This is a genomic window from Streptomyces sp. NPDC004539, assembly GCF_040610055.1.
Classification (GTDB): domain Bacteria; phylum Actinomycetota; class Actinomycetes; order Streptomycetales; family Streptomycetaceae; genus Streptomyces.
Window position 1 is genome coordinate 641,770 of sequence record NZ_JBEXLS010000001.1, and the last position, 56,107, is coordinate 697,876.

Genomic DNA, 56,107 nt, shown 5'->3' on the forward strand with positions numbered 1-56,107 from the left:
GGCGCGCCAGTCGGGGCGGCCGATGCGGTCGGCGAAGGCGCTCAGGGCCTCGGGGCCGAGCCCGAGTTCGCGGCTGCGGGCGAGCACCGCGCGGACCTCGTCGGCGAACCCGCGGGTGGTGAGGCAGGCGCGCAGTTCGTCGGGCCAGCTGACGTGCGCGAGGCCGAGGCGCTGGAGGTCGAGCTGCCCGGCGAGCAGTTCGCGGACGGTGACGTCCTGTTCGGGTCCGGAGAGCAGCCGCAGGGGCTCCACGAACAGTTCGCTGTCCTGGTGGGCGCGGACCAGGGCGTAGCAGAACGAGTGGAAGGTGGTCGCCTGGGGGGCGCGCGAGGCGCCCATGCGCAGGGCCATCCGGTCGCGCAGTTCGACGGCGGCCTTGCGGCTGAACGTCAGGACGAGCACGCGCGCGGGGTCGCCGCCGCGCGCGACGCGGGCGGCGACGGACTCGACGAGGGTGGTGGTCTTGCCGGTGCCGGGGCCGGCGAGAACCAGCAGGGGGCCGGTGGTGTGGTCAACCACCGCGCGCTGTGCGGCGTCCAGACGAGGGGGAGCCTCGCGGGCCGGAGGGGTGCGCACCAGTCGGTAGGCGCCACGGGTCCCCTGCCGTACCTGGGGGTGCGGCAGGCGTCCTGTGGAGGAAGAGGAGCTCACGTGGTTCGCCGGTCCTGGTGGGTGTGCTGGTCCGTCGCCGACCGTCCGTGCCGGGCGGTGGTCTCGGGATGAGGAGGACGCGTGGGGCCGACGCTACGCCGGGAGCCGGTCCGGAGGCTGGCCTTCCGGTCGGTCCCGTGCGCCTCGTACGGCTCGCACGTCCCTTGCCTCTCGAACGTACGTCATGCCCGGGGTGTGCCCCGGTTCACCCGAACGGCGTACGGCCCCCGCGAGAGGTGCCGGGGCGGCTGTCAGGCGGGGCCGGCCGCGTCGCCGCCGTCCCAGCGCGCCCGCTTCATGTCGAGGCGGGGCAGGTGGCCTTGGGAGGCCGCGCTCGCCGTTCTCAGTGGGGTGCCCTCGGCGCGGTAGTGGTCGAGGGCCCGCAGTTCGTGTCCGGGCAGCAGAGCGCCGTCCGCGCGCACGACACGCCACCACGGGACGGCGCCGCCGTACAGGGCCATCACCCGCCCCACCTGCCGGGGCCCGCCCTCCTGGAGCCACTCGGCGACGTCACCGTACGTCATGACGCGGCCGGGCGGGATCAGCTCGGCGACGTCGAGGACCCGCTCGGCGTATTCGGGCAGTGCGTCCGTGTACTCCGGGCGGGCGTCGTCGGGAGGGCTCTGCTCGCTCATCCGCCCCATCCTGCCGCACCGCACCGACAATGCGACGGGTCCACGACGCTGTGCGGCCTTCGCCCCCGCAGGGTGCTTCAGGCAGACTGTGCGCCCCGCGTTCGCACCCTGACATCACCGGATGTCGGTCGGGCATGCCACCATCGTGCGGGCGGTGACCGGTGATACGAGATCAAGAAGAGACGATGAAGCAGCAGGGTGTGCATTCCGAGGACGCGGAGGGCACCTCTGACGACGCTTCGCGCCGGGAGCCGGCCGAACCGCCCGCGCGCGTGGGCGCGAAGAAGCACGAGGAGTACACCGACGTGGCACACGTGGACGAGGTGGAGGGCGACGAACCGCTGCTCCCCGCGCGCGTGCACCGCCCCTCGGACCTCATGCGACTCCTGGTGGGCGTCCTCGCGGTGGTGGTGCTCCTGGCGATCGCCGCGTTCGCGCACGGCACCACCTCCGGCCTGGAGCAGGACATCAACAAGGGCACCGGTCAGGCGCCCGACCTGCTGATCAAGATCGCGGGGCTCGCGTCCAGCATCGCGATCCTCCTGGTGCCGGTCGCGTTCGCCATCGAACGGCTGATCAAGCGCGACGGGCTGCGGATCGCGGACGGCGTCCTGGCGGCCGTCCTCGCGCACGGCGTGACGCTCGCCACGGACCTGTGGGTCGCGAAGGGCGCCCCGGACTCGATCCGGGAGGCGCTCACCCAGCCCTCCCCCGGTGACATCCACGCGCTGACCGACCCGGTGCACGGCTATCTCGCGCCCGTCATCGCCTATATGTCGGCCGTGGGCATGTCACGCCGGCCGCGCTGGCGGGCCGTGCTGTGGATCGTGCTGCTGCTCGACGCGCTGTCGATGCTGGTCACCGGCTACACGACACCCTTCTCGATCATCCTGACGGTCCTGATCGGCTGGAGCGTCGCCTACGGCACGCTGTACGCGGTCGGCTCGCCGAACGTCCGCCCCACCGGGCGCACGCTGATGGCGGGCCTCAGGACGGTCGGCTTCCGGCCGGTGAGCGCCGCGCGCGTGGAGGCGGCGGAGTCCGGGGACAACGACCGGGGGCGGCGCTATTTCGTCACCCTGGAGGACGGCGCCCCGCTGGACGTCACGGTCGTGGACCGGGAACAGCAGGCGCAGGGGTTCTTCTACCGCGCGTGGCGCAATCTCGCGCTGCGCGGCTTCGCGACCCGCTCCAGCCTCCAGTCGCTGCGCCAGGCGCTGGAGCAGGAGGCGCTCCTCGCGTACGCGGCGATCGCGGCGGGCGCCAACGCGCCCAAGCTGATCGCGATGTCCGAGCTGGGTCCGGACGCCGTGATGCTGGTCTACGAGCACACCGGCGGGCGCACACTGGACTCGCTGGCGGACGCGGAGATCACCGACGAGGTGCTGCACAACGCGTGGCACCAGGTGCGCGCGCTCCAGTCCCGGCGCATCGCGCACCGCAGGCTCGCCGGGGACGCGATCCTGGTGGATCGTTCCGGCACGGTGATCCTCACGGATCTGCGCGGCGGCGAGATCGCCGCGAGTTCCCTGCTGCTGCTCATGGACATCGCCCAGTTGGTGACGACCCTGGGGCTGCGGGTGGGCGCCGAGCGGGCGGTGGCCTCGGCGGTGAGCGTGCTCGGTCCGGACGCGGTCGCCGACTGTCTGCCGATGCTCCAGCCGATCGCGTTGACGCGCTCCACGCGCGCGACGCTGCGCCGGCTGGCCAGGGAACGGGCGCAGCGCGAGCGGGACGCGGTCCTGGAGGCGTCCAGACAGGCCAAGCAGGCCCGCGCGGAGGCCCACCAGGAGCCGGAGGCCGCGGCGACCGGGAAGGCCGCCAAGAAGACGCTGAAGGCCGAGGCGCGGGCCGAGAAGCGGGCGATCGACGAAGCCGTGGACGGGGCGCGCGAGGACGACCTGCTCACCCAGATCCGGCACGAGGTACTGCTCATCCGCCCGCAGGCACCGGTCGAACCGGCCCGGCTGGAGCGGGTGCGACCGCGTACGCTGCTGAGCTTCATGGCGGGCGCGCTGGGCGCGTACTTCCTGCTGACGCAGCTCACCCACATCGAGTTCGGCCCGCTGATCTCGAACGCCGAGTGGGGCTGGGTGGCCGCCGCGGTGGCGTTCTCCGCGCTCAGCTACGTCGCCGCGGCGATGAGCCTGCTGGGGTTCGTGCCGGAGCGAGTGCCGTTCCCCCGGACGGTGGCCGCGCAGGTCGCCGGGTCCTTCGTGAAGATCGTCGCGCCGGCCGCGGTCGGCGGGGTCGCCCTCAACACGCGGTTCCTGCAACGGCAGGGGGTGCGGCCGGGGCTCGCGGTGGCCAGTGTGGGCGCCTCGCAGCTCTTCGGGCTCGGCTGTCACATCGTGATGCTGCTGTCCTTCGGCTATCTGACGGGCATCGAGAAGACGCCGTCGCTGACGCCGTCCCGGACGGTCATCGCCGGGCTGCTGACGGTCGCGGTGCTCGTCCTCGTGGTGACGTCGGTGCCGTTCCTGCGGAAGTTCGTCGCCACGCGCGTGCGGTCGCTGTTCGCGGGGGTCGTGCCGCGCATGCTGGACATCCTCCAGCGGCCCCAGAAGCTCGTCACCGGCATCGGCGGGATGCTCCTGCTGACCGCCTGCTTCGTCATGTGCCTGGACGCCTCGATCCGGGCCTTCGGCAACGAGTCGACGTCCATCAGCCTCGCCAGCGTCGCCGTCGTCTTCCTGGCGGGCAACGCGCTCGGCTCCGCCGCCCCGACGCCGGGCGGGGTGGGCGCCGTGGAAGCCACCCTCACGGTCGGCCTGATCGCCGTCGGCCTCCCCAAGGAGGTCGCCGCCCCCGCCGTCCTCCTCTTCCGCCTCCTGACCCTCTGGCTCCCCGTCCTCCCGGGCTGGCTGGCGTTCAACCACCTGTCCCGGAAGGGTGCGTTGTAGGTCCCCCGGAGGGGCGGTGACCGGACCACCCGGAGGCGGGCACGCGCGCGGGCGCGCCGGAACGAGGCGATCGACGAACCCGGCGGATCGGACGTGGGCTACGCGCGCGGGCGCGCCGGACGAGCCGCTGCCGGGTGGGGGCGCCCCGGCGGCGGTGCGGAGGAAGACCCGCGTACGGGTGCGGCGGCGGCGACGCGTCTGCCCAGGAGGACGTGCCGCGCGTCGGCAACGTCCTGCGGCCCGTTCACCGGCAGGCCCCCTCCGCGAGATCCGGCACAGCTCTCCCGCCGCCGAGCCCTCCTTGCCCACCCGGCATCCCGACGCCCGGCCCTCTCCCCCGCCGTCCGGCCTTCCCCGGGCCCCGGTCCCTCGTACGGCTCCCGCCACGCGCGCGCACCACCCCCCGCCCGCAGGATGGAGCACATGGCGAAACGTTCCCTCGTGCTGGTCTCCACCGCCGTGCTCCTGTCGTCCCTCGTGACGGCCTGCGGGGGCGACTCCGGGGAAGAGGGGTCGGCGGGGCAGAAGCTGAGCTGGAAGGACTGTCCGGCGCCGTCGCAGGCGGAGGGCGGCGGGAGCGCGCCGTCCGCGCTGCCGGACGGGGGGTCGTGGCAGTGCGCGACCATGAAGGCGCCCCGGGACTGGGCGAAACCCGAGGGCGACACGATCGGCATCGCGCTGATCCGCGCGCGGGCGAGCGGGGACGCCGGTGAGCGCATCGGCTCGCTGCTGTTCAACTTCGGCGGTCCCGGCGGTTCGGGCGTCACGACCCTGCCGTCGTTCGGCTCGGACTACGACAAACTGCGCACCCGGTACGACCTGGTGAGCTTCGACCCGCGCGGGGTCGGCCGCAGCGCCGGTGTGAAGTGCGAGGACGACCGGCAGCTCGACGCCTACTTCCAGCAGGACATGACCCCGGACGACGCCACCGAGCGCACGCGGCTCCTGGACAACACGAAGGAGTTCAACGCGGCCTGCGCGAAGAACTCCGAGAAGATGCTCCCGTTCGTGCGGACCACCGACGCGGCCCGGGACATGGACCTCATGCGGCAGGTCCTCGGCGACGACAAGCTGTACTACTTCGGCATCTCCTACGGCACCGAACTCGGCGGCGTCTACGCGCACCTGTTCCCGAAGAACGTCGGCCGCGCGGTCCTCGACGCGGTCGTCGACCCCACCCAGACCTCCGAACAGGGCTCCCTGGGCCAGGCGAAGGGCTTCCAGCTCGCCCTCGACAACTACGCCGAGAACTGCGTCTCCCAGACCGAGGACTGCCCCGTCGGCGACACCGCGCAGGACGTGAAGAACCGCATCGCCGCACTTCTCAAGAGCCTCGACACCAAGCCGCTGCCAGGCAATTTCCCGCGCGTCCTGACCCAGACCGCCGCCACCAACGGCATCGCGCAGGCCCTGTACTCGAAGGACTTCTGGGAGTACCTCACCGAGGGGCTGGAGCAGGCGTACGAGGGTGACGGCAAGGTCCTGATGCTGCTGTCGGACCTGATGAACGGCCGCAGCACGAACGGCGAGTACAGCAACATGACCGCCGCCAACACCGCCATCAACTGCGCCGACGACAAACCCCGTTACACCCCGGCCGACGTCGAGCGCAGGCTCCCCGAGTTCCGCGCCGCCTCCCCCGTCTTCGGGGACTTCCTCGCCTGGGGCATGGTCAGCTGCACCGGCTGGGCCGTCCCCGGCGCCGCCGACCACCCCGACGTGAGCGCGCCGGGCTCGGCCCCAGTCCTCGTCATCGGCAACACCGGCGACCCCGCGACCCCGTACGAGGGGGCCCGCAAGATGGTGGACGCGCTGGGCAAGGGCGTCGGGGTCGAGCTGACGTACAAGGGGCAGGGACACGGCGCCTACGACAGCAAGGACAAGTGCGTCCAAGCCGCGGTGAACGGCTACCTCCTGAACGGGAGGGTACCGGCGGCCGGCACCGTCTGCCCTCACTGAAACCGCTGGTCACAGGGTTATCCACAGGCTCTCACGGGGTTTTCGCGATCCGCCTACGATGGCCTCACAGCCGCTCGACGCACGGTGCGGGCGGCATGGGAGGGGGTGCGCGATGGCGCGATTCGTACGGTGGGCCGCGTGGGGCGCGATCGCGGCTCTGGTGGTGGCCGGGTGCAGCGGCGGCTCGAAGGACGAGACGGACGACGGGGGGAAGGCGACGGCGCCGGACAGCCCCGCGGCGTCGTCCGGACCGCCCGCCTCGCTGACGGGGCAGAAGCTCGACTGGGGCCGCTGCGAGGGGAGTTCGGCGCGGGGCTCCGGGTGGCAGTGCGCGACGCTGAAGACGCCGCTGGACTGGTCGAAGCCCGAGGGGCGGACGATCGACGTGGCGCTGGTGCGGGCGAGGTCGAGCGGTTCGGGGAGCGAGCGGCTCGGGTCGCTGCTGTTCAACTTCGGCGGTCCGGGCGGCTCGGGCGTCGACACCCTGCCGTCGTTCGCCCCGGGGTACGGCACGCTGCGCGAGCGCTACGACCTGGTGAGCTTCGACCCGCGCGGGGTGGGCCGCAGCGAGGGCGTGCGCTGCCGGAGCGACAAGGAGATCGCCGCCGCCGAGACGCTGGACGCCACACCGGACACCCCGGCCGAGGAGCGGGCCTACTTCCAGGACGCCGACAGCTTCGGCCAGGGCTGCGAGAAGGCCGCCGGCGAACTGCTGTCCCACGTCTCGACGACCGACACGGCCCGCGACATGGACCTGATGCGCCAGGTCCTGGGCGACACGCGGCTGAACTACTTCGGCATCTCGTACGGCACGGAACTGGGCGGCGTCTACGCGCACCTGTTCCCGAAGAACGTGGGACGGCTCGTGCTGGACGCGGTGGTGGACCCGACCGCCGGCGCCGTGGGCCACGCCCGCAACCAGGCCGAGGGCTTCCAGCGGGCGCTCGACAACTACCTGAAGTCGACCGGCCAGGACCCCGAGAAGGGCACCCGGAAGATCGCGGACCTGCTGGAGCGGCTGGACGCGAACCCGCTCCCGGCGTCCTCCGGCCGCAGACTCACCCAGACGCTCGCCGTCATCGGCATCGTCCTCCCGCTGTACAGCGAGGCGAGCTGGCCGAGCCTCACCAGCGCCCTGAAGGAGGCCGAGGAGGGCGACGGCTCGGGCCTGCTGGTACTCGCGGACACCTACAACGAGCGGGATTCCTCGGGCGGTTACGGCACGACGTCGCACTCCCAGCGGGTCATCTCGTGTCTGGACGACAAGCAGCGCCCGACGGCCGACGAGACCCGCGAGATCCTCCCGGAGTTCGAGAAGATCTCCCCGGTCTTCGGCCCCTACCTCGCCTGGGACACGGCCGGCTGGTGCCACGACTGGCCGGTGAAGGGCCAGTACGACACCCCGCGGGTCAGCGCACCGGGAGCGGCCCCGATCCTGCTGGTCGGCAACACCGGCGACCCGGCGACGCCGTACGAGGGCGCCCGCAAGATGGCCGACGGCCTCGGCGAGGACGTCGGCGTCCTGCTCACCTGGAAGGGCGAGGGCCACGGCGCGTACGGCAGCGGCAGCGACTGCGTGGACTCGACGGTGGACGCCTACCTGATCGACGGGAAGGTCCCGCAGGACGGAAAGGTCTGCTCATGACGGCGGCGGGGGCCTCCCCCACGCGTGGTGGGCGAGACCCCCGCCGAAGCTCCCGCCGGAACGCCCGTCGGGAAGACCTCCGCCGGGCAGCGGCCTCAGTAGACGGGCTTGTGCGGTTCGATCTGGTTGACCCAGCCGATGACCCCGCCGCCGACGTGGACGGCGTCGGCGAAGCCCGCGGACTTCAGGACGGCGAGGACTTCCGCACTGCGGACACCCGTCTTGCAGTGCAAGACGATCTTCTTGTCCTGGGGCAGCGACTCCAGGGCGGTGCCGAGGAGGAACTCGTTCTTCGGGATCAGCTTGGCGCCCGGGATGGAGACGATCTCGTACTCGTTCTGCTCGCGGACGTCGATGATCTCGATGTTCTCGCCCTCGTCGATCCACTCCTTGAGCTGCTTCGCGGTGATCGTCGAGCCGAGGGCGGCCTCCTGGGCCTCCTCGGAGACGACGCCGCAGAACGCCTCGTAGTCGATGAGTTCGGTGACCGTCGGGTTCTCGCCGCACACCGCGCAGTCCGGGTCCTTGCGGACCTTGACCTGGCGGTACTGCATCTCCAGGGCGTCGTAGATCATCAGCCGGCCGACGAGGGGCTCACCGGTGCCGGTGAGGACCTTGATGGCCTCGGTGACCTGGATGGAGCCGATGGACGCGCACAGCACGCCCAGGACGCCGCCCTCGGCGCAGGAGGGGACCATGCCCGGCGGCGGGGGCTCCGGGTACAGGCAGCGGTAGCAGGGGCCGTACTCGGACCAGAAGACCGACGCCTGGCCGTCGAAGCGGTAGATGGAACCCCATACGTACGGCTTGTTGAGCAGCACGCACGCGTCGTTGACCAGGTAACGGGTCGCGAAGTTGTCGGTGCCGTCGACGATCAGGTCGTACTGGCTGAAGATGTCCATCACGTTCTCGGCTTCGAGCCGTTCCTCGTGGAGGATCACGTTCACGTACGGGTTGATGCCGAGGACGGAGTCGCGCGCGGACGCCGCCTTGGAGCGGCCGATGTCGGCCTGGCTGTGGATGATCTGCCGCTGGAGGTTGGACTCGTCGACCTCGTCGAACTCGACGATGCCCAGCGTGCCGACACCTGCCGCGGCCAGGTACATCAGCGCCGGCGAGCCCAGGCCGCCGGCGCCGACACAGAGCACCTTCGCGTTCTTCAGCCGCTTCTGCCCGGCCATCCCCACGTCGGGGATGATCAGGTGGCGGGAGTACCTGCGGACCTCGTCTACGGTGAGCTCGGCGGCCGGCTCGACCAGGGGTGGCAGCGACACGGGGACTCCGTTGGTCGGTCAATCACTACAGTTGTTCTCCCTGCAACACTGCCACGCGTTTCTTCATTCCGAGACACCTGTTCCGATCCGCGAGACGATCTCGTCCCAGTAGCCGGGCAGGGTCTCCCAGGGGTCGTCCCGGCCGCCCCGGTCGGAACGGTCGGTGAACCAGATGGTCGCCGCGCCCTGCCAGCGGGCGACCCGCAGCGCCTCGTCGAGATGCGTCCGGGGCACGCCGTGCACGAAGTGGCAGAAGCGCTCCGGAGGATGCTCGGCCGTCCACTCCGCCACCTGCGACCACCGGTAGTCGCTCCAGGGCCCGGCGAAGGTCACCAGCTGGTCGCCGTGCTCGGCGTACCCGGGGTGCGGGTGGATGCCGTGGCCGAGGACGAGGTGGGCGTCGTCGGCGAACTCGCGCAGCGCGGTGGCCGTCAGTCCGGTGCCGGCGAGTTCGGCGCGCCCGGCGGGACAGCGGTCCAGGAGGAAGCCGTCGACCCGGTACCAACTGGCGTAGCGGCCCGCGTCGTCGAGGAGTTCACCCCGCGCGCGGGCGCCGTACGCGGCGTCGAGACGGCCCAGGACGCGGACGCCCGCGTTGCGCAGCCGACCGGCGGCCTCCAGGCAGTGCGGGTCGGGGCGGACCCCGGGCCCGCCGGCGACGTCGAGGACGACCCAGTGCAACGGCGTCCCCGGGCGGGCGAGTTCGCCCCACTCCCCCGGCGCGAGCAGCGGATGCGCGAACCCGGGGACGCCGAAACCGGTGCGCACCCCGGTGCTGGCCCCCGTGCTCGCCCCGGTCACATGCGGCACGCGGCCTCCATCCAGATGTCCGCCAGGGACTCCTCCAGGTTGATCCGGGGCCGCCAGCCGAGCCGGTCGCGCGCGGTGCGCACGTCGGCCTGCTGCCAGCCCCCGCAGCCGTCCGGGTACGGGTACGCGACCGGGGCGGCGGGGTCGTGCTCGTGCCGGGGGTGGCCGATGGCCGCCCGCATCGGCCCCGGGGGAACGTCGAGTTCGTGCAGCGCGCCCGCGTACCCGGCCACCCGCGCGAGGGTCGCGGCGGCGTCCCGCAGCCGCACCGCGCGGCCGGAGCCGATGTTGATGACGCCCTGCGCGGCCGACAGCGCGGCGGCGTGGACCGCGCGGGCGACGTCCCGGACGTCGACGAAGTCGCGCTGCGCGCCGAGCCCCGCGAGCTTCAGCTCGCCGTCGCCGGCCTGCATCGCGCGGCGCATGGCCTCCGCGAGGCGGCCCAGCGGCGAGCCCGCCGGGGTGCCGGGGCCGGCCGGGGAGAACACCCGCAGGACGACCGCGTCCAGGCCCGAGCCGAGGACGAGTTCCGTCGCGGCGAGCTTGCTCACGCCGTACGGCCCGCCGGGGCGCGGGACGGCGTCCTCGGCGGTCGACGAGCCGGGCTGGCTCGGCCCGTACTCCGCGCCGCAGCCGATCTGCACGAGCCGCGCGCCGCAGCCGCTGCGCCGCAGCGCCTCGCAGACCGTGGCGACGGCGACCGTGTTGTGCCGGATCAGGTCCTTCGCGCCGCCGCGCGTGGCGCCCGCGCAGTTGATGACGACCTGGGGGTGGACGGCGTCCAGGAAGCGCGTCAGCGCCCCGGGGCTGCCGGACGCGAGGTCGAACCGCACGTCGGCGTCGTCCCCGCGCCCGAGGGCGGTGAGCTGGGCCGCCGGGTCGGCGAGCAGCCGGTCGGCGACGAACCGGCCGAGGTATCCGTTGGCTCCGATCAGCAGCACCCTCATCGCGCCGCCCCCGGGAAGTGCAGGGCGGCACGGGTCGCGCCGGGTCGAGGCGTGGTCATCTGGTCTCTCCTTCGGGGGTGGTGCGGTTGCCCGCGGCGGGGTGGTGGGGCGCGCTCGCCACGCGCGTGGGGGGCGGCCGACGGGGGCCGTGCGCGGGGGCGGGGCGCCGTCCGGCCGTCCTGACACGGCCGGCACCGGCGCGGCCGTAGGAGGGGGCGGTGGGCGGCATCGGCTTCGGGCGCGCGGTGGGGCGGCAGGGGGTGCCGGAGAGCCCTCCGCGCGCGGCAGGGCCGTACGAGGGGCGAGCGGGTGCTTCGTGCAGGCGCGCGGGGGCGCGGTGCCGCGGCGGGCCGGGGTGCTGTTCGGGGGACGTGGTGCGGCCTGCGTGTCGCGCTCCCGGGCAGACGCTCAGCACGGCTGGTCCGTACGGGCGTGGGCCGAGGCTCTGGTGAGGGTGCGGGCCGTGTGGGCGAGCAGGGTGAGGGCGGCGCCGGTGGCGGCCAGGGCGGGGACCGCGGCGGGGCCCCAGGCGGTCACCAGGGTGTCGACGGGGGCGGACAGGGCGTCGCAGCCGGGGAGGCGCGCGGCGAGGACGGAGGCGGGGGCGAGCGCCTCGACGGCCGCCGCGGCGGACAGGACGGCCGCTGGGGCGTGGGTGAAGCCGTGGACGGTGAGGAGGCGGGCCAGGAACAGGAGCAGGCCGAGGGGGACGGCGCGCGCGTATGCGGCGGGTTCGCCGAGCAGCGCGCCGCACAGCGCGGCCAGGGCGACGAGCGCGGCCGTGTACAGCGCGACGGTGGCGGCCAGCAGCGGTCGTACGGCTCGGGCGAAGTCCGTGAGGCCCCGGCTGCCGTGGAGGCGGTGGTCCGCGCGGGTGGCAAGGAAGTGGGCGCAGTACGCGGCGGGCGCGCAGGCCAGGGCGAGGGTCAGCAGGGGGGCGGCGGTGAGCGGCCAGGGGGCGTCCGGGGTGAGTCCGGGCGGCCCGTCGGGTCCCCCGCCGACGGCCCCGGCGAGGAGTCCGTCGCCGACGGCGGCGTACAGCAGGAGCCAGCAGGTCGCCGAGACGGCCCGGTGGGGCACCGGGCGCGGGCGCCGGCGCGGGCTGAGCGGTCCGTGGCGGAGTACGGCGCGCAGCGCGAGGGCGACGGCGAGGACGCCCGCGCCGAGGACGGCCTGCCGGGAGGTGCCGGACGTGTGGTGCAGCCCGGCGACGGTGGCGGCGCACAGGGCGCCCGGGAGGAGGCTCAGCGCCATCCGCGCGGGCCGGGCGTTCGAGACCAAGCGCTTGGAAGGCGCCTGCTCTGTCGAAGTCGAAGGCCCCTCCCCCGCCCGTTCTCTCGGCACGCGCGCGTACATCTCCTCGGCGAGCGAGAAGACGTCCCGGTGGCGGAAGCGCGCGGCGGCCCGGTCGGTGAGCCCGTGCGACTCCAGGCCGGCGGCGATCTCCAGGGGGTCCACCGCCCGCTCGCACAGCTCCCGGTGGCGGTGCATCAGGGCCTTCACGGGGTCGACGCCGGTACGGCGCACCCCCACCGCCCCGCCACCGGCCCCGACGCCGGTCCCGGGCTCGCGGGCACTGTCCCCGCCCTCGCCCGGCACCCGCCCGGCCCACTCCAGCGACCGTTCGTCCCACGCCCCCGGGCTCCCCGGCGTCCCCGGCAGATCGATCCCCTCCACCCCGCTCACCGGACCCCCTCCACCACCGGAACAGCCGCTCCCCCGGACCCCCCGGAACCAGAACCCGCTCCCAGCGGCGCACCACCGCCCCCGACCCGAGCCCTCCCGAACACGACACCCCCACGCCCCCCACCGGAACCCACGGCCACCCCGTCCCCCGCCGTCGCCCACCCCGGCACCCGGCGCCCCGCCCACCGCCCCGCGAGATGCGCCTCCGCGGGCGTCCCGAACGGCAGCGGCTCACCGTCCGCGCCGACCACCACACGCCGCACGGGACACCGGGACACGACGTCCAGATAGATCGCGTCGAACGCCGCGACGTTCTGCTCGACGGTGAACAGCTCCAGCGCACGCGCGCGCGCCGCCGCCCCCAGGCGCGCACGGCGCTCGGGGTCGCGCAGGAGCGCCACGCACGCCTCGGCGAGCGCCCGCGGATTGCGCGGCGGGACGACGAGCCCGGTGCCGCCTATCGCCTCGACGACGGCGCCGACGTCGGTGGAGACGGTGGCGCGCCCGCAGAGCATGGCCTCGACGAGCCCGTCGGGGAACCCTTCGACGAGGCTGGAGAGGACGACGACCGCGCCAGCCGCGTACGCCTCGGCGGCGCCGGGGAGTTCGGGTCCGCCGAGCTCCTCGAAGGAGACGGGGTTGTCGCCGACGTCGTAGGAGCCGGCGGCCTCGTCGGGGAAGAGCTGGGCGGCCAGCGCGCGGCAGTGGCCGAGGTAGGCGGCGCCCTCGGCGTCGGCGGGCGTGCCGACGACGCGCAGCCGGGTGCCGGGCTCCTGGCGGCGGATCTCGGCGAAGGCGTGCAGGAGGGAGACGAGGTCCTTGTCGGGTTCGACGCGGCCGACCCAGACGACGGTGCGGGGGTCGGCGGTGTCGGGGGCCTCGCCGACCTCGGCGAAGGGGCCGGCGTCGAGGCCGGGGTGGACGGTGCGCAGCCGGGCGGGGTCGGCGCCGCAGCGCTCCTGCCAGCGGCGCGCGTGCGCGTTGCCGGGGGTGATCCGGGCGGCCCCCCGGTAGACCTCGGTGGCGAGCCGTCCGTGGAAGGCGGCGAGGAGGGCGCGTACGGGGGGCGCGGCGCCGTCGTGGTCCGCGCTCGCCGCGCTGTGCAGGTAGTGGGTGCGCAGCCGTACGCCGTACTCGGTGACGACGAGGGGGACTCCGAAGAAGTGCCGGGCGAGGAGCCCGGGGAGGGCCGTGGTGCCGCCCGAGGTGGCGTGGCAGAGGTCGGCGGCGCCGAGGGCGTCCTCGTCGTACCAGGGCAGCGTCAGGGGGCGCAGGGCGCGCTCCAGGCGGTCGGCGACGGTCAGCAGTTCCCGGACGCGGGCCTCGCGGGCCACCGGGCGGGCGCCGGGCGCGCGACAGGCGCGTTCCAGGGCGCGTACGGCCCGTTCGGAGCGGAGCGCGCCGGGGAGTCCGCCGGTGTCGCGGGCGAGGTCGGCGAGTGCGTACAGCGCGTTGCCGAAACGGTCCGCCTCAGTGGTGGCGGGGGATGCGGAGCAGACGGCGGCCACCAGGTCGCCGTACGCCTCCTGGAAGCGCCTGCGGGCGCGGCGGCCGTGGACGATGCCCTGATCGGCAGGGTCGGCGTGGTCGGCGCGGGGGAGCTGGTAAATGTCGAACCGGTGCTGCCCGAGCCCGCGCACGAGCCGGTCGCACCAGAGTCCGGCGTCACCGCTCACATACGGATGGCCACCCTCCGTCAGCAGTCCGATGCGCACGAGCGCACCCCCGATCTCCCGTTCAGGGAGCCGTCGTTGACCCGACGGCTCGCAGCGGGAAGAACGTATGCGGACAAGGCGGTGGTGCGATGGACGGTTGTCCGTCGCACCACCAAAAGGGGTGAACGGTCGTAACTTTCCCGTGCGGGTCGCGTTCTGTCGCGCTAAGGGATCAGACGGTCACCGAACGGCGGGCCGAAAATCACATGAAAGCGCCCCGGGAGGGCCGCTTCGGAAAACGGCACCCCGGGGCGCTCGGTCGGACTCAGGCCGCGGCCAGCTCCCGCCGTTCGGCCCTCCGGCGGGCGGCGACCCCCGGATCGAGCGCCGGTACGGCCGCCAGGAGCTGCTTGGTGTAGTCCTCGCGCGGCGTGTCGTACACCTCGTCGGCGGGCCCCTCCTCGACGATCCGGCCGCCGCGCATGACGGCGACGCGGTCGCTGACCTGGCGGACGACGGCGAGGTCGTGGGCGATGAAGACGAGCGCGAGGCCGAGTTCGCGCTGGAGCTCGCCCAGGAGGGCGACGACCTGCGCCTGGGTGGTCACGTCGAGCGCGGAGACCGGCTCGTCGCAGACGATCACCCGGGGGGCGGCGGCGAGCGCGCGGGCGATGCCGACGCGCTGGCGCTGGCCGCCGCTGAACTCGTGCGGGTAGCGGTCGTAGTGGGCCGCTTCGAGGCCGACGCGCTCCAGGAGTTCGCCCACGCGCGCGTGGATGCGCTTCTCGTCCCTCTCGCCCCGGGCGCGCAGCGGGTCGGCGATCGACTCGCCCACGCTGCGGCGGGGGTTGAGGGAGGAGACGGGGTCCTGGAAGACCATCTGGACGGAGGGGTCCACGCGCGTGTGCGCGTGTCCGTCGTAGCGGATCTCGCCGGCCGTGGGCTTCAGGAGGCCCACCAGCATGCGCCCCAGGGTGGTCTTGCCGCTACCGCTCTCGCCGACGACACCGAGGGTCTCGCCCCGGCGGACCGTCAGGGAGACGTCGTCGACGGCCCGGAACGCCCTCCTGCCGCGCCCGAACTCGCGCCGCAGTCCGGTGGCTTCGAGGACGACGTCGTCGGTCGCCTGGGAGGCCGTGCGGCGCACGTCCACGCGCGGAACGGCGCCGAGCAGCTCGCGCGTGTAGGCGTCCTTCGGAGCGCTCAGGACGTCCGCCGTGGGGCCGTGCTCGACGAGCCTGCCGTGGCGCATGACGAGGACGTCGTCGACGCTCTCCGCGGCCACGCCGACGTCGTGGGTGACCAGCAGGAGGCCCATGCCGGTCTCCTCGCGCAGCGCGTGCAGCAGGTCGAGGATCTGGGCCTGGACGGTGACGTCGAGGGCCGTGGTGGGCTCGTCGGCGATCAGGAGGTCCGGTTCGCAGGCGAGCGCCATCGCGATGAGCGCGCGCTGGCGCATGCCGCCGCTGAACTCGTGCGGGCGCGAGCGGGCCCGGCGGGCCGCGTCCGGGATGCCGACCCGGTCGAGGACCTCGACGGCACGCGCGCGTGCGGCACGCTTCGCCGCGCGCGTGTGCACCCGGTACACCTCGGCGATCTGGTCGCCGATCGCGTAGTACGGGTCGAGGGACGACAGCGGGTCCTGGAAGACCATCGCCGCCTTCCCGCCGCGCAGCCGCCTGAGCTCGTCGTCCGGGGCGTCCTGGACGGCGGTCCCGGCGACGGTGACGGAGCCGCTCACGCGCGCTCCTGTGCCCCTGTGCAGGCCCAGGAGTGCCGAGGCGACCGTGGACTTCCCGGAGCCGGACTCGCCGACGAGGGCGAGCGCCCCGCCCTCCGCGAGGGTGAAGGAGAGGCTGTCGACGGCCTTCAGGGCGCCGAACTCGACCGTGAGGCCGCTGACTTCCACGAGGCTCACGCGAGCACCACCCGTCGGTCGGCCACCGCGTACAGGACGTCCGCGACGGCGTTGGCGAGGACCACGAAGAACCCGATGACCAGGACCATGCCGACGACGACCGGGAGGTCGACGACGCTGACCGCGTGGACCAGCTCCTGGCCGATGCCGGGCAGTCCGAACAGCGTCTCGATGAGGACGGCGCCGCCGACCGCGCCGCCGAAGTCGTTGGCGTTGAGGGCGATGACCGGGGCGAGCGCGCCGCGCAGGGCGTGCCGTCCGATGATCGACCGCTCGCCGACGCCGTAGGCGCGGAAGGTGCGGATGTGGTCCTCGGCGAGGGTCTCCAGCATCGACGTCCGGGTGAGGCGCGCGAAGTAGGCGGCCTCGGCGAGCGCGAGGGTGAACCAGGGCAGGAGGAGGTTCCACGCCCACTGTTCGGGGTTGTCGGAGAAGTTGACGTACTGCGGGAACGGCAGCAGTTCGAGCTGCCCGCAGACGATGATCATCAGCAGCAGGCCGATGACGAACACCGGCATGGCGATCCCGGCGAGGGTGACGCCGGTCAGCGCGCGCTCGGTGAACCGGCCGCGCCGCCACACCGACAGCACGCCCGTGCCGACGCCCAGGATCAGCCACAGGACCATCGCGCCGAACACCAGCGACAGGCTGACCGGGAGCTTGCCGAGGATCGTCTCGGTGACCTGCTGGCCGGTCTGGTACGACATGCCGAGGCAGGGCGCCGAGCAGTGCTCGACGGAGGTGCCGGTCGAGTAGTCGTGGCCGACGACGATGCCCTGGAGGAAGTCCCAGTAGCGCAGGTACAGCGGGTCGTCGAGCTTGAGCTGCTCGGCGACCTGGCGGACCTGTTCCGGCGAGCAGCGCGGGCCGCAGGTGATCTGGGCGACGTTGCCGGGGGTGACGTAGAAGACCACGTAGATGATCGCCGAGAGGGCGATCAGCGTGAGGACGACGCCGACCGCGCGGCGCAGGAGGAATCCGGCGAGGCCGTTCACTTCGCGGCCTCCTTCGGGGTCTCGGCCTTCGTCTCCTGTTTGCGGCCCGTGCCGACGCGCAGGCGCGACGCCGCGCGCGGGTCGAGGGCGGTGCGTACGCCGTCGGCGAGGACCGTGAGGGCCAGCACCGTGACGAACAGGGCGCCCGCGGGCAGCAGGAGGTACTGCGGGGCCGTCTGGTACCAGACGTTGGCGGAGGTGAGCATCTGTCCCCAGGACGGGGTGGGCGGTTTGACGCCGACGCCGAGGAACGACAGGGCGGCCTCGATGGCGATGTTGGCGGGCGCCATCAGCGCGGCGTACGTGATGACCGGAGCGGCGAGCCCGGGGAGCAGCTCGCGGTGGGCGATGCGCCAGGTGGGCCAGCCGCTGAGCCGGGCGGCGGACACGTAGTCGCGCTCCTTGAGGCTGAGCGTCTGCGCGCGGGCGATCTTCCCGATCGTCCCCCAGGCGACGAACCCGATGACGAGCGCGACGAGCACGGGGCGCGGGAAGCTCGCGGGGACGACGGCCAGCAGCGCGAGCGCCATGATGATCAGCGGCATCGCGACGATGATGTCCGTGATCCGGCTCAACAGTTGATCAACCCATCGGTTGCCGAGCGCGGCCGTGACGCCGACGACGACACCGAGGGCGACCTGGACGACGGTCGCCGCGAGCGCGACCCCCAGGGAGACGCGGGCGCCGTAGACCAGGCGCGCGAAGAGGTCGCGGCCGGTCTGCGGTTCGACGCCGAGCCAGTGGTCGGCGCTGATGCCGCCGAAGGACCCGAGGGGCACGCCGCCGCGCGCCGAGTCCACCAGGTCGGGGTGGTAGGTGGTGGGGTCCTGGCCCTCCAGCGCGGTGAGGAGGGGCGCGGCGAGCGCGACCAGGACGAGGAGGGCGACGACGGCCGCCGCGACCATGGCGGCACGCTGCGTGCGCAGCCGTCGCCAGAACTGACGGGCACCGGAGGCCCCCGGGACGGCGGTGTCCGTCCCGGGGGCCTCGGTGGCGTGGGGTGCCTGACTCATGTTGATTACTTGATCGCCATTGAGTGGGTGTGTCGACTACTTGACCGCGACCTGGGAGATGTCCAGGACACCCGTCCAGTCGCTGATGACGACGTTCTTGATGTCCTTGCCGTACAACCGCTTGTAGACGGGGTGGAACAGCGGGACGGTCAGCGCCTGCTCGCCGATCTTCTTGTCGAGGGCGCCCCAGCGCTTGGCGGCGGCGTCGAGGTCGGTCAGCTTGTTGATCGCGTCGATCTCGTCGTTGACCGACTTGTCGTCCAGCTGGGCGTAGTTGTAGTTCGCGCCGTCCTTGACGATCTGGCGGCCGTCGAAGATCGGGGCGAGGAAGGGACCGCCGGAGGGCCAGTCGGCACCCCAGTGGGCGAGGAAGAAGCCCGGCTCGGTCTTCACGTTCTGGATCGTGTCGGAGTAGTCGTTGTCTTCGAGACCCTGGAGCTTGACCGTGATGCCGGCCTTCTTGAGCGCGTCCTGGAGCGCGGTCGCGATCTCCGGGCCGGTCTCGAAGTTCTTCTCGTTGGAATGCGTCAGCGTGAGGGTCAGCCCGTTCGGGTAGCCCGCCTCCTTCAGCAGTTCCTTGGCCTTCGCGGCGTTGCCGGTCGCACCGGCCGGGAACAGGTCGTACGGCGTGTAGCCGAAGGACTTCTGGTTCGGCAGGTATGTGGTGGCGGGCTCGGCGAGCGCGGAGCCGCCGGCCGCGTTGACCACGGAGGAGCGGTCGACGGCGTAGGAGATCGCCTGGCGCACCTTCGGGTTGTCGAACGGCTTCACCTTCGGGTTGAAGGCGATGTAGTTCGTGTAGCCGAAGTGACCGGTGCCGACGCGCGAGGCGAGGCTCTTGTCGCCGGTCACCTTCGCCAGCTCGGCCGGGCCGAGGTTGGTGTCCGTGGTGACGGCGGCGGCGTCCGTCCCCTGGGACGCGGACAGCCGCTGGTTGATCACCGCGGAGTCGAGGCCGGAGCGTACGTCGATCTTGTCCGGGTACGCCTTGCGCTCGGCGTCCGTGGCGGCCGACCAGTTGGCGTTGCGGTCCAGGACGACGTGCTCGCCGTTGTTCTCGTTGGTGACGACCTTGTAGGGGCCGGACGAGACGGGGTGCTCGGCGTACTTGGTGCCGGTGTCCTTGGCCTTCGGGACCGGCGCGAACTGGGTCTGCGTGGCCAGGAAGGGGAACTCGCCCTCGGGCTTGTTCAGGTGGAAGACGATGGTCCGCGCGTCCGGCGTCTCGATCGCCGAGAGGCCCTTGGGGTCCTTGTAGGGGCCCTGGTAGTCGGCGGCGCCGACCAGCCAGTCCCGCAGGTAGGGGGCGCCGCCGGAGAGCTCGGGGGCGAAGGAGCGCTCGATGCCGTACTTGATGTCGGCGGTCGTGATCGCGGTGCCGTCCTCGTACTTGAGGCCCTCCTTGAGGGTGTACGTCCACACGGTCGCGTCCTTGTTGGGGCGGCCGGTGTCGGTGGCGAGGTCTGGGACGACCTTCGCGCCCTCGGCGCCGTTCTCGCGGTTGCGGGTGGTGAGCGTGCGGAACAGGAGGGAGGGCACGTTCCCGCCGCCGGAGGTGTAGAGGCGGGCCGGGTCGAGGTTTTTCTGCGGGTTCGAGTTGAGCACCGACAGGGTGCCGCCCTTGTGGGGCGTGGCGTCGCCGCCGGAGTCCTTGGCGCCGTTGTCCTCCGGCCCGCAGGCGGCGACACCCGCTGCCACGACCAGGCTGACGGACGCCGCGGCCACGCGGCGGGCTTTGACGGACGGTTGACGCATCGGTGGGGGCCTCTCGATTGACCGGACCGGTTGGGTTGACCGGGCTGAGTGGGTTGACTGTGGGGTTGATTCAGTTGACCGACTTGATCCGGTCGCCCCACATCTCGACAGTCGTCCCGGAATGCGAGACGGATTGACGAGGAGTGAGACGATCACGGACAGACGTCTGCCCCGGCGGCGGAGAGTCGAAAAGACGTGACCCGGGTCACGGGATAAGGCGGGTGATCCGACGCGCGCACGCATGAGGGCGGGCGTCAGCAACAGTCGATGTCGGCTACGCAGAGCGCGGTCACGCCGATGAGCGCGAGCTCGATGGCTGCGCCGGCGACGACATGACTAGACCACATGGGCAGAAATATGAACGAAAATCGGTGCGCATGTCAACGTGACTTATGAGCCGTTTGTCAACTGGCCGGGTACGCCCAGGGATTGGGCAGGCAGTGAATCCCCTGGTGGTCCAGGAACTTCGTCTGCTGCTGCATGACGGGGGCCAGCTCGCCGTTCTTGTCGCATGTCACATGCCCGTAGCCCAGCCGGTGGCCCACCTCGTGGTTGATCAGCATCTGCCGGTACGCGTACATCTTGTCGCCGTACGTCTTCGAGCCCTGGGCCCAGCGGTAGGCGTTGATCATGACGCGCGGGGTGGCGGCGGAGTCGCAGGACACGTTGTCCTGCGTGGTGTCCAGGCCGGATTTGTCGCACCAGAAGGCGGTCGTGCCGGGGCTCGCGAGCGTGATGACGAAATCCGGTGTGCCGCTGAAGATCCGCTCGAAGGTACGGGCCCCGTTGTGCGCCCAGCTCCGGTTGTCGTTGAGGGTCTTCTGCACGGCCTGCGCGAACAGCCCGCCGTCCAGTCCGATCCCCTGCTCGACGTCCACCCGGTACGTGTACTTCCGGCCTTTCCCGGGCGCCTTGTCGACGCCCGGTACCGCGTCGAACTTCCCCGAGCCCTTGAAGTCGGCGGCCAGCGGGTACTTCACGCTCATCCGGTCGTCGTACGACAGCGGCTTGACGTCCGCCGGCACCGAGGGGCTCGGCAGGACGCCCCCCGCGGTGCCCGCTTCCGTGTTCGCCTCCGCCGAGCGCTCGCCCTGCGCCTGGGTGCGGGACGTGTCGTCGCCCCGGTCGTCGGTGGTGACCTGTCCGGCGACGACCACGGCGAGGACGGTGGTGACGGCAGCGGCGGCGATGCCGGTGAAGGCGCGGCCCTTGGTGTTCTTCTGCCGGGCCGGGGTCTCGGGGTCGACTTGATCGTCGTGATCGCCGGGGTTGACCGGCTGCACGGACTTGATCGATGTCGACGGGTGGTCGATACCGCGATCAACACCGTCACGTCGGTCCAGCTGGTCGATGAGATCGACGTCCATGTGGACGGCCGTGTCCATACGACCGGCCGAGTCCATGCGAGCGGCCGACTCCCCGAACGCGTCCAGATACTCCTGCCGCGGTCCACCCGATCCACCCGGCCCACCCGGCACGCCCCCGGCACGCGGCCTGGGCACGACAGGCGGACGCCCCCCGGACTCGCCGAACGCCCCCCAGCCGCCCCCGGCCTCATGCTGCTCGGGATGCCCCCCGCGCACCGACGGGAACCCGTAGGCGGGCGTGCCGTCGAGCTGAGGAAAACCGTGCGGAGGCGTCCCCGGGACGGCCCCGCCGTACGGCGCCCCGTTGCCCCGATAGGGCCCGGTGGACGGCGAACCGCTCTCGTACCAGGACGCCTCGGTGTTCCGACTGGGCAGCGGAGGCCGCTCCCCGCCGCCCGGCACGCCCCCGGAACCGGCACCCCCCGTGAAGCCACCCCCACCGGAGGCACTCCCGCTGGAGGCGCCCCCACCAGAGGCACCCCCCGAAGACCCCGCCCCCTGAGAAGGCACCGCCCCCTTCTTCGCCGGTTTCGGCGCGGGCCCTCGTCGGCTGTGACGCCCCACCCGCCTCAGCTCCCCGAACCCGTGTCGGTGCCCGCGCGGTCCGTCGACGCGAGGAGGTCGCGGAAGGCGGCGGCGACGGTGTCCGGGTACTCCATCATCGCGACGTGCCCGGCGTCGGGCAGCGACAGCAGCCGGGAGTCCCGGAAGGCGCGCTCGGCCCGCCGCGCCATGCGATAGCCGACGAGCTGGTCCCGGGCGCCGTAGATCAGCAGGGTGGGCGCGAGGACCCGGGCGGCCTGGCGCCACATGTTGTGCTGGCCGCCGAGGGTGTAGGAGTTGACGAGCCCGCGCGCGGAGCGCGTCATCGCGTCCCAGAAGTACGGCAGCCTCAGCCGCCGCTCCATCTCCTCGACGGCGGCCTGGAACCCTTCCGGGCTCACGCGCGCGGGATCGCCGTAACAGAGCGCCGTGACGCCCCGGACGCGGTCCTCCGGCGTCCAGTCGCGGCTGATCCGGGCGAACAGCGCGGTCACCCCGGGCACCGCGAGCAGCCCCGTCGGGACGGCGGTGCGCTGGACGCGGATCTCCGGGAGGGCCGGCGAGACCAGCGTGAGCGTGCGGACCAGATCGGGGCGGACGGCCGCGACGCGCGTGGAGACCGCGCCGCCCAGGGAGTTGCCGAACAGGTGGACCGGGCCGCGCCCCGAGGCGTCGAGGAGGTGGATCACCGCGCGCGCGTGCGCCGAGATCGAGTAGTTGCCGTCGTCCGGGGGCGGGGAGTCGCCGAACCCGGACAGGTCGACGGCCTCGCTGTCGACGACGCCGTCCAGGCGCTCCATCAGCTCCGACCAGTTCTGCGAGGAACCGCCCAGGCCATGGACGTACAGCGCCGGAGGCAGCCCCTCGCGCGCGGGAGGCCGGGAACGGACCGAGAGCGTCGCTCCGGGGAGCCGCACCGACCTCAGGCGCTCGCCTTCCGCGACCCGGACGGGCAACACCTTCGGAAAGGCGTTGACGGGCGGCGGAGTTGGCACCTCGGTCGAAGACATGCGGCAATGTTACGAGACGATCACACTCGCGTTCACGCTATCCGCATCACAGAAGGCGTGACAGAACGCACAGCGGGAGGGTGGAACCGGACAGGTGCGAACACGATCGGTCGACAGGCGTCGTCCGCACCTGCCGCACCCGCGTGGCATGGCATCAGCGAACGACGTCTCCTAGGCTCGAGAACGACCGGACCCCAGTGGAGGGAGACCCGTCATGGCCATCGATCCCACCGATCCCGACAGCTTCGAGCACGGCGGACAGACCGACGTCGAGGCACCGGAGAACGACACGGCCGAGCAGCGGACGGAGCTCACCCCGGACGGCGACGACCCCCTGGAGGACGTCGACCCGGCCCACGGCGCCGAGGCGGACCTCCTGGAGCAGGCCCGGGTGGTCGCCCTGGACGAGGACGACTACCGCTGAGAGGGGCGCGCGGCCGACCGCGAGCGCCTCGTATGCCCGGAACGTGCCGGGCCGAAACCCCGCACGTCACTTCTGCGCGGCTTTTCCCACCGCCCGGTCCGTGAAATTCTGCGCTCGCACCGCGCACACCACGATTACCGAAAAGTACGATGGCCGCGCGGCCAGCTACAGCACACCGCATGTGGACGACTTTTGGAGGCGGCGTGACAGCCATCGAGCAGACCGAGGCCACGCGCCCGCGAGGCACGCGCCTGCCGCGCCGTGCCCGGCGGAACCAGTTGCTGGGCGCCGCCCAGGAAGTGTTCGTGGCGCAGGGCTACCACTCGGCCGCCATGGACGACATCGCCGAGCGCGCGGGCGTCAGCAAGCCCGTGCTCTACCAGCACTTCCCCGGCAAGCTCGACCTCTACCTCGCGCTCCTCGACCAGCACTGCGAGGCCCTGATCCAGGCCGTGCGCACGGCTCTGGCGTCGACGACGGACAACAAGCAGCGCGTGCGCGCGACGATGGACGCGTACTTCGCGTACGTCCAGGACGAGGGCGGCGCCTTCCGGCTGGTCTTCGAGTCGGACCTGACGAACGAACCCGCGGTGCGCGAGCGCGTCGACAAGGTGACCAACGACTGCGCCGAGGCGATCTGCGACGTCATCGCCGAGGACACGGGCCTGTCCCGGGCGGAGTCGATGCTGCTGGCCTCCGGCCTCGGCGGGCTCGCGCAGGTCGTCGCCCGGTCCTGGCTGCACAGCGACCGCAGCGTCCCGCGCGACCAGGCGGTGCAGCTGCTGGCCTCGCTCGCCTGGCGCGGGATCGCCGGGTTCCCGATGCACGGCACCGATCAAGCGGGCGCGGACGCGCACTGACGTCACGGCTCGCGTTTTTGTTCCCGGCGGGTGTTCGCTCCTGGCGTGGGCGGCCCGCGCCGTGTCCGTCCCCTCACCGGGCTAATGTGTGCAGCGTACGGCGCGGACGCCCGCGCACCTCACTGACCGTCGGAGGGACATAGCCGTGGAGGTCAAGATCGGCGTGCAGCACGCGCCCCGCGAGATCGTTCTGGAGAGCGGTCAGAGTGCCGAGGAGGTCGAGCGGGCGGTGGCCGAGGCACTGGCGGGCCAGTCGTCGCTGCTCAGCCTCGTGGACGACCACGGGCGCAAGGTCCTGGTCCCGGCGGACCGTCTGGCCTACGTGGAGCTCGGCGAGCCGGCTCCGCGCAAGGTGGGCTTCGGCGCGTAAGGCACCCTGACACGGCAAGGGCCCGGCGACTTCACCAGTCGCCGGGCCCTTGATCGTTCCTTCACGGACGGAGCACATCTCCCTCACAGGGGAGGATTGCATTCCGCAGGTCACGGGTATGACGGCTACGACCTTGGTGCACGGGACGGCCGTACGGGAGGGACCCACATGATCCTCGAAGCGCTCGCCTCCGCGGTGCTCGGTCTCGCACTCGCGTGGGCAGCGGTCCGCCGCCTCCCGCACCGCCTCCCGACGCCCGGCCTGGTCCTCGCGACCGGCACCGCCGGCGCCCTCTTCGGCGACTTCCTCACCCACACGACCCTGGCCTCCGGCCTCCTGCTGAGCCTGCTGGGCGCGGCGGTGATGGGCACCGCATCGCTCTCCCTGCTGCTGCGCCCGTCAGCGGGACGGCTGAGGGAACGCTCGATCCCGGCGTAGAGGTCTGGATACGGACCCCTTGAAGGCGCGGCACGCGCCCTCAAGGGGCGCGGGGCTGTATCCGATCTGCGGCTCCGCCGCGTGGGCGCGAGCAACCCACCACTACCCGCAGCCGCGCAATTCCCCCGCACCACCCCGGACCTGGCGTTACGCCGCCAAGCCCAGCGCGGCCATCCGCTTCGTGTGCGCCTCGGTGATCCGCGAGAACATCCGCCCCACCTCCGCGAGATCGAACCCGTCGGCCACTCCCCCGACCAGCATGGTCGACAGGGCGTCCCGCTCGGCGACGACCCTCTGGGACTGCGACAGCGCCTCCCCCATCAGCCGCCGAGCCCACAGCGCGAGCCGTCCGCCCACGCGCGGTTCGGCCTCGATGGCGGCCCGCACCCGCTCGACGGCGAACCCGGCGTGCCCGGTGTCGTCGAGGACGGCGAGGACCAGCGCGCGGGTGTCGGAGTCGAGCCGGGCGGCCACCTCCCGATAGAAGTCGCTGGCGATCGAGTCACCGACGTACGCCTTGACGAGCCCTTCCAGCCAGTCGGAGGGCGCCGTCTGCCGGTGGAACCCGTCGAGCGCGGCGACGAACGGCTCCATGGCCTCCGTCGGCTCCGCGCCGATCTCGGTGAGCCGGTCCCGCAGCCGCTCGAAGTGGTGGAACTCGGCGGACGCCATCTTCGCCAGCTCCGCCTTGTCGGCGAGCGTCGGCGCCAGCTTCGCGTCCTCCGCGAGCCGCTCGAACGCCGCGAGCTCGCCGTAGGCCAGCGCTCCGAGGAGGTCCACGACGGCGGCCCGGTACTGCGGCTCGGTGGCGGCCCCGTCCCAGTCTTGGGCGGCGATACCGGTGTGCTCGGGGGTTTCGGCGGACTCGTTGGCGTGGTCAGACGTCGTCATGAAACGCACAATAGTCCCGCCGACCGGACGCCGTGGACCCTGATGCTTCTCAGGGTCTTGACCCTCAGGAATACGGACAGTTCTCGGGGCCGAACCCTGTGAGAACCATGACGTGACCGAATCGGCCATCACATGTGCACGATTCCGGGGTATGGTGGTAATGCGCCTGCTGGTACTTCTCCGTATCGTGCAGGCCCATGTATGAGGATGCCCGGTCGCTGGCCCGATCGGCTCCGACCCGACAGCCCTCCTGTTCTGTACGGCACATCGCGTACGGACCGTCCGGAGGGACCCTCAGCGGTACGAGCGCTAGAGCGTCGGCAGAGGTCCCGTGCCCTACGGCTGGTCCGTAAGGCCGCCGACGTCCCCCGGCACGGTCCGTCAAAGACCCCCGCGCTCGCCTCGCACCGCGTACACAGAAGAGGCAGCACCCTGACTACGACGTTCAGAGATCTCGGAATCCTTCCCGAGACCGCCGAGGCCCTCGAAGCCGTCGGCATCATCAACCCCTTCCCCATCCAGGAGATGACCCTCCCCGTCGCCCTCAGCGGCACGGACATCATCGGCCAGGCGAAGACCGGCACCGGCAAGACGCTGGGCTTCGGCCTCCCCCTCCTGGAGCGCGTCACCGTCCCCGTCGACGTCGAGGCCGGCCGCGCCGCGCCCGAGGCGCTCACCGACGCCCCGCAGGCCCTCGTCGTCGTCCCGACGCGCGAACTGTGCACGCAGGTGACGAACGACCTGCTGACGGCCGGCAAGGTCCGCAACGTCCGGGTGACCGCGATCTACGGCGGTCGCGCGTACGAGCCGCAGGTCGAGGCCCTCCGCAAGGGCGTCGACGTCGTCGTCGGCACCCCCGGGCGCCTGCTAGACCTCGCGGGCCAGAAGAAGCTCGACCTGAAGCACGTCAAGTGCCTCGTCCTCGACGAGGCCGACGAGATGCTCGACCTGGGCTTCCTGCCCGACGTCGAGAAGATCATGGACATGCTGCCGGCCCGGCGTCAGACGATGCTGTTCTCGGCGACCATGCCGGGCGCGGTCATCGGCCTCGCGCGCCGCTACATGTCCCAGCCCACGCACATCCGCGCGACCTCGCCGGACGACGAGGGCGCGACCGTCGCGAACATCAAGCAGCACGTCTACCGCGCGCACTCGATGGACAAGCCCGAGATGGTCGCCCGCATCCTCCAGGCGGAGGGCCGCGCGCTCGCGATGATCTTCTGCCGTACGAAGCGGACGGCCGCCGACATCGCGGAGCAGCTGGAGCGCCGCGGGTTCGCCTCCGGCGCGGTCCACGGCGACCTCGGCCAGGGAGCCCGCGAGCAGGCGCTGCGCGCCTTCCGCAACGGCAAGGTCGACGTCCTGGTCTGCACCGACGTCGCCGCGCGCGGCATCGACGTCGAGAACGTCACGCACGTCATCAACTACCAGTCCCCCGAGGACGAGAAGACGTACCTGCACCGCATCGGCCGCACCGGCCGCGCGGGCGCCTCGGGTACGGCGATCACGCTCGTCGACTGGGACGACATCCCGCGCTGGCAGCTCATCAACAAGGCGCTGGAGCTGGGCTTCAACGACCCGCCGGAGACGTACTCCACCTCCCCGCACCTCTTCGAGGAGCTGAGCATCCCGGCCGGCACGAAGGGTGTCCTGCCGCGTTCCGAGCGCACGCGCGCGGGGCTCGACGCCGAGGTCCTGGAGGACCTGGGCGAGCCGGGCGGCCGTGGTCGTGGTGGCCGCGGCGGTCGCGGTGACCGGGACCGCCGTGGTGGCGGGGAGCGGGATCGCCGCGGTGGGCGGGGCGAGTCCGCGGCCGTCGAGGCGGAGGCCGGTACCGAGCGTCCGTCGCGTACGCCGCGCCGCCGTCGTCGTACGCGTGGCGGGTCTCTGACGGAGCAGGGGGCGGCTCCCGCCGTCGCGCCGCAGCAGCCGCAGCCGTCCGTCGCCGAGGAGGCGGCCCCGGCCGGGCGTACGCCGCGCCGTCGCCGTCGTACGCGCGGCGGGTCGCAGGATTCGGTCGTCACTACGCCGGTGACGCCGTCCGTGGAGCAGGTGGCGCCCGCCGCTGCCGAGGAGGCCGTGACGAACGCCGAGGGGGCGGCTCAGCCCCGTCGCCGTACGCGGACCCGCCGGGGTGGCGAGCAGGCGCAGACGCCGGCGCCGGTCGTGTCGGTGGAGGCCGAGGCGGTCGTGACCCCCGTGGCCGAGCCGGTCGCCAAGGCCGCGCCGCGCCGTGCGCGGAAGGCGACGGCTGCCGTGGAGACGGCGGTCGTGGAGCCCGTCGTCGCGGAACCCGCAGCAGTGGAACCCGCTGTCGCCGAGACCGTCGAGGCGAAGCCGCGTCGGACGCGCAAGACGGCTGCCGCGAAGGCCGCCGAGGCTGTCGTGGAGCCGGCTGGTACGGCTGTCGACGCGGTGGAGGCTGTGGCGGACGCCGCTGAGGTCAAGCCGCGCCGGACGCGGAAGACCGCTGCCGCGAAGGCCGCCGAAGCCGTCGTGGAGGCTGCCGAGACGGTCGAGGCTCCGAAGCCGCGCCGGACCCGGAAGACGGCGGCGGCCAAGGCCGCCGAAGCCGCGGTCGAGGCCGTGGAGGTCGTCGAGACGGTCGAAGCGGTCGAGGCCAAACCTCGTCGCACCCGCAAGACCGCCGCCACCAAGACGGCCGCCGCGCCCGTCACCGAGGCCCCCGCCGAGGTGGAAGCCACCGAGGCCAAGCCCCGCCGCACGCGCAAGACCGCCGCCACCAAGGCCGCCGAAGCCACAGTGGACACGGCCGAGGCTGTCGAGACGATCGAGGTCGCCAAGCCGCGCCGCACCCGCAAGGCCGCCGCTCCGGCGGAGGTCGCCGTGGAGACGGCCGAGGGTGCCGAGGCCCCGAAGCCGCGTCGCACGCGGAAGACGGCGGCGGCCAAGGCCGCCGAAGCCGCGGTCGAGGCCGTGGACGTCGTCGAGACGGTCGAAGCGGTCGACGCGGTCGAGGCGCCCAAGCCCCGCCGCACCCGCAAGACCGCCGCCACCAAGACGGCCGCCGCGCCCGTCACCGAGGCCCCCGCCGAGGTGGAGACCGCCGAGGCCAAGCCCCGCCGCACGCGCAAGACCGCCGCCACCAAGGCCGCCGAAGCCGCAGTGGACACGGCCGAGGCTGTCGAGACGGTCGAGGTCGCCAAGCCGCGCCGCACCCGTAAGACGGCGGCCCCCTCCGAGGCCCCGGCCGCGCCGGTCGAGGCCGCCGAGGAGCCCAAGCCTCGCCGTCGTACGACCCGGAAGGCGGCCACCGCGGCCGAGATCCCGGCGCAGGCGACGGAGGAGCCGGCGGCGAAGCCGCGTCGGACCCGTAAGACGGCCGCCGCCGCGGAGCCCACGGACGGCTGAGCAGCACCGAACGACGCCGACGGCCCGGTCTCCCCTCACGGGGTGGCCGGGCCGTCGGCGTTCCCCTGAAAGCCCCCCGCACGCCACGCCGCACCGACATCCCCACACCTCACCCGCACCCCCGCACCCTCACATCCCCGCAGCTCAACCCACCCCCCACTCCTCCCCCACCCCACCCCCCGGTTACCCTCCCCACGTGAGCTTCCCCCTTCCCCCCGCCGCCCGAGCCGTCGTCCTCCGTACGCGGCGTGGTGACTTCGCGGCGGTCGACACGCCCGTCGCCCCGGCCGTCCCCCACCGGGGTGTGGCCCTGCTGCTGCCCGGGTTCACCGGCAGCAAGGAGGATTTCCACTTCCTCCAGGGGCCGTTGGCGCGGCGGGGGTATCGGACGATCGCCGTGGACGGTCGGGGGCAGTACCAGTCGGACGGCCCCGAGGCGGACGAATCCCCCTACGCGCAGGGCGAGTTGGCGAAGGACGTGCTCGCGCTGGCGGAGTCCGTGGGGGCACCGCTGCATCTGCTGGGCCACTCGATGGGCGGGCAGGTCGCGCGGGCGGCGGTGATCGTGGACCGCACCCCGTTCCGCAGCCTGACGTTGATGTCGTCGGGCCCGGCGGAGATCTCGGACTCGCAGAAGCAGCGTGTGCGGATGCTGCACGAGGCGCTGGCGGTGATGAGCATGGCGGAGGTGTGGGAGGTGATCGTCGCCATGGGGCCGCCGGAGGACGTCGGTGGACCGGCGAAGGGTTTCGGGACACCGGAGTCGATGCGTGACCGGTGGACGGGCCACAAGCCCGCGCAACTCCTCGCCACGGGACGCCAGTTGTGCGGGGAACCGGACCGCGTGGCCGAACTGGCCGACGTGGCGCTGCCGTTCCACGTGCTGTCGGGGTCGAGCGACGACACCTGGCCGCTGCCCCTGCTGGACGAGATGGCCGTACGGCTCTCCGCGCGGCGGACGGTGATCGAGGGGGCGGACCACTCCCCGAACCAGGACCAGCCGCTCCCCACCGCCGAGGCACTGGCGGATTTCTGGGACGCGCAAGACGCGCAGGACGCGCAGAAGGACGACCGAACGAGCGGGTGACTAGTACTGCGTCTGGACGTGGTCCCAGAACCCGTCCCGCAGCGCCCGCCGCAGATCCGCCTGCCCCCGCAGCGAGTACTGCAATATCCCCTCGGCCTCGACCAGCAGATCCTGGTCGACGGAGCCCGGCAGATACGGATGCCCCGGCAGGAGTTCCGCCAGGTTCGCCCGCCCCCGCTCCACCAGCCACTTCGCCGCGATCTGGGCGCCGACGAAGCGGACGTCCTCGCGGGTGGGGCGGGTCGCGGCGGCCTCGTAGGTGGCGGCGGACCGCCGGGAGACGTACGGCTTGAAGAATTCGAGGTCCAGCGTGCGCTGGCTGTCGACCTCCCACAGCAGCGGCTCCGCCTGGTTGCGGCCGTCGGGTGCCTCGATGCCCCAGAGGTGGACGCGCGCGCCGTAGCCCTGGGCCGCCTCGACCGCCGAGACGAGGTCCTCGTCGCCGCCGAGGAGGGCCGCGTCGCTGATCGCCCGGTGGCGGGCGAGGGATTCGAGGTCCGTGCGGATGAGGGAGTCGACGCCCTTCTGCTGGTTGTTCGCGTTGAGGTTGCCCAAGCGAACCTTGACGTCGGGAAGCTCCGCGATCGACTGCTGTTCGGCGGTGTGGATACGGCGTCTGGCGCCGTCGTACCAGTAGACCCTGAGGAGTCTGCTGTCCGCGAAGACCTGGCGGGCCCGGTCGATGAGCGCCTCCAGGAGGCCCTCGGCGTCGAGATCGAAGGCCCGGCGGTCCTCGGTACCGGCGATCAGCCGGCCGGCGGCGGCGTAGAGGTACCCCGCGTCGACGAAGATCGCGTGCGTCGAGGGGGTCTTCGCCACCTCGGCGAGGACCCGTCTGAGCAGGTCGTTCGTGTGGTCGATGCGGTCCGCGAGGGGCCTGAGGTCGTCACTCATCCTCCCCATTGTCCCGCCGGTCACGCAGCGAACACAACCGATCCCGTTCAGTCTTCGCTACTGCTTGGTAGTTAGACGTTCGAAAAATTTCTTTAGCGTAGGGAATGTTCGTAACACGAGCCACGTTGACTCCCTGTGTAACAGCGATTCTCCTCAGGAGGACAACCGACGAAGGGAGAAGCCCATGCGCTTCGAAATCCTGCGACTCGACGACGTCGACGGCACGCCCGTGGACTGCACTGTCGTGGACGCCGCCTCCGTCAACCGGATCGTGCAGGACGCCGCCGCCATCGGGCAGCGCCTCTGGATTCGCCCGGCCGACCGCGCCGCCTCGTAACGCGCGAGCGCACCACACTTCAGAACCCCCGTACGGTGCCGATACCGTGCGGGGGTTCTGCACACACCAAGACATGTACGGGCCTCAGGACGCCCGGACCACCTGCGTCACCCCGTTGATGATCTGCTGCACCGCGATCGCCGACAGCATCATCCCGGCGAGGCGCGTCACGAGGACGACGCCCCCGTCCTTGATGACCTTGATGATCAGCAGCGAGTACCTCATCACCAGCCACAGCACAGCGTGGATCGCGAGGATCGCGCACCACACGGACACCTGCGTCGCGACGCTGTCCGCCTTCTGCACGGCCAGGATCACCGACACGATCGCCCCGGGACCGGCCAGCAGCGGCATCCCCAGCGGGACGAGCGCGACGTTGACGTCCTTGGTCTGCTTCGGTTCGTCGCTCTTTCCCGTCAACAGGTCCAGCGCGATCAACAGAAGCAACAGTCCGCCCGCGATCATCAACGCCGGCACCGAGACATGCAGATACGTCAGGATCTGGTGCCCCAGCAGCCCGAACACCGTGATCACCCCGCCGGCCACGCAGACGGCCTGGAACGCCATCCGCTTCTGCGTCCTCGCCGCGCGCCCCGAGGTCAGCGCGAGAAAGATCGGGGTGATCCCAGGGGGGTCCATGATGACAAAAAGGGTGAGAAAGAGGGAGCCGAAGACAGCGACGTCGAACATGGGAGGGGAAGCCTTGCGAAGTAGTGGGCGGAGGACACGTGACGAGCCTCAGGCTCCGCCGGCCCCCGGCACCGGGAACGCCCCCCACGCCCGGCGCGTGATCTCCCCGTACACCTCGGGGTCGGTCGTGTACTCCCCCAGCACGCACGTCTTGCGGCTGCCGTGGTAGTCGCTGGACCCGGTGACGAGGAGCCCCAGTTCGCGGGCGAGCCCCCGCAGCCGGGCCCGGGTGTCGTCGTCGTGGTCCATGTGGTCGACCTCGATGCCGTCGAGCCCGGCGGCGGCCAGCTCGGCGATGGCGGAGTCGGGGACGGTCAGGCCGCGCTTGCTGGCGCCGGGGTGGGCGAAGACGGTGACCCCGCCGGCCGCCTTGACGAGACGGATCGCCTCGAAGGGGTCGGTCTCGTGCTTGGCGACGTGCGCGCGACCGCCGTCCGCGAGCCACCGCTCGGTGAAGGCGTCGCCGACGGTCCCGACGACGCCCGCCTCGACGAGGGCCGCCGCGACATGGGGCCGCCCCACGGAGCCGTCCCCGGCGATCCGCGCGACCTGCTCCCAGCTCACGTCGACACCGAGTTCCCGGAGCCGGGCGACCATCGCCTGGGCACGCGGCACCCGGTCGTCCCGCACGAGCTCCCGCTCGGCGAGCAGCGCGGGCTCCTCGGGGTCGAAGAGGTAGGCCAGCATGTGCATCGAGACGCCGTCGATCCGGCAGGACAGTTCGGCGCCGGTGACGAGGGTCAGCCCCTCGGGGAGCGCGGCGATCGCCTCGCCGTACCCGCGCGTCGTGTCGTGGTCGGTGAGGGCGACGACGTCGAGGCCGGCGGCTGCGGCATTGCGGACCAGTTCGGCGGGGGTGTCGGTGCCGTCGGAGGCGGTGGAGTGGCAGTGCAGGTCGATGCGCACGGTGCGTACTCCAGACGGGACTGACGGAACGAGGGTGACCCAAGGATAACCGTCCCGGAGGGTGTGATTGTCACACCCCAAATCCCCGGTCACCCCTTACCGAACCTCGGCACCCCTTACCGAACCCCTGACACCCCTTGCCGAACCCCCCGGCACCCCTCACGGCCTCATCAGCCTCGGCGACAGCGCCCCGCACGGCACCATCTCCACCTCCGCCCCCGCGTCCCGCAGATCCGTCAGCACCAGCTCGTCGTACATCAGCATCCCGGACCGCTCGGGCCACACGACGGCCCACAGCCACATGCCCAGCGCCTCCCCGGCGAAGACCGCGCGGTCGTCGGGCGCCTCGGCGACATGCCACAGCGGGGTGGGCCGGCCGGCGGCCAGCACCTTGGCCTGCGCGGGCTTCTCGACGTCGAGATGCGGGCCGGGATCGGGCCCGTCGATGCCCGCGTAGCGCGCCCCGAGCCCCACCCCCAGCTCCTCGGCGACGAGGATCAGCTCGCCCATCCCGCCGAGCGGACCGGGACCGGTGCAGGCGACGGCGGTGGCCCGCCCCCCGCTGCGGTCGTCACCGGCGCACGCGACCCCCGTGAACAGCCAGCCCACCGGCAGCGGCCACGGCATCCACACGGGCACCTGGGTGCGGTGCACCACCACGCCGAGGGCCTCGACGCTGGGCGGGATCACAGGCTGCACCGGATGCACCGTGCCGTGGACACCGCACTGCCAGGTGTCGGCGAAGAGACCGGGAGCCCGGACCCGGCCACCACACTTCGGGCAACTGGGTTCGCCCCTCATAGAGCCCCACGGTCCTACCCTGACCGGCCCGCGTCAAGCCGAGATCACCCGTCCGAAGCCCGAACCCGGGGGAAAGTGAGTGCATGTTGCATTAATTAGGCGACCTAACTTACTATGTGTAAATGCCAACTATCTTCAAGCAGCCGAAGGCCGTGTGGGCGACGGCGGGCGCCTCGGTCGTCGCGTTCATGGGCATCGGCCTGGTCGACCCGATCCTCCCGTCGATCGCCAAGGGCCTGGAGGCGACGCCGAGTCAGGTCTCCCTGCTGTTCACGTCCTACTTCCTGATCACCGCGTTCGCCATGCTGATCACCGGCTTCGTCTCCAGCCGGATCGGCGGCAGGAAGACCCTCCTGCTCGGCCTCGCCCTGGTCGTCCTGTTCGCGGCGCTGGCCGGCACCTCCGGCTCGGTCGCCGAACTCGTCGGCTTCCGCGCGGGCTGGGGCCTCGGCAACGCCCTGTTCGTGTCGACGGCCCTCGCGGTCATCGTCGGCGCGGCGGCGGGCGGCAGCGCGGCGGCGATCCTGCTGTACGAGTCGGCGCTCGGCCTCGGCATGGCCTGCGGCCCGCTGCTCGGCGCGCTGCTGGGCGACGCGAGCTGGCGCTACCCCTTCTTCGGCACGGCGTTCCTGATGGCCGTCGGCTTCCTGTGCATCGCGGTCTTCCTGACGGAGCAGCCGAAGCCGGCGGCGAGGACGTCGGTCCTCGACCCGCTGAAGGCCCTCGGCCACGGCGGGCTCGCCTCGGCGGCGGCCTCGGCGTTCTTCTACAACTACACGTTCTTCACGGTCCTGGCCTTCACCCCGTTCGTCCTCGACATGACGCCCTACAAGTCGGGCGCCGTCTTCTTCGCCTGGGGTCTGCTGCTCGCGCTGTTCTCGGTCGTCGTCGCCCCGCGCCTCCAGGCCCGGTTCGGCTCGCTGAAGGTGCTCGGCGGCTCCCTGGTGCTGCTCGCGGCGGACGTCCTGGTCCTCGGGCACGGCGACCACGTCACGGCGATCGTCTGCACGGTCCTGTCCGGCGCGTTCATCGGCGTCAACAACACCGTCTACACGGAGCTGGCGCTCGGCGTCTCGGACGCCCCGCGCCCGGTGGCGAGCGCGGGCTACAACTTCGTCCGCTGGTTCGCGGCGGCTGCCGCGCCGTACTTCGCGCCGAAGATCGAGGAGTGGTCCGACATCCACATGCCGTTCACGGTGGCGGCGGTGACGGCCTTGATCGGCGCGGCAGTCGTCTTCGTACGGCGCGAGGCGCTGACCCGCGAGGTGGAGGACCACCGGACCGCGCACGCGACGCAGGACTCCGTCACGGTCTTCGCGAACTGACGGTGAGTTGAGTCACGTACGAGGTCAGTCCAGCGGGACGGATCTGCGGGCCGGGTCCCGGAGGTCCGTCCCGTTCGTCAGCCAGCGCTCCTGGAGGGCCTGCGCGCCGTGGACGCGTTTCCAGGCGGCCTCGTTGGGGGTCATCGGCAGGAGGGGGAGGAAGCGGACGGGGTCGAGGGGGGCGTCGAGTTCGAGGTCCTCGACGAGACCGCCGGGCTCGGCGACGAGTACGGAGGTGAAGGGGGCGCCTGGCCACAGGGGTCCGCCGACGTCCAGCGAGGCACCGGAGGCCACGACGACGCCCTCGACCTGCGGGGACGCGGCGAGGACGGCGAGCGGCCGGAGCACCTTGTCGGTGTCGGCGAGCCCGCCTCGCACCGAGAGGACCAGCTCCGCGCGGGGGCCCTCGACCGGGTCCGCGACAAAGGAGTTGGGGTCCGTCATGGGGTGCGCGGACATGCCGAGGGTGGCGTAGCGGACGATGCCGTCCCGCTGGAAACGGAGGACCTCGACGCGGTCGGTGCCGAGGAAGGTGACCGCCGCGCGGGCGTCCGGTTCGCCCAGCGCGGTACGCAACCGGGCCTCGACCAGGGGAAGAACATCAGCCATGTCGCGAGCATAGAACTCGTCAGTACGGGGCAAAGCAGCACCTTGACACTTCTGTCTGCTGATACTCTTGCCGAGTCGTTCTGGGCAGCTTGCAGAAGCACGCGTATCAAGCCCCGACGACGAGGATCTCCCTTACGAGGGACCGGCCGGAGGAGGTGGGGCTGTCATGGATCGAAGTCACCCGTGCAGTACCACTCGCTCTTTCCGCCGCTGACGCGACAGCGTTTCTCTTTTCTTCTCCTCGCCTTCTGCGGAAGAGCACTTCGTTAGCAAGCCACCGCGACGGTGCGGTGCTCCCCGCTTTGTGGACGTGCCAAACATCCTCACGCTCAGGACGTCCTCATTCCGGGCAGTTCCACCCGTCGGCGTGGCCGTTCGTCACCGAACGCGTCACCGATGCGAAGGAGCCCTGCCATGTCCATGATCCACAACCTGCGCGCCGCCACCTCCCTCCGCAAGGACCGCAAGCACGCCCCCGCGACGGGCGCGTACGACACGACGCGCGACCCCGCGACGCCGTCGGCGGTCGTCGACTGCGCCGTCTACCGGGACGGCACGCGCGTCTCGTACGACCGCTCCCTCACCCCGCACGAGGCGATGCGCCAGGTGCGCCGCTCCGGCGGGTTCGTGTGGATCGGGCTGCATGAGCCGACCGAGGCCGAATTCGCCGGTATCGCGGGGGAGTTCGGGCTGCACCCGCTCGCCGTCGAGGACGCCGTGCAGGCCCACCAGCGGCCCAAGCTGGAGCGGTACGACGACTCCCTGTTCACCGTCTTCAAGACCATCCACTACGTGGAGCACGCGCAACTCGACGCGAACAGCGAGGTCGTGGAGACCGGCGAGGTCATGTGCTTCACCGGCAAGGACTTCGTCATCACCGTCCGGCACGGCGGGCAGGGCTCGCTGCGTGCCCTGCGCCACCGGCTCCAGGACGACCCCGAGCTGCTCGCCAAGGGTCCCTCGGCCGTGCTGCACGCGATCGCCGACCACGTCGTCGACGGGTACATCGCCGTCGCGGACGCCGTCCAGGACGACATCGACGAGGTCGAGACGGAGGTGTTCTCGCCGGGCCGGGGCGGCTCGCCGCGCGGCACCGACCCGAGCCGGATCTACCAACTCAAGCGTGAGGTACTGGAGTTCAAGCGGGCCGTGTCGCCGCTGCTGCGGCCGATGCAGCTGCTGAGCGAGCGGCCGATGCGGCTCGTCGACCCCGACATCCAGAAGTACTTCCGGGACGTCGCCGACCACCTCGCGCGCGTCCAGGAACAGGTCCTCGGCTTCGACGAACTCCTCAACTCGATCCTCCAGGCCAACCTCGCGCAGGCGTCCGTCGCGCAGAACGAGGACATGCGCAAGATCACCTCGTGGGCGGCCATCATCGCCGTCCCCACGATGGTGTGCGGCGTCTACGGCATGAACTTCGACCACATGCCGGAGCTGCGCTGGAAGTACGGCTACCCGATGGTCATGACCGTCATCGTGACCATGTGCTTCGGCATCCACCGCACCCTCAAGCGCAACGGCTGGCTCTAGGCTGACGCCATGACGTCCCCCCTGGACCGGGCCCTCGTCGAAGAGGCCACGAAGAAGTCCGGCCTCGTCTGGGTCAAGGGCCCCGGCGCGGCTGCCCGCCCCCTGTGGCACACCTGGCACGACGGGGCGGCCCATGTCCTCGGGGACGGTCCCGGTGAACAGCCGCTGACCGGGCTCGCCGACGGGGACACCGCCGAGGTGACGGTCCGCAGCAAGGACAAGGGGGGCCGGCTGGTCACCTGGACCGCTCGGGTCGTCCGCGTGGCACCGGGCACGCCCGAATGGGACTCCGCCGCGGGCGAGTTGAAGGGCAAGCGGCTCAACGCCCCGGACGGCGAGGCCATGGTGGAGAGGTGGGCGAGGGAGTGCAGACTCCTGCGCCTGGAGCCGGCCGGCGAGACACTGCCCGCCCCCGAGGGCGACTTGGCGGCGAGACCGCTCCCGACGCCCGCGACGACGCGGGAACCGATCCCGGCAGGAGTACCGAAGCTGCTGTTCAGGAAACGCGAACGCCCCTAGGAAGCCGGGAGTTGCTTCCCGTAGTCCACCGTCTCCCCCTTCGCCGGCTCCGCCAGCGTGAAGTCCTGCCCCCACGACGAGAACGCCAACGACCCTGCGCTGCCCGCGCGTTGGAGCAGCAGCGGATACGGCTCCCCCTTGAGGGAGACGTCCAGCGTGCCGCCGCCCCCCTTGTCCCCCGTGATTCTGATCGTGCGGGTACCCGCCTGTTCGTGGTGCCCGTCCTTGGAGAGCGACCCGTGGAGGGTCAGGAGCCCGTCGAGAAGGAGGTCCTTGTCCGTGAAACCGCTGAACTTCGTGTACGAGGGATCGCCGGCCGGGATCTTGACGTACTTCCCGTCGAGCTTGCCGGCCGCGGCGGTCGCGTCCCCGTCCTGCTTCCAGAACTCGGCGTCCGCCTTGAGGTACAACTGCTCGCCGACCCGCAGCAGTTGGAACGTCGTCCCCTGCGAGGAGACCGACCCGCTGCCCCCGTCGTCCTTGAGCCGCATGTCGAGCCGGTACGTCCGCCCGCTGGTGACGACGGTCCCGGCGAGCCGCACGGCGTCCACCCCGGACGCCGCCTCCTTCGCCTTCGCCTGGATCTTCTCCGGCGCCAGCTTCCCCACCCCGTTGGTCCCCGCGTCGGGGTCCTCCCCGCACCCGGTCAGCCCCACGGCGAGCGCGCACACCGCCCCGAGCAGCGCGGTGCGGGTGCGGGCCGGAGAGGAAGCGGTCACGGCAGACGCTCGCTTTCTGGGCGGAGGTCGTGAGGGGCGGCGTACGGCAGCGTACCGGGGTCGTGAACGACCGGCGGACGCGCCTCTTCCGCACCCCTCACCAGGGCGTATCCGATCGGGACGGGCTAGCCTTAAGCCCTCCCGAGCCGACAATCCGGACCATTGCAAAGGAACCTCAGTCATGGCAGCCGGCGCCCCCCGGATCTTCGTCTCGCACCTCTCCGGTGTCGCCGTCTTCGACCCGAACGGCGACCAGGTCGGCCGGGTGCGCGACATGGTCGTCATGCTGCGCACGAACCGCAGAGCACCCCGTCTCCTCGGCCTGGTCGTCGAGCTGTCCACGCGCCGCCGGATCTTCCTGCCGATGACCCGGGTGACGGGCGTGCAGTCGGGCCAGGTCCTGACGACCGGCGTCCTGAACGTCCGCCGCTTCGAGCAGCGCCCCACCGAGCGCCTCGTCTTCGGCGAGCTCCTCGACCGCCGGGTCACCCTCGCGGAGACCGGCGAGGAGGCGACCGTCCTCGATCTGTCGGTGCAGCAGCTGACGGCCCGCCGGGAGTGGGAGGTGGACCGGGTCTTCCTGCGCAAGGGGCGGCCCGCGAGCGCGTTCCGCCGGGCGAAGGGCGAGGCGGTGACCGTCGAGTGGGGGGCCGTCGACGGGATCTCGCTGGAGGAGGAGGGGCAGGGCGCCGAGACCCTCCTCGCGACGTTCGAGCAGCTGCGCCCGGCGGACCTCGCGAACGTCCTGCACCACCTCTCCGCCAAGCGGCGCGGCGAGGTCGCGGCGGCCCTCGACGACGACCGGCTGGCCGACGTCCTCGAAGAGCTCCCGGAGGACGACCAGATCGAGATCCTCGGCAAGCTGAAGGAGGAGCGCGCGGCGGACGTCCTGGAGGCGATGGACCCGGACGACGCGGCCGACCTCCTCGCCGAGCTGCCGGAGGCCGACCAGGAGCGGCTGCTGTCGCTGATGGAGCCGGACGACGCGGCGGACATGCGGCGCCTGCTGACGTACGAGGAGCACACGGCGGGCGGTCTGATGACGACCGAGCCGATCGTCCTGCGGCCGGACGCGACCGTCGCCGACGCCCTCGCCCGCGTCCGCGAGCCCGACCTCTCCCCCGCGCTCGCCGCGCAGGTCTACGTCTGCCGCCCGCCCGACGAGACGCCGACCGGCAAGTACCTCGGCACGGTCCACTTCCAGCGCCTGTTGCGCGACCCCCCGTACACGCTCGTCGGCTCGATCATCGACGACGACCTGCGGCCCCTCGACCCGGACGCCGCGCTGCCGGTCGTCGCCGGGTTCTTCGCGACGTACGACATGGTCGCGGCGCCGGTCGTGGACGACTCGGGGTCGCTGCTCGGGGCGGTGACCGTGGACGACGTGCTGGACCACATGCTGCCGCAGGACTGGCGGGAGACGGAGTTCGACTCCGGGGAGGAGGGGGTCAGCGATGGCGCCTGAGAAGACGTCCACCAGTGCGCGTCCGCGCGTACGGCTCGACCAGCCGCGTCCGCAGCGGCGGCGGCTGCTGCCGGAGTGGGACCCGGAGGCGTTCGGGCGGCTGTCGGAGCGGATCGCGCGGTTCCTGGGGACCGGGCGGTTCATCGTCTGGATGACCGTCGTCATCGTCGTCTGGGTGCTGTGGAACATCTTCGCGCCGAGCGCCCTGCGGTTCGACAACTACCCGTTCATCTTCCTCACGCTCATGCTCTCCCTCCAGGCGTCGTACGCCGCTCCGCTGATCCTGCTCGCGCAGAACCGGCAGGACGACCGGGCGCGGGTGGACCTCGAACTGGACCGCAAGCAGAACGAGCGGTCGATCGCGGACACCGAGTACCTGACGCGGGAGATCGCCGCGCTGCGGATCGGGCTCGGGGAGGTCGCGACGCGGGACTGGATCAGGTCGGAGTTGCAGGACCTCGTCAAGGAGCTGGACGGGCAGGGTGTATTCCCGGCGGATCGGTCGTCCGTGCGTGACGTAGACGACCGCTGAGGGGCGTGTGGGGGAGCCCTGTGGCCGCCGTACCATCGTCTGTATGGCTAGCGAAGACGCGGTGCGCGAGGCACTGGCGACGGTGAACGACCCCGAGATCAACCGGCCCATCACCGAGCTGGGGATGGTCAAATCGGTGGAGATCGGCGCGGACGGCGTGGTCGCGGTGGCGGTGTACCTGACCGTCTCCGGCTGCCCGATGCGCGACACGATCACCCAGCGCGTGACGGACGCGGTCGGCGCGGTCGAGGGGGTCACCCGGGTCGACGTCACGCTCGACGTGATGAGCGACGAGCAGCGCAAGGAGCTGGCGACGGCGCTGCGCGGCGGCCAGACCGAGCGCGAGGTGCCGTTCGCGAAACCGGGCTCTCTCACGCGCGTGTACGCGGTCGCCTCCGGCAAGGGCGGGGTCGGCAAGTCCTCGGTGACGGTCAACCTCGCCGCCGCGATGGCCGCGGACGGGCTGAAGGTGGGGGTCGTCGACGCCGACATCTACGGCCACTCCGTGCCCCGCATGCTCGGTGCGGACGGGCGTCCCACGCAGGTCGAGAACATGATCATGCCGCCCTCCGCGAACGGCGTGAAGGTCATCTCCATCGGCATGTTCATCGAGGGCAACGCGCCCGTCGTCTGGCGTGGTCCGATGCTCCACCGCGCGCTCCAGCAGTTCCTGGCGGACGTCTACTGGGGCGACCTGGACGTCCTGCTCCTCGACCTCCCGCCGGGCACCGGTGACATCGCCATCTCGGTGGCCCAGCTCGTCCCCAACGCCGAGATCCTGGTGGTGACGACCCCTCAGCAGGCCGCCGCCGAGGTCGCCGAGCGCGCGGGCTCCATCGCCGTCCAGACCCACCAGAAGATCGTCGGCGTCGTCGAGAACATGGCCGGCCTGCCCTGCCCCCACTGCGACGAGATGGTCGACGTCTTCGGCACGGGCGGCGGCCAGACCGTCGCGGACGGCCTGACGCGCACCACCGGCGCGACGGTCCCCGTCCTCGGCTCCATCCCCATCGACGTCCGCCTCCGCGAGGGCGGCGACGACGGCAGGCCGGTCGTCCTCACCGACCCGGACAGCCCCGCCGGAGCGGCACTGCGAGGCATCGCGGGCAAACTCGGCGGACGCCAGCGCGGCCTCTCGGGGCTGTCGCTGGGCATCACCCCGAGGAACAAGTTCTGAGGTACGACTGGGTGGACTCGGAGGGCGGCCCACTGGTGGTCGTCCCCGTCTCCGCGCGGTGGAGAGCCTTGCCGGTGTGGTCCCCGGGCGGGGCGCTGGTACTGGCGGGCGACCCCGCGAGCACCCGCTACCTCCCCGAGCACCGCGCCTTCCTTCGCTGGAGCGCCGCCGACTCCGAGACGGGGCTGAGGGCCGCCGCAGAGACGGTGCTCGCGCCGAGCCACTCCCCCGGGCGCCGATACCGCTGACTGCCGGCGGGTCCGGGCGGTGTACGTCGAGGCGGAGGAGAACTGGGTCGGTCTGGTCCAGCTTCTCCCCGCCGGGTGACGTCGCGGACTACGCGTACTCCTCGACGTCCTTGACCGTCGAGAAGCCCAGGCCGTACGCGCTCATCCCCCGCCCGTACGCTCCCAGGTGGACGCCCTGCTGGGTGGAGCCGGCGAGGACCCAGCCGAACTCGGACTCCCGGTAGTGGAACGGGGTGGGCACCCCGTCGACGGGGAGCGTCAGGGTCGACCAGTCGTCGCCGTCGAGGTCGTCGGCCAGTACCCAGGCCGTCTCGGTCTGCTGGTCCAGCCAGTCGTCGCGCAGACTGTGATCCATCTGACCGGGCCAGGTGAACGACAGCAGGCCGACGCCGGCCAGCCAGGCGGCGGAGGAGACGGACGTCGCCTCCAGCAACCCCGTGCCGTCGGCGCTCCTCCGGGACGGATTCGCCGCGACCGTGACGACGACCGCGAACTTGCCCCGGTCCTCCCCGGCCGTCTCGTGGCGGACGGACGGCTCGTCACCGTGTCCGATGGAACCGTGTTCGACCGCCCCGTCGGCCGCGGCCCCGACCTGCATCAGCCACCGGCGCCCCGTGTACGCCTCGTCCAGGCCGTACCAGGGAAAGGGCGCCTCCAGGAAGCCGTCAACGGTGCGCCGGGCGGCGGAAGCGGGTTGTCCGCCCTCCGCGACCGGCGCCTGCGCGACCGCTCGACTTGTCGTCTCCATGTGCCCGGACGCCTCCTCGCTCTCGGCGGACCGGTACGGCCCGCCCCCCTTCGGGCGCACACGTCCGGTCCGCACAACAACTCGGCAGCATATCCACCCCGGTGAGCACCCCGGGCGTACGGCTCAGGTGGCGTCGTAGTCGAAGGGGGGCCGGTTGTCGTCCGGCTTCTTCGTGAGATCCGGCTTCGAGAGGTCCGGCTTGCTCAGATCGGCCTTGCCCAGATCCGGCGCCGCGACGTCGGGCTTGCTCATGTCGACTTTGCCGGCGGGCAGCGGCGTGGACGCGGACTCGGCCGTGGTGTGGACCGCGTCGGCGACCTCCGCCATCTCCTTCTTCAGGTCGAACCCGTTGCGGATCTCCTTGAGCCCCAGCTCGTCGTTGTCCAGCTGCTTGCGGATGAACGTCTTGGGGTTGAGGTCCTCAAACTCGAAGTCCTTGAACTCGGGGCCCAGCTCCGTACGGATGTCCTGCTTGGCGCTCTCCGAGAACTCGCGGATCTTCCGGATCGTGCGCGTCACGTCCTGGATGACCTTGGGGAGCTTGTCCGGACCGAAGATGAGCACGGCCAGGACTGCGAGCGTCACCAGCTCAAGCGGTCCTATGTCATTGAACACCTGAAGCTCCTTGCGATGTCCTCGGCCGACGGCCCCACGGTACCTGTCGCACCTGTCGTACCGGTACCGCCCGGAGCTCTCCGGACCGTCCCGAACGGGCGGTTTTCCGCGATGTTTGCCTAGTGGGAGGGGTGCGCGCGGGCCACCTGTGACGTTTCTGTCAGTTCCCGCCCGCACCCTTTTCTCACCCTCCGGCACTCCCCAGCACCAGCGACATCGCCCTCGGCTTCCCGTCGCGGACGACCGTCAGCTCCAGCTTGTCGCCCGGCCGGTGCGCCCTGACCTTGACGATCAGCTCGTCGCTGGAGTCGATGGGCCTGCCGTCCACCTCGGTGATCACGTCACCCGGTTCGATCCCGGCGAGGTCGCCGGGGCCGCCGACGGTCACCGGCGGGCCGGCCTCCCCGCTGTCCGTCCTGACGCGGGCGCCCTGGCCGGTGTAGGAGAGGTCGAGGGTGATGCCGATGATCGGGTGGGTCGCGCGGCCCGTGGCGATCAGTTCCTCGGCGATCCGCTTTCCCTGGTTCACGGGAATCGCGAATCCGAGCCCGACGGAACCCGACTGGCCGGTGCCGGCGTCCGTGCCGCCCGCCGAACGGATCGCTGAATTGATGCCGATGACCCGGCCGCGCGCGTCCAGCAAAGGGCCGCCGGAATTCCCCGGGTTTATCGGCGCGTCCGTCTGCAACGCGTCCACGTACGACACGTCGCTCCCGTCCCCACCTGCGGTGATCGGCCGTTCCTTGGCGCTGATGATGCCGGAGGTGACCGTCCCGGAAAGGTCGAAGGGGGCGCCGATCGCGACGACCGGATCACCTACCTGGACCCCGTCGGAATTCCCGAGGGGAAGCGGGGTGAGATTCCGTACGCCTTTGACTCTGACGACCGCGAGATCGTATCCGGCGTCCCGGCCGACGATCTCGCCGGCGACGGCCTGGCCGCCGTTGAAGACGACCGTTATCTCACCGCCGTTCCCGGCGGGCTGGACCACGTGGTTGTTCGTGAGGATGTGGCCCCGGTCGTCCAGCACGAAGCCCGTGCCCGTCCCGGACTCGCCGCTCCCCTTCACATGCAGCGTCACGACGCTCGGCAACGCCCTCGCGGCGATCCCCGCGACGCTGTCCGCGTCCCGCCCGGCCGGCTCCGGCGCGGCCTGCGGCAGCTCGATCCCGCCGATGCCGTTCCGCTCCAGCTTCACGCCCACGTACCCGCCGATCCCACCGGACACCACCGCGATCAACACCGCGCCCGCGAGAATCCCCTTCCACCGCTCCCTCCTCTTCTGCCCCTCCGACAGCACCCCCTCCCCCGTCTGCTGCAACGGCCCCGCCCGCCAGGGGTCGTACCGCCCCCAAGCCTCCCCCGGATGCCGCACAGGCGGCGCCTCAGCCCACGGCCCGGGCTGCCCGTAGGGGGGCGTGCTGTAGGCGTCGGAGCGGTGGAGGGGTTGAGAGGCGGCGTGGAAGGGGGGTTCGGGTACGAGGGGGGCGGGGGTGTCCGGGGTGGGGTGGAGGGGGGCTGCGGACACGGGGGCCGCGGGGGTGTCCGGGGTGAGGTGCAGGGGGGTTCCGGGCGCCGGGGTTCCGAGGAGGTCCGGCGCGCTCTGGAGGGGGGCTCCGGACACGGGGGCGCCAAGGGCGTCCGGCGCGCCCTGGAGCAGGGCTGCGGGCTCCGGGGGTCCGAGGACGTCCGGCGTGGGGTGGAAGGGGGCTTCCGGCACGGGGGCGCCAAGAGCGTCCGGCGCGCTGTGAAGCAAGGCTGCGGGCTCCGGGTGTCCGGGGGCGTCCGGCATGGGGTGGAGGGGGGCTCCGGACACGGGGGCACCAAGGGCGTCCGGCGCGCTGTCGGGCTCGGGAGTTGCGAGGGTGTCCGGCGTGCTCTGGAGAGGCGTTTCGGATGCGAGGGTTCCGGAGGTGTCCGGCGCGGCGTCGAGGGCCGTCTCCGGCGCGTGGGGCGTGGGGGCGTCCGGTGCCGGGGCGGGGGGCGTCTCCGGTCCGGCGGACATGGCGGCTCCCGCGCCCGGCTCCCCCTTCAGCAAGGACACCACCGGCCGCTCCGGTTCCTTCAACTCGTAATCCCCGCCGCCCGTTCGGGGCCGGGCCAGCTCGAAGTCCCCGGCGTCCTCGTCCCGGCCGCGCACAAGCTCCTCCTCCGTACCGCCGACGACCACGCCCTCAGCCCCTTCCGAAGCCCCTTCCGAACGCCTGGCGCCGAGATCCGCCGAGGCGCTCGGCTCACCGCACCTCACCACGGCCGCCCCGGCCGAGCCGTACCGCTCCTCGCCCCCTCGGGGCGCTCCAGCCCGCGCAACCGACGCCGCGCCGCTTCCGGCCAGGCCGGGCTGCCCCGCAGTCCCGCCAGGAATCGCCTCGGCGCCCCCGGCAGCCTCCTCCTCGGCCACTGCGGACTCTCCGGCCGACGCGACCGACACCGTGCCGCCTCGGGCCGGGCCGAACGCCCCCACAGCCCCATCGGAAATCGCCTCAGGGGTCGCCCGAAACTCCTCGCCGCCCCCGATGACACCCCCCTCGACCACTCCGGACTCCCCGGCCCGCGCAACCGACGTCGCCTCGGGCACCGCCCTCGCCTCGGTGACCGGTGTGTCCGAGGGGGCCCCGGACAGTGCGGCCCCCTCGACTCCCCTCGGCTCCCTGTCCATGTTCTCCCCACCAGCCGACCGCGGCCGGACACGTTGGGGCGGCTGGTCGGACGTCGTCTGCGCGTCCGGCCGGGCCGGCGTGGACGCGGGTTCTCGCTGGATTCAACCAGGTCGGGCCACGGTGCGCAGACGGTGTGTCAGCGGGCCTCGGGGGCGGAGGTGGCGTCGGGGGACAGCAGCCCGGGGGTGGTGGGCCAGGTCACGGAGAGCGGACGTATCAGCGGGGACATGGCGGCGGCACCGGCGACGACCGGCGCGGTCAGTGCGCGCAGCGCCTCTTCGTGGCGCGCGGAGGCCGGGGTGGGGATACCCGGCAGCAGCGGCGCGGCCACTTCCGTGGGGGCGGCCGGGGCGTCGCGCAGGACCCCCTGCCCGCCCTGGGAGAGGAGCGGCCCGGCGGAACGGCGACGGGAGGAGTCGGGGACGGCCGCCCCCGACCCCGGCGCCCGGGACGGCGTGACGTTGCTGCCCGCCCCGCCCCTCGCCTCGGTCGACTGGTCGATCGGCGCGGACCCGGTGACCCCGCCGAGCGCGATCGCGGCGAGCGACACGGCCCCGGCGGCGACGAACGCGAACCGCATGCTCCGGGAGCGCTCCTCGTGCCGTACGACGGGATGGACCGGGAAGCCCTTCCCGGCGACGGACGCGGAGAACGCGGCGGCGGTGGCGGCGTTGCTGTCGGCCGCGGCGGAGGCAGCGGCTGCGGCGGACGCGCGGGAGGCCCGAACGGACGCCCGCGGAACCCGGGTCCCTCCGTTCACCCCGGGCGCTCCGGGCATCCCGGGAGCCTCGGCGGCCACGGACGCCTCACCGGCCGGCAGAACCATGTCCCCGGCGCCTACGCCCTCCCGCTCCTCCCCCACCAGATACCCGAACTCGAACGGCTCCCCGGGGCGCCCCCCGAAGACCGGCCCGCTCCCGAACGGCTCGGAGTCCCCGAACCCGCCGGACCCTCTGGTCCCGCCGAGCCCCCCGAACCCCCGGGAGCCGAGTCTGGAACCCCGGTCGGCTCCGAGGGCGCCGCCGCCGAGCGGACTGCCGGGGCCCTCGGGCCCACCGCCCCCGGGCAGCCCCTGGAGGCGCGCGAGGAAGCTCTCGGAGGGAGCCGGCGGGGCCACCTCGGAGAAGACGCTCTTGAGCCGGCGCTGCTCGTCGACCTCGGCCTTGCACTTGGGGCAGGTCGCGACATGCGCGAGGACGCGCTCGCGCGCGTCATGGCCCAGCTCTCCGTCCACCAGGGCGGAGAGCCGGTCGCCTAGATGCTGCTCCGCGTGGTACACGGAGGGTTTGGGCCTGGAGCCACCGAGTCCACTCACGCGGTCGCGCCCCCTCCCCCCAGAACGGGGACACGGGCCATGAACGTCCGCCGGCGCTCGGCCTCGCGCGCCTGCGGCGAGCGGTGCGCGAGGGCCTTGCGGAGCTGGGAGCGGCCCCGGTGGATACGGGAGCGGACGGTGCCGAGTTTGACGCCCAGGGTCGCCGCGATCTCCTCGTACGACAGCCCCTCGATGTCGCACAGCACGACGGCCGCGCGGAACTCGGGCGCGAGGGTGTCCAGCGCCTGCTGGACGTCCGCGTCGAAGTGGGCGTCGTTGAAGAGCTGCTGCGGCGTCGGCTCCTTGCTGGCGAGCCGCTCCGCCGCGTCCTCCCCGAGGGAGTCGAAGCGGATGCGCTGCTTGCGGCGGACCATGTCGAGGAAGAGGTTGGTGGTGATGCGGTGGAGCCAGCCCTCGAAGGTGCCCGGGGTGTAGGTGGACAGGGAGCGGAAGACGCGGACGAAGACCTCCTGCGTGAGGTCCTCGGCGTCGTGCTGGTTGCCCGTCAGGCGGTAGGCCAGGCGGTAGACACGGCCGCTGTGCGTGCTGACGATCTCCTCCCACGTGGGCGGAGTCCACGCCTGCCCGTCCGCGTCGGTGGAGAAGGTCGCGGTCTGGGCGTAGTCGCCGGCGTGGCTGCGGTCAGCGGTGTCGTTCACGGATTTCGGCCTGCCCGCCGACCCGAGAAAGCGCCGGAGCACTCCTCCCCGATCCACAGACTGGGCCGCACCTCCCCTGTCGGCTCTGGTGGTGTCCAGTGGAGCCCCTACCATAGCCACCTCGCCCGTTAGCTCCGGATAAGCGGTTTTACCTGAATTTGATCTGGGCTGATACGGCTCATACGGCTGCGTCCTGCCGAACTCGCCGCCCCACCCGCCTTCGTGATCCAACTGTGTCCCCCCATCACCGTTCCCACCCCTTCAAACGTCCGGTCCCATCTGCGGGTTCCCGCCCGCAGCGGATACAGTCACGCCGAAGCACATCGTGGGGATGAGGAGAGGGTCATTACCGGCAACCGGCAGGCAAGCTGGGCGTTCGCCGACGCCTACGCCGCCGAGGACGACGCACTGCGCTGGGCCCGTGACCGGGCCCGTGAGGCAGGGCTGCGCTCGGTGTCGCCCAGCACGGGCGCCGCGCTGCGGTTGCTGGCCGCCACGGTCGACGCGAAGGCGGTCGCCGAGATCGGCACCGGCACCGGCGTCTCCGGTCTCCACCTCCTGCACGGCATGCGGCCGGACGGCGTCCTGACGACCGTCGACCCCGAGCCGGAGCACCAGCAGTTCGCCCGGCAGGCGTTCCGCGCCTGCGGGTTCGCCAGCAACCGGGCGCGGTTCATCCCGGGGCGCGCGCTGGACGTGCTGCCGCGGCTCGCCGACTCCGGCTACGACCTCGTCTTCTGCGACGGGGATCGGCTGGAACTGCTCGACTATCTAGCTGAATCGTTGCGCCTGCTGCGGCCCGGCGGGCTGGTCGTCTTCGAGGGCGTCTTCGCGAGCGGCCGTACCGTCGACTCGGGTCCGCAGCCCACGGAGGTCGTCCGGGTGCGCGAGCTGCTGCGCACGGTGCGGGAGAGCACCGAGCTGGTGGTGTCGCTGCTGCCGGTGGGCGACGGGCTGCTGTGCGCGGTCAAGCGCTGACCCGCGAAAAGTCCGAGGCCGGCGTCGTACGCCCGTGGTGAAAACGACAGCCCCGGCGCCGCACGCGATGCCGGGACTGTCGTAAGGGGCACTTCTTCTTCGTCAGCTGACGACCTTGTTGAGGGCCTCGCCGAGCGCCAGGGCCTCGTCAGGGGTCAGCTCGACGACGAGCCGCCCGCCGCCTTCGAGCGGAACGCGCATGACGATGCCCCGCCCCTCTTTGGTCACCTCAAGCGGGCCGTCGCCCGTCCGCGGCTTCATGGCCGCCATGCTCGTTCCCCTTCCTGAAACCAGCTCAACCGTCAAAGCCGACGGCCCCTGGGAGGGCACGCGCGGTCCTGCGTGGGACACGCGACACCGGCATCGAACACATTGCTTCCAAGCCATTATCCCGCATCTCAGGACCCGATGACCAACTTCGGACGGCATCGCTTGGGCAACGCGCGCGAGCAAAACCACCCAATTCGGCGCTGTGGCTGCGATACTGCGCCGCCGCGCGGCGTTAGGCCGTCCGAGAACGGGCCCGGATTCTTTGACGCAGGTCACACGTCCCGTCCGGTCCTCGGACGGAGAACTCCGCCATGCTGAGCACCTGACGACGTTTCCGAACACGTTGCGATTTCGATGCGGAGGGGCACTCCATGGCCGACACGGTGCTGTACGAGGTGACCGACGGGCTCGCGGTCATCACCCTGAACCGTCCGGAGGCGATGAACGCGCTGAACGTCGCGACGAAGGTCGCCCTGCGGGACGCGGTCGAGTCGGCGGCCGGCGACCCCTCCGTGCGGGCGATCCTGCTGACCGCCGCCGGGGAGCGGGCGTTCTGCGTGGGCCAGGACCTCAAGGAGCACATCGGGCTGCTGGCCGAGGGGTCGGACGTCGTGATGAGCACCGTCGGCGAGCACTACAACCCGATCACCCGGGCGCTGACCGGCGCCGCGAAGCCGGTCGTCGCCGCGGTGAACGGGGTGGCCGCCGGGGCCGGGTTCGGGTTCGCCCTCGCGGCCGACTACCGGATCGTCGCGGACACCGCCTCCTTCAACACGTCCTTCGCGGGGGTCGCGCTGACCGCCGACTCCGGGATCTCCTGGACCCTCCCGCGCGTGGTGGGCCCCTCCAGGGCGACGGACCTGCTGCTCTTCCCGCGCAGCATCGGCGCCCAGGACGCGCTGGACCTGGGCATCGCCAACAAGGTCGTCCCGGCCGCCGACCTGCGCGAGGAGGCCCTGAAGCTGGCCCGCGCCCTGGCCGAGGGCCCGACCGTCGCCTACGGCGCCATCAAGGAGTCGGTCGCCTTCGGGTTGACGCACTCGTTGACGGAGACCCTCGACAAGGAGGACGAGTTGCAGTCCCGCGCGGGGGCGGCGGAGGACCACAGGATCGCGGTGTCGGCGTTCGTCAATAAGGAGACGCCGAAGTACGTGGGGCGCTAACCGCGCGCGCCGCAGTCCTTGAGGTGGTCGTCGACGAGCCCGCACGCCTGCATCAGCGCGTACGCCGTGGTCGGCCCGACGAACCTGAGGCCCCGCTTCTTCAGCTCCTTGGCCAGCGCCTTCGACTCGTCGGTGACGGCGGGGACGTCGGAGAGGGTCCTCGGCGCCTTGCGGGGCTTCTTCGGGGCGTGGGACCAGATCAGCTCGTCCAGCTCGCCCGGCGCCCAGTCGACGAGCACGCGCGCGTTGGCCATCGTCGCGTCGACCTTCGCGCGGTTGCGGATGATCCCGGGGTCGTCGAGGAGGCGCGTGCGGTCCTCGTCGGTGAAGGCGGCGACCTTGGCGATGTCGAAGCCGCTGAAGGCCGTACGGAAGGTCGGGCGGCGGCGCAGGATCGTGATCCAGGAGAGGCCGGACTGGAAGGCTTCCAGGCTGAGGCGCTCGAAGAGGGCGTCGTCGCCGTGGACCGGGCGGCCCCACTCCTCGTCGTGGTACGCGACGTAGTCCGGCGTGGAGAGCGCCCAGGGGCAGCGCAGGACGCCGTCGGGGCCGGCGATCGCGTCGGTCACTGGGCGTCCTCCGGGGCGGTCGCCTGCTTCTCGACGGAGACGCGGGGGGCCGTCAGCGCGGCCTCCAGGTCGGCGATCCGGGCGTCGCGTTCGGAGAGTTCGGCGGCGAGGCGGCCGAGCGCGTCGTCCACGTCGGACATGCGGTAGCCGCGGGCGGCGAGCGGGAAGCGGAGGGTGTCGACGTCGGCGCGGGTGACCGGGCGGTCCCACGGCAGCGGGTCGTGCAGCCGCTGCGGGGCCTCCTCGGGGAGCGGTCCCGTGCCCTCGCCGCCGCCCACCACGGCGAGCGTCACCGCGGCGACCACCACGGCGAGCGCGATGACCAGGAACAAGAACATAACCATCGGCGGGCCCCGCTCGGAAGTCGGATGTGTTGTGCCCCGATCGTGCCATGCGTGCCGGGCGGTTAGGGTCTCAGGCGGCGGATGTCCCGCATGTACTAGGAGAGGTCACAGGGGATGCTCAGGCTGGGCAGGCGTGAATTCGGTACGCACGAGCCGGTGATCATGGCGATCGTCAACCGGACCCCCGACTCCTTCTACGACCAGGGCGCGACGTACGACGACGAGCCCGCCCTCGCGCGCGTGGCCCAGGCCGTCGCCGAGGGCGCCGCGATCGTCGACATCGGCGGCGTCAAGGCGGGTCCCGGCGAGGAGGTCACGGCGGCGGAGGAGGCCCGCCGGACCGTCGGTTTCGTCGCGGAGGTCCGCCGCCGGTTCCCCGAGGTGATCATCAGCGTCGACACCTGGCGCGCCTCGGTCGGCGAGGCCGTCTGCGAGGCGGGCGCGGACCTCCTGAACGACGCGTGGGGCGGTGTGGACCCCGGTCTGGCGGAGGTGGCGGCCAGCTACGGCGCCGGCCTCGTCTGCACCCACGCGGGCCGCTCCGAGCCCCGTACCCGCCCCCACCGCGTCGCCTACGACGACGTCATGACCGACATCCTCGACGTCACCCTCGGCCTCGCGGAACGCGCCGTGTCCCTCGGTGTCCCCCGCGAGTCGATCCTCATCGACCCCGGCCACGACTTCGGCAAGAACACCCGCCACAGCCTGGAGGCGACCCGCCGCCTCGGCGAGATGGCCGCCACGGGCTGGCCGGTGCTGGTGTCCTTGTCCAACAAGGACTTCGTCGGCGAGACCCTGGACCGGCCGGTCAAGGAGCGGTTGATCGGGACCCTGGCGACCACCGCCGTGTCGGCGTGGCTGGGGGCGCAGGTGTACCGGGTCCACGAGGTCGCCGAGACGCGGCAGGTCCTCGACATGGTCGCGTCGATCGCGGGCCACCGGGAACCGGCGGTGGCCCGGCGGGGGCTGGCGTGAGGGTCAGCGGTCGAGGTGTACGCGACAGCGCGACGGCCTTGTGAGAGGAGCCGCGCGGTCCGTGCGCGAGTGGCGCCACGGCAGGAGCTGAGCGATGCCGAACGCCGCCTCCACCACCAGGAACAGCCACAGGACCTTGATGCCGTGTGTGAGTGCGTACGCCAGCCAGGTGGAGAACAGGACGCGCGCCGCGCCGTCGTAGAGGCCGTGGAGGGGGAGGGCGTGGCGGATGCGCAGAACCGCCCAGATGACGACCACGGAGGCCATGAGGTTGGCGTAGAGGGTCTGGAGGGGGGTGGTGGGAGGCAGGGGGCCCAGGTGCAGGGCGGTGCCCAGGGAGGAGAGCGCCGCGTGGGTGAGGTGGTAGGTCCAGGGGGTGGTGAAACCCGCGGTGACCAGGAGGTCGTACCAGGCGCTGACGCGCACCAGGCGGAGGTACTGGGGGTGGGAGACGGACATGGGGGGACCGTAGACAGTGGAGTACTGTCCAAGGTCAAGTCCGGAGTCTGCGACGGGGGTTGGGATGCGGATCGGGGAACTCGCCGCGCGTACGGGGGTGTCGCGGGACACCATCCGGTTCTACGAGAAGGTCGGGATCGTCGCGGGACGGCGGCTCGGGAACGGGTACCGGGACTTTCCCGTCGAGACCGTTCCCTGGCTGGGGTACGTGCGGACGGCACAGACGCTCGGGTTCTCGCTCGCCGAGATCGCGCGGCACGGCGCCGAGTTGGGAGAGGCGGAGGACTCGGCGGAGGCGTTGTCCGCGCTGTTCGCCGAGAAGATCCGGGTGGTTGACGCGCGGATGGCGGAACTGGCCGCGCTGCGAGCGGAGTTGGAGGCGAGGGCGGGGACGGGATGCCCGTTGGCGAAGAGCCCCGGCGGGCGAGGCGCGGCCACCGACGGCTGACGGCGCGGCCGAGAGCCACGCCGTCACGCCCCCGCGTCAGGTCAACGGCTCAGCGCGCCGCCTCCTTCGACACCAGCGCGACCGCCTCGTCCACGTCGTCCGTGACGTGGAACAGCAGCAGGTCCTTCTCGGACGCCTTGCCCTCGGCGACGAGGGTGTTCTTGATCCAGTCGACGAGGCCGCCCCAGTACTCCGTGCCGAACAGCACGATGGGGAAGCGGGTGACCTTCTGGGTCTGGACGAGGGTGAGCGCCTCGAAGAGTTCGTCGAGGGTGCCGAGGCCGCCGGGCAGGACCACGAACCCCTGCGCGTACTTGACGAACATCATCTTGCGGACGAAGAAGTACCGGAAGTTCAGGCCGATGTCGACGTAGGGGTTGAGCCCCTGCTCGAAGGGCAGCTCGATGCCGAGGCCCACCGAGATGCCGCCCGCCTCGCAGGCCCCCTTGTTGGCGGCCTCCATCGCGCCGGGCCCGCCGCCGGTGATGACGGCCCAGCCCGCGTCGACCAGAGCGTGCCCGAGTTGCACGCCCGCCTGGTACTCCGGGGACTCCGGCTTCGTCCGCGCCGAGCCGAACACGCTGATCGCGGGCGGGAGTTCGGCGAGGGTGCCGAAGCCCTCGATGAACTCCGACTGGATGCGCAGGACCCGCCAGGGGTCGGTGTGGACCCAGTCGGAGGGGCCGCCCGCGTCGAGGAGGCGCTGATCCGTGGTGCTCGCCGTGACTTGGGAGCGCCTGCGCAGGACCGGCCCCAGACGCTGTTCTTCCGGCTTGGGGGTTCCCTCGACCGTCATGTGCGCTCCCTTCACTTGCTGTTGTTCCGTACCTCAGCCTAGATCCGCCGGGGTTACAGGCGGGGGACGTCGGCGTGTCCTCAGCTGGTCAGCCAGGTCCGCAGGCGCTCCTCGGCGTGCAGGATCTTCGCCGTCTCGACGCGCTCGTCCCGCTTGTGCGCCAACAGCGGGTTGCCCGGCCCGTAGTTGACGGCCGGGACGCCGAGCGAGGAGAAGCGGCTGACGTCGGTCCAGCCGAACTTCGGCATGGGGGTGCCGCCGACCGCCTCGACGAAGGCCGCGGCGGCGGGGTGGGAGAGGCCGGGGAGGGCGCCGGGGCTGTGGTCGGTGACGGTGAAGTCGTCGTAGCAGTCCGCGAAGACCTCACGGACGTGCGCGATCGCCTCGTCCTCGGTGCGGTCCGGCGCGTAGCGGAAGTTGACGGTGACGACGCACTCGTCCGGGATGACATTCCCCGCGACCCCGCCGGCGATCCCGACCGCGTTGAGCCCCTCGTGGTACTCCAGGCCGTCGATGACCGGGCGGCGGGGTTCGTACGCCGCGAGGCGGGCCAGGATCGGGGCGGCGGCGTGGATCGCGTTGGCGCCCATCCAGGAGCGGGCCGAGTGCGCGCGCTCGCCCTTCGTGCGCAGCTGGACGCGCAACGTGCCCTGGCAGCCGCCCTCGACCTGGCCGTCGGACGGCTCCAGCAGCACCGCGAAGTCCCCGGCCAGCCACTCGGGGTGGGCGCGGGCGACGTGGCCGAGGCCGTTGCGGGTGGCCTCGACCTCCTCGTTGTCGTAGAAGATGAAGGTGAGGTCCCGGTTGGGCTCGGACACCGTCACCGCGACGCGGAGCTGGACCGCCACCCCGGACTTCATGTCGCAGGTGCCGCAGCCCCACAGGACGCCGTCGGCGTCGAGCCGGGAGGGGACGTTGTCGGCGATCGGGACCGTGTCGATGTGGCCGGCGAGGATCACCCGCTCCGGCAGGCCGAGTTCGGTGCGGGCGATCACGTTGTTGCCGTGACGGTCGACCGTCAGATGCGGAAGGGCCCGCAGAGCGGCCTCGATCGCGTCGGCGAGGGGCTCTTCCGTACCGCTCTCGGAGGGGAAGTCGACGAGACGCGCGGTGAGCGCGGCGGCATCCAGAGTGAGGTCAAGTGGGGTGTCGGCCATGGCATCGACCCTAACGCGCCAAGCCGCACACCCAGTCTTCACACCTGGCACACCGGCAACCGTACTCTCCAGTACCTTGTACGCGTGTCAGCCCCGTCCCCCTCTTCCAAGCGCCGTGGCCGTGCTGTGCGCTCCCTCGCCGCGGTCGTCGTCCTGCTCGCCGTCGCGGGCTATGTGGTGGTGCAGTACATCACCGGAGGGACGGGTGACCCGGGCTGCAAAGTCGTCTCCGCCCAGAAGGGCGGCAAGACCTACGAGTTCACGCCGGAGCAGGCGGTGAACGCGGCGACGATCACGGCCGTCGGCACGAACCGGGGGATGCCGCAGCGGGCGGTGACGATCGCGCTGGCGACCGCGCTCCAGGAGTCCGGGCTGCGCAACCTCGCGCACGGCGACCGGGATTCGCTCGGCCTCTTCCAGCAGCGGCCCTCGCAGGGCTGGGGCACCGAGGCGCAGGTCCAGGACCCGGCGTACTCGGCGAACATCTTCTACGAGCACCTCGAAAAGGTCCGCGACTACGCCGACCTCCCCCTCACCGTCGCCGCGCAGCGCGTCCAGCGCAGCGGGTACCCGGACGCGTACGCCAAGCACGAGCCCGACGCGACGGTCCTCGCCGCCGCGCTCACCGGCCAGTCGGCCGCGACCCTGACCTGTACGGGACGGCCCGACGCGACCGTCGTCCGGACCGGCGCCGAGGCCGTACGGACCGCGCTGGTGCGGGACTTCGGGCGCAGCGCCGTCCAGACGACCGGGACGGCGTCCTCGGCCGGTACGCAGGAGGAGGGGCCCACCGCGACGAGCGGCGGCGAGACCGTCTCGCTCCCGGTCGTCGGCGACACGTCCTCCGCCGGGCGCTCCGTCCCCCAGCGGGGCTGGCAGCTCGCGCACTGGGCCGTCGCCAACTCCTCGGCCCTGCACATCCAGCGGGTCAGCTACGCCGGGCAGACGTGGGTCGCCGGGAACAGCGACAGCCAGTGGCGGGCGGCCG

Annotated in this window: 54 protein-coding genes (2 of these 54 running past the window's edge); 22 read left to right on the top strand and 32 right to left on the bottom strand. The window is 72.1% G+C overall.

Features of this window, described 5'->3' with window-relative positions:
• Together ABZX85_RS02790 and ABZX85_RS02795 are read right to left on the bottom strand one after the other, a co-directional pair.
• On the bottom strand, positions 1–651 hold the 5' portion of the coding sequence (locus ABZX85_RS02790) for an ATP-dependent DNA helicase (protein WP_355861916.1). The gene continues 2,727 nt to the left of window position 1, outside the view; the window shows 651 of its 3,378 coding nt (coding positions 1–651); it begins with the start codon at positions 649–651; the stop codon falls past the left edge of the window.
• 251 nt (positions 652–902) lie between these two features.
• Positions 903–1,286, bottom strand: coding sequence for an MGMT family protein (locus tag ABZX85_RS02795; RefSeq protein WP_355861918.1), 384 nt, complete (start codon positions 1,284–1,286; stop codon positions 903–905).
• A 185-nt stretch (positions 1,287–1,471) separates the two neighbouring features.
• Here ABZX85_RS02795 and ABZX85_RS02800 point away from each other — a divergent pair, with 185 nt between their 5' ends.
• From ABZX85_RS02800 to ABZX85_RS02810, 3 genes are all read left to right on the top strand, one after another.
• Positions 1,472–4,189: a lysylphosphatidylglycerol synthase transmembrane domain-containing protein gene (locus ABZX85_RS02800; RefSeq protein ID WP_355861920.1), complete on the top strand. Its 2,718-nt coding sequence runs from the start codon at positions 1,472–1,474 to the stop codon at positions 4,187–4,189.
• Between the two features lie 414 nt (positions 4,190–4,603).
• Positions 4,604–6,148, top strand: coding sequence for an alpha/beta hydrolase (locus ABZX85_RS02805; RefSeq protein WP_355861922.1), 1,545 nt, complete (start codon positions 4,604–4,606; stop codon positions 6,146–6,148).
• A gap of 112 nt (positions 6,149–6,260) precedes the next feature.
• Entirely contained in the window at positions 6,261–7,793 is a 1,533-nt protein-coding gene (locus tag ABZX85_RS02810; RefSeq protein WP_355861924.1) for an alpha/beta hydrolase, read from the top strand.
• Between the two features lie 95 nt (positions 7,794–7,888).
• On the opposite strand, the gene moeZ is transcribed toward ABZX85_RS02810, so the two are convergent.
• The 12 genes from moeZ to ABZX85_RS02870 all read right to left on the bottom strand — a co-directional run bounded on the left by moeZ (position 7,889) and on the right by ABZX85_RS02870 (position 22,766).
• Positions 7,889–9,067, bottom strand: coding sequence for an adenylyltransferase/sulfurtransferase MoeZ (moeZ, locus tag ABZX85_RS02815; RefSeq protein WP_355861925.1), 1,179 nt, complete (start codon positions 9,065–9,067; stop codon positions 7,889–7,891).
• Between the two features lie 63 nt (positions 9,068–9,130).
• Positions 9,131–9,877, bottom strand: coding sequence for a spherulation-specific family 4 protein (locus ABZX85_RS02820; protein WP_355861927.1), 747 nt, complete (start codon positions 9,875–9,877; stop codon positions 9,131–9,133).
• Positions 9,865–10,824, bottom strand: coding sequence for an NAD-dependent epimerase/dehydratase family protein (locus ABZX85_RS02825; protein ID WP_355861929.1), 960 nt, complete (start codon positions 10,822–10,824; stop codon positions 9,865–9,867). Before ABZX85_RS02825 ends, ABZX85_RS02820 begins: the two co-directional genes overlap by 13 nt.
• A gap of 408 nt (positions 10,825–11,232) precedes the next feature.
• Positions 11,233–12,510, bottom strand: coding sequence for a hypothetical protein (locus tag ABZX85_RS02830; RefSeq protein WP_355861931.1), 1,278 nt, complete (start codon positions 12,508–12,510; stop codon positions 11,233–11,235).
• Positions 12,507–14,225: a glycosyltransferase gene (locus ABZX85_RS02835; RefSeq protein WP_355861933.1), complete on the bottom strand. Its 1,719-nt coding sequence runs from the start codon at positions 14,223–14,225 to the stop codon at positions 12,507–12,509. Before ABZX85_RS02835 ends, ABZX85_RS02830 begins: the two co-directional genes overlap by 4 nt.
• A gap of 265 nt (positions 14,226–14,490) precedes the next feature.
• Positions 14,491–16,083 (bottom strand): ABC transporter ATP-binding protein, encoded by a 1,593-nt coding sequence (locus ABZX85_RS02840; RefSeq protein ID WP_355861935.1) that lies wholly within the window; start codon positions 16,081–16,083, stop codon positions 14,491–14,493.
• Complete coding sequence (locus ABZX85_RS02845) at positions 16,080–17,078, bottom strand: ABC transporter permease (protein WP_355861937.1); 999 nt, start codon at positions 17,076–17,078, stop codon at positions 16,080–16,082. Before ABZX85_RS02845 ends, ABZX85_RS02840 begins: the two co-directional genes overlap by 4 nt.
• Positions 17,075–18,091 (bottom strand): ABC transporter permease, encoded by a 1,017-nt coding sequence (locus tag ABZX85_RS02850; protein WP_355861939.1) that lies wholly within the window; start codon positions 18,089–18,091, stop codon positions 17,075–17,077. The genes ABZX85_RS02845 and ABZX85_RS02850 overlap by 4 nt, the downstream gene beginning before the upstream one ends.
• Positions 18,092–18,127: 36 nt before the next feature.
• The gene (locus tag ABZX85_RS02855; RefSeq protein ID WP_355861941.1) at positions 18,128–19,846 is read right to left on the bottom strand and encodes an ABC transporter substrate-binding protein; all 1,719 of its coding nucleotides are present in this window, start codon (positions 19,844–19,846) and stop codon (positions 18,128–18,130) included.
• A gap of 254 nt (positions 19,847–20,100) precedes the next feature.
• Positions 20,101–20,193 carry an Ms4533A family Cys-rich leader peptide gene (locus ABZX85_RS02860; RefSeq protein WP_355861943.1) on the bottom strand — a complete coding sequence of 31 codons (93 nt, stop codon included), beginning with the start codon at positions 20,191–20,193 and terminating at the stop codon, positions 20,101–20,103.
• Between the two features lie 57 nt (positions 20,194–20,250).
• The gene (locus ABZX85_RS02865; RefSeq protein WP_355861945.1) at positions 20,251–21,777 is read right to left on the bottom strand and encodes a DUF3152 domain-containing protein; all 1,527 of its coding nucleotides are present in this window, start codon (positions 21,775–21,777) and stop codon (positions 20,251–20,253) included.
• Positions 21,778–21,782: 5 nt separating this feature from the next.
• Complete coding sequence (locus ABZX85_RS02870; protein ID WP_355861947.1) at positions 21,783–22,766, bottom strand: alpha/beta hydrolase; 984 nt, start codon at positions 22,764–22,766, stop codon at positions 21,783–21,785.
• Positions 22,767–22,980: 214 nt separating this feature from the next.
• Here ABZX85_RS02870 and ABZX85_RS02875 point away from each other — a divergent pair, with 214 nt between their 5' ends.
• The 4 genes from ABZX85_RS02875 to ABZX85_RS02890 all read left to right on the top strand — a co-directional run bounded on the left by ABZX85_RS02875 (position 22,981) and on the right by ABZX85_RS02890 (position 24,858).
• Positions 22,981–23,190 carry a hypothetical protein gene (locus ABZX85_RS02875; protein WP_355861949.1) on the top strand — a complete coding sequence of 70 codons (210 nt, stop codon included), beginning with the start codon at positions 22,981–22,983 and terminating at the stop codon, positions 23,188–23,190.
• A 203-nt stretch (positions 23,191–23,393) separates the two neighbouring features.
• Positions 23,394–24,050, top strand: a complete 657-nt coding sequence (locus tag ABZX85_RS02880) for a TetR/AcrR family transcriptional regulator (protein ID WP_355861951.1) — start codon at positions 23,394–23,396, stop codon at positions 24,048–24,050.
• 145 nt (positions 24,051–24,195) lie between these two features.
• Positions 24,196–24,420: a DUF3107 domain-containing protein gene (locus ABZX85_RS02885; RefSeq protein WP_010350493.1), complete on the top strand. Its 225-nt coding sequence runs from the start codon at positions 24,196–24,198 to the stop codon at positions 24,418–24,420.
• A 168-nt stretch (positions 24,421–24,588) separates the two neighbouring features.
• On the top strand, positions 24,589–24,858 hold the full coding sequence (locus ABZX85_RS02890) for a hypothetical protein (RefSeq protein WP_355861953.1): 270 nt from the start codon (positions 24,589–24,591) through the stop codon (positions 24,856–24,858).
• A gap of 147 nt (positions 24,859–25,005) precedes the next feature.
• Here ABZX85_RS02890 and ABZX85_RS02895 read toward each other — a convergent pair whose 3' ends face one another.
• Positions 25,006–25,758, bottom strand: coding sequence for a ferritin-like fold-containing protein (locus tag ABZX85_RS02895; protein WP_355861955.1), 753 nt, complete (start codon positions 25,756–25,758; stop codon positions 25,006–25,008).
• A 516-nt stretch (positions 25,759–26,274) separates the two neighbouring features.
• On the opposite strand from ABZX85_RS02895, the gene ABZX85_RS02900 reads away from it, so the two are divergent.
• Both ABZX85_RS02900 and ABZX85_RS02905 read left to right on the top strand, forming a co-directional pair.
• Positions 26,275–29,121: a DEAD/DEAH box helicase gene (locus tag ABZX85_RS02900; protein WP_355861957.1), complete on the top strand. Its 2,847-nt coding sequence runs from the start codon at positions 26,275–26,277 to the stop codon at positions 29,119–29,121.
• A gap of 196 nt (positions 29,122–29,317) precedes the next feature.
• Positions 29,318–30,208, top strand: coding sequence for an alpha/beta hydrolase (locus tag ABZX85_RS02905; RefSeq protein WP_355861959.1), 891 nt, complete (start codon positions 29,318–29,320; stop codon positions 30,206–30,208).
• Here ABZX85_RS02905 and ABZX85_RS02910 read toward each other — a convergent pair whose 3' ends face one another.
• A complete protein-coding gene (locus ABZX85_RS02910) occupies positions 30,209–31,102 on the bottom strand; it encodes an NYN domain-containing protein (protein ID WP_355861961.1) in 894 nt (297 codons plus the stop codon).
• Between the two features lie 184 nt (positions 31,103–31,286).
• Here ABZX85_RS02910 and ABZX85_RS02915 point away from each other — a divergent pair, with 184 nt between their 5' ends.
• On the top strand, positions 31,287–31,439 hold the full coding sequence (locus ABZX85_RS02915; RefSeq protein WP_355861963.1) for a hypothetical protein: 153 nt from the start codon (positions 31,287–31,289) through the stop codon (positions 31,437–31,439).
• 84 nt (positions 31,440–31,523) lie between these two features.
• On the opposite strand, the gene ABZX85_RS02920 is transcribed toward ABZX85_RS02915, so the two are convergent.
• From ABZX85_RS02920 to ABZX85_RS02930, 3 genes are all read right to left on the bottom strand, one after another.
• Entirely contained in the window at positions 31,524–32,129 is a 606-nt protein-coding gene (locus tag ABZX85_RS02920; RefSeq protein WP_355861965.1) for a MarC family protein, read from the bottom strand.
• A 48-nt stretch (positions 32,130–32,177) separates the two neighbouring features.
• Positions 32,178–33,035, bottom strand: coding sequence for a PHP domain-containing protein (locus tag ABZX85_RS02925; protein ID WP_355861967.1), 858 nt, complete (start codon positions 33,033–33,035; stop codon positions 32,178–32,180).
• 159 nt (positions 33,036–33,194) lie between these two features.
• The gene (locus ABZX85_RS02930; protein ID WP_355861969.1) at positions 33,195–33,836 is read right to left on the bottom strand and encodes a DUF6758 family protein; all 642 of its coding nucleotides are present in this window, start codon (positions 33,834–33,836) and stop codon (positions 33,195–33,197) included.
• Between the two features lie 122 nt (positions 33,837–33,958).
• Here ABZX85_RS02930 and ABZX85_RS02935 point away from each other — a divergent pair, with 122 nt between their 5' ends.
• The gene (locus ABZX85_RS02935; protein ID WP_355861971.1) at positions 33,959–35,161 is read left to right on the top strand and encodes an MFS transporter; all 1,203 of its coding nucleotides are present in this window, start codon (positions 33,959–33,961) and stop codon (positions 35,159–35,161) included.
• A 24-nt stretch (positions 35,162–35,185) separates the two neighbouring features.
• Here ABZX85_RS02935 and ABZX85_RS02940 read toward each other — a convergent pair whose 3' ends face one another.
• Positions 35,186–35,770, bottom strand: a complete 585-nt coding sequence (locus ABZX85_RS02940; protein ID WP_355861973.1) for a suppressor of fused domain protein — start codon at positions 35,768–35,770, stop codon at positions 35,186–35,188.
• A gap of 414 nt (positions 35,771–36,184) precedes the next feature.
• Between ABZX85_RS02940 and ABZX85_RS02945 the strand changes: the two genes are divergently transcribed.
• Both ABZX85_RS02945 and ABZX85_RS02950 read left to right on the top strand, forming a co-directional pair.
• The gene (locus tag ABZX85_RS02945) at positions 36,185–37,303 is read left to right on the top strand and encodes a magnesium and cobalt transport protein CorA (RefSeq protein WP_355861975.1); all 1,119 of its coding nucleotides are present in this window, start codon (positions 36,185–36,187) and stop codon (positions 37,301–37,303) included.
• A 9-nt stretch (positions 37,304–37,312) separates the two neighbouring features.
• The gene (locus ABZX85_RS02950) at positions 37,313–37,822 is read left to right on the top strand and encodes a hypothetical protein (RefSeq protein ID WP_355861977.1); all 510 of its coding nucleotides are present in this window, start codon (positions 37,313–37,315) and stop codon (positions 37,820–37,822) included.
• On the opposite strand, the gene ABZX85_RS02955 is transcribed toward ABZX85_RS02950, so the two are convergent.
• Positions 37,819–38,541 (bottom strand): hypothetical protein, encoded by a 723-nt coding sequence (locus tag ABZX85_RS02955; protein ID WP_355861979.1) that lies wholly within the window; start codon positions 38,539–38,541, stop codon positions 37,819–37,821. The two genes, ABZX85_RS02950 and ABZX85_RS02955, sit on opposite strands and share 4 nt — an antisense overlap.
• A gap of 181 nt (positions 38,542–38,722) precedes the next feature.
• Here ABZX85_RS02955 and ABZX85_RS02960 point away from each other — a divergent pair, with 181 nt between their 5' ends.
• Genes ABZX85_RS02960 through ABZX85_RS02975 form a run of 4 tightly spaced genes read left to right on the top strand, consistent with a single transcriptional unit; the run spans position 38,723 to position 41,963 of the window.
• Positions 38,723–40,006 (top strand): CBS domain-containing protein, encoded by a 1,284-nt coding sequence (locus tag ABZX85_RS02960; protein WP_355861981.1) that lies wholly within the window; start codon positions 38,723–38,725, stop codon positions 40,004–40,006.
• Complete coding sequence (locus tag ABZX85_RS02965; RefSeq protein WP_355861983.1) at positions 39,996–40,538, top strand: DUF1003 domain-containing protein; 543 nt, start codon at positions 39,996–39,998, stop codon at positions 40,536–40,538. Before ABZX85_RS02960 ends, ABZX85_RS02965 begins: the two co-directional genes overlap by 11 nt.
• Before the next feature lie 43 nt (positions 40,539–40,581).
• A complete protein-coding gene (locus ABZX85_RS02970) occupies positions 40,582–41,715 on the top strand; it encodes an Mrp/NBP35 family ATP-binding protein (protein ID WP_355861985.1) in 1,134 nt (377 codons plus the stop codon).
• An 11-nt stretch (positions 41,716–41,726) separates the two neighbouring features.
• A complete protein-coding gene (locus tag ABZX85_RS02975; RefSeq protein WP_355861987.1) occupies positions 41,727–41,963 on the top strand; it encodes an Imm21 family immunity protein in 237 nt (78 codons plus the stop codon).
• Between the two features lie 88 nt (positions 41,964–42,051).
• Here ABZX85_RS02975 and ABZX85_RS02980 read toward each other — a convergent pair whose 3' ends face one another.
• The 5 genes from ABZX85_RS02980 to sigE form a co-directional block, all read right to left on the bottom strand.
• Complete coding sequence (locus ABZX85_RS02980) at positions 42,052–42,711, bottom strand: hypothetical protein (protein ID WP_355861989.1); 660 nt, start codon at positions 42,709–42,711, stop codon at positions 42,052–42,054.
• Between the two features lie 123 nt (positions 42,712–42,834).
• Positions 42,835–43,326 (bottom strand): sec-independent translocase, encoded by a 492-nt coding sequence (locus ABZX85_RS02985; RefSeq protein WP_355861991.1) that lies wholly within the window; start codon positions 43,324–43,326, stop codon positions 42,835–42,837.
• A 184-nt stretch (positions 43,327–43,510) separates the two neighbouring features.
• Positions 43,511–45,331 (bottom strand): trypsin-like peptidase domain-containing protein, encoded by a 1,821-nt coding sequence (locus tag ABZX85_RS02990; protein ID WP_355862324.1) that lies wholly within the window; start codon positions 45,329–45,331, stop codon positions 43,511–43,513.
• Positions 45,332–46,122: 791 nt separating this feature from the next.
• Entirely contained in the window at positions 46,123–47,301 is a 1,179-nt protein-coding gene (locus ABZX85_RS02995; protein WP_355861993.1) for a zf-HC2 domain-containing protein, read from the bottom strand.
• Positions 47,298–48,002 carry an RNA polymerase sigma factor SigE gene (sigE, locus tag ABZX85_RS03000; RefSeq protein ID WP_355861995.1) on the bottom strand — a complete coding sequence of 235 codons (705 nt, stop codon included), beginning with the start codon at positions 48,000–48,002 and terminating at the stop codon, positions 47,298–47,300. The genes ABZX85_RS02995 and sigE overlap by 4 nt, the downstream gene beginning before the upstream one ends.
• A 237-nt stretch (positions 48,003–48,239) precedes the next feature.
• Here sigE and ABZX85_RS03005 point away from each other — a divergent pair, with 237 nt between their 5' ends.
• Positions 48,240–48,938 carry an O-methyltransferase gene (locus ABZX85_RS03005; protein WP_355862326.1) on the top strand — a complete coding sequence of 233 codons (699 nt, stop codon included), beginning with the start codon at positions 48,240–48,242 and terminating at the stop codon, positions 48,936–48,938.
• 102 nt (positions 48,939–49,040) lie between these two features.
• Here the strand turns inward: ABZX85_RS03005 and ABZX85_RS03010 are convergent, their stop codons facing one another.
• A complete protein-coding gene (locus ABZX85_RS03010) occupies positions 49,041–49,208 on the bottom strand; it encodes a DUF3117 domain-containing protein (RefSeq protein ID WP_187747395.1) in 168 nt (55 codons plus the stop codon).
• 371 nt (positions 49,209–49,579) lie between these two features.
• Between ABZX85_RS03010 and ABZX85_RS03015 the strand changes: the two genes are divergently transcribed.
• Positions 49,580–50,371 (top strand): enoyl-CoA hydratase-related protein, encoded by a 792-nt coding sequence (locus tag ABZX85_RS03015; RefSeq protein WP_355861997.1) that lies wholly within the window; start codon positions 49,580–49,582, stop codon positions 50,369–50,371.
• Here ABZX85_RS03015 and ABZX85_RS03020 read toward each other — a convergent pair.
• Together ABZX85_RS03020 and ABZX85_RS03025 are read right to left on the bottom strand one after the other, a co-directional pair.
• A complete protein-coding gene (locus ABZX85_RS03020) occupies positions 50,368–50,940 on the bottom strand; it encodes a DNA-3-methyladenine glycosylase I (protein ID WP_355861999.1) in 573 nt (190 codons plus the stop codon). The two genes, ABZX85_RS03015 and ABZX85_RS03020, sit on opposite strands and share 4 nt — an antisense overlap.
• Entirely contained in the window at positions 50,937–51,278 is a 342-nt protein-coding gene (locus ABZX85_RS03025) for a DivIVA domain-containing protein (RefSeq protein ID WP_355862328.1), read from the bottom strand. Before ABZX85_RS03025 ends, ABZX85_RS03020 begins: the two co-directional genes overlap by 4 nt.
• A gap of 120 nt (positions 51,279–51,398) precedes the next feature.
• Here ABZX85_RS03025 and folP point away from each other — a divergent pair, with 120 nt between their 5' ends.
• Positions 51,399–52,259: a dihydropteroate synthase gene (folP, locus tag ABZX85_RS03030; RefSeq protein WP_355862001.1), complete on the top strand. Its 861-nt coding sequence runs from the start codon at positions 51,399–51,401 to the stop codon at positions 52,257–52,259.
• 3 nt (positions 52,260–52,262) lie between these two features.
• On the opposite strand, the gene ABZX85_RS03035 is transcribed toward folP, so the two are convergent.
• Complete coding sequence (locus ABZX85_RS03035; protein WP_355862003.1) at positions 52,263–52,718, bottom strand: hypothetical protein; 456 nt, start codon at positions 52,716–52,718, stop codon at positions 52,263–52,265.
• Between the two features lie 64 nt (positions 52,719–52,782).
• On the opposite strand from ABZX85_RS03035, the gene ABZX85_RS03040 reads away from it, so the two are divergent.
• Positions 52,783–53,166, top strand: coding sequence for a MerR family transcriptional regulator (locus ABZX85_RS03040; protein WP_355862005.1), 384 nt, complete (start codon positions 52,783–52,785; stop codon positions 53,164–53,166).
• Between the two features lie 49 nt (positions 53,167–53,215).
• Here ABZX85_RS03040 and ABZX85_RS03045 read toward each other — a convergent pair whose 3' ends face one another.
• The gene (locus ABZX85_RS03045) at positions 53,216–53,962 is read right to left on the bottom strand and encodes a TIGR00730 family Rossman fold protein (protein ID WP_355862007.1); all 747 of its coding nucleotides are present in this window, start codon (positions 53,960–53,962) and stop codon (positions 53,216–53,218) included.
• 80 nt (positions 53,963–54,042) lie between these two features.
• Entirely contained in the window at positions 54,043–55,119 is a 1,077-nt protein-coding gene (dapE, locus tag ABZX85_RS03050) for a succinyl-diaminopimelate desuccinylase (protein ID WP_355862009.1), read from the bottom strand.
• A gap of 84 nt (positions 55,120–55,203) precedes the next feature.
• Here dapE and ABZX85_RS03055 point away from each other — a divergent pair, with 84 nt between their 5' ends.
• A protein-coding gene (locus ABZX85_RS03055; protein WP_355862011.1) for a heavy metal transporter crosses the window boundary here: on the top strand, positions 55,204–56,107 show its 5' portion. Its footprint extends 53 nt past the window's final position; 904 of the gene's 957 nt are visible here — the first part of the coding sequence; it begins with the start codon at positions 55,204–55,206; the stop codon falls past the right edge of the window.

Excerpts from the sequence above, each read along its gene's own strand:
- ABZX85_RS02795 (WP_355861918.1), bottom strand. The coding sequence starts at position 1,286 with ATGAGCGAGCAGAGCCCTCCCGACGACGCCCGCCCGGAGTACACGGAC.
- ABZX85_RS02800 (WP_355861920.1), top strand. The coding sequence starts at position 1,472 with ATGAAGCAGCAGGGTGTGCATTCCGAGGACGCGGAGGGCACCTCTGAC.
- ABZX85_RS02805 (WP_355861922.1), top strand. The coding sequence starts at position 4,604 with ATGGAGCACATGGCGAAACGTTCCCTCGTGCTGGTCTCCACCGCCGTG.
- ABZX85_RS02810 (WP_355861924.1), top strand. The coding sequence starts at position 6,261 with ATGGCGCGATTCGTACGGTGGGCCGCGTGGGGCGCGATCGCGGCTCTG.
- ABZX85_RS02825 (WP_355861929.1), bottom strand. The coding sequence starts at position 10,824 with ATGAGGGTGCTGCTGATCGGAGCCAACGGATACCTCGGCCGGTTCGTC.
- ABZX85_RS02850 (WP_355861939.1), bottom strand. The coding sequence starts at position 18,091 with ATGAGTCAGGCACCCCACGCCACCGAGGCCCCCGGGACGGACACCGCC.
- ABZX85_RS02855 (WP_355861941.1), bottom strand. The coding sequence starts at position 19,846 with ATGCGTCAACCGTCCGTCAAAGCCCGCCGCGTGGCCGCGGCGTCCGTC.
- ABZX85_RS02860 (WP_355861943.1), bottom strand. The coding sequence starts at position 20,193 with ATGTGGTCTAGTCATGTCGTCGCCGGCGCAGCCATCGAGCTCGCGCTC.
- ABZX85_RS02870 (WP_355861947.1), bottom strand. The coding sequence starts at position 22,766 with ATGTCTTCGACCGAGGTGCCAACTCCGCCGCCCGTCAACGCCTTTCCG.
- ABZX85_RS02875 (WP_355861949.1), top strand. The coding sequence starts at position 22,981 with ATGGCCATCGATCCCACCGATCCCGACAGCTTCGAGCACGGCGGACAG.
- ABZX85_RS02890 (WP_355861953.1), top strand. The coding sequence starts at position 24,589 with ATGATCCTCGAAGCGCTCGCCTCCGCGGTGCTCGGTCTCGCACTCGCG.
- ABZX85_RS02900 (WP_355861957.1), top strand. The coding sequence starts at position 26,275 with ATGACCCTCCCCGTCGCCCTCAGCGGCACGGACATCATCGGCCAGGCG.
- ABZX85_RS02910 (WP_355861961.1), bottom strand. The coding sequence starts at position 31,102 with ATGAGTGACGACCTCAGGCCCCTCGCGGACCGCATCGACCACACGAAC.
- ABZX85_RS02915 (WP_355861963.1), top strand. The coding sequence starts at position 31,287 with ATGCGCTTCGAAATCCTGCGACTCGACGACGTCGACGGCACGCCCGTG.
- ABZX85_RS02920 (WP_355861965.1), bottom strand. The coding sequence starts at position 32,129 with ATGTTCGACGTCGCTGTCTTCGGCTCCCTCTTTCTCACCCTTTTTGTC.
- ABZX85_RS02930 (WP_355861969.1), bottom strand. The coding sequence starts at position 33,836 with ATGAGGGGCGAACCCAGTTGCCCGAAGTGTGGTGGCCGGGTCCGGGCT.
- ABZX85_RS02935 (WP_355861971.1), top strand. The coding sequence starts at position 33,959 with ATGCCAACTATCTTCAAGCAGCCGAAGGCCGTGTGGGCGACGGCGGGC.
- ABZX85_RS02940 (WP_355861973.1), bottom strand. The coding sequence starts at position 35,770 with ATGGCTGATGTTCTTCCCCTGGTCGAGGCCCGGTTGCGTACCGCGCTG.
- ABZX85_RS02945 (WP_355861975.1), top strand. The coding sequence starts at position 36,185 with ATGTCCATGATCCACAACCTGCGCGCCGCCACCTCCCTCCGCAAGGAC.
- ABZX85_RS02950 (WP_355861977.1), top strand. The coding sequence starts at position 37,313 with ATGACGTCCCCCCTGGACCGGGCCCTCGTCGAAGAGGCCACGAAGAAG.
- ABZX85_RS02960 (WP_355861981.1), top strand. The coding sequence starts at position 38,723 with ATGGCAGCCGGCGCCCCCCGGATCTTCGTCTCGCACCTCTCCGGTGTC.
- ABZX85_RS02965 (WP_355861983.1), top strand. The coding sequence starts at position 39,996 with ATGGCGCCTGAGAAGACGTCCACCAGTGCGCGTCCGCGCGTACGGCTC.
- ABZX85_RS02970 (WP_355861985.1), top strand. The coding sequence starts at position 40,582 with ATGGCTAGCGAAGACGCGGTGCGCGAGGCACTGGCGACGGTGAACGAC.
- ABZX85_RS02980 (WP_355861989.1), bottom strand. The coding sequence starts at position 42,711 with ATGGAGACGACAAGTCGAGCGGTCGCGCAGGCGCCGGTCGCGGAGGGC.
- ABZX85_RS02990 (WP_355862324.1), bottom strand. The coding sequence starts at position 45,331 with ATGTCCGCCGGACCGGAGACGCCCCCCGCCCCGGCACCGGACGCCCCC.
- ABZX85_RS03010 (WP_187747395.1), bottom strand. The coding sequence starts at position 49,208 with ATGGCGGCCATGAAGCCGCGGACGGGCGACGGCCCGCTTGAGGTGACC.
- ABZX85_RS03015 (WP_355861997.1), top strand. The coding sequence starts at position 49,580 with ATGGCCGACACGGTGCTGTACGAGGTGACCGACGGGCTCGCGGTCATC.
- ABZX85_RS03025 (WP_355862328.1), bottom strand. The coding sequence starts at position 51,278 with ATGTTCTTGTTCCTGGTCATCGCGCTCGCCGTGGTGGTCGCCGCGGTG.
- folP (WP_355862001.1), top strand. The coding sequence starts at position 51,399 with ATGCTCAGGCTGGGCAGGCGTGAATTCGGTACGCACGAGCCGGTGATC.
- ABZX85_RS03035 (WP_355862003.1), bottom strand. The coding sequence starts at position 52,718 with ATGTCCGTCTCCCACCCCCAGTACCTCCGCCTGGTGCGCGTCAGCGCC.
- ABZX85_RS03040 (WP_355862005.1), top strand. The coding sequence starts at position 52,783 with ATGCGGATCGGGGAACTCGCCGCGCGTACGGGGGTGTCGCGGGACACC.
- ABZX85_RS03045 (WP_355862007.1), bottom strand. The coding sequence starts at position 53,962 with ATGACGGTCGAGGGAACCCCCAAGCCGGAAGAACAGCGTCTGGGGCCG.
- dapE (WP_355862009.1), bottom strand. The coding sequence starts at position 55,119 with ATGGCCGACACCCCACTTGACCTCACTCTGGATGCCGCCGCGCTCACC.